General features: G+C 59.6%; 45 protein-coding genes and 1 tRNA gene (1 of these 46 running past the window's edge). 19 read left to right on the forward strand and 27 right to left on the reverse strand.

Annotation, left to right across the window (positions count from 1 at the left end):
- Positions 1-92: 92 nt before the first annotated feature.
- From BGE01nite_RS12555 to BGE01nite_RS12565, 3 genes are all read right to left on the reverse strand, one after another.
- Positions 93-701, reverse strand: a complete 609-nt coding sequence (locus BGE01nite_RS12555; RefSeq protein ID WP_146850818.1) for a hypothetical protein — start codon at positions 699-701, stop codon at positions 93-95.
- A complete protein-coding gene (locus BGE01nite_RS12560; protein ID WP_146850819.1) occupies positions 698-1,138 on the reverse strand; it encodes a hypothetical protein in 441 nt (146 codons plus the stop codon). The genes BGE01nite_RS12555 and BGE01nite_RS12560 overlap by 4 nt, the downstream gene beginning before the upstream one ends.
- 71 nt (positions 1,139-1,209) lie before the next feature.
- Positions 1,210-2,415: a PQQ-dependent sugar dehydrogenase gene (locus tag BGE01nite_RS12565; RefSeq protein ID WP_170266760.1), complete on the reverse strand. Its 1,206-nt coding sequence runs from the start codon at positions 2,413-2,415 to the stop codon at positions 1,210-1,212.
- A 220-nt stretch (positions 2,416-2,635) separates the two neighbouring features.
- On the opposite strand from BGE01nite_RS12565, the gene BGE01nite_RS12570 reads away from it, so the two are divergent.
- The 5 genes from BGE01nite_RS12570 (at position 2,636) to BGE01nite_RS12590 (ending at position 11,890) form a co-directional block, all read left to right on the forward strand.
- On the forward strand, positions 2,636-4,348 hold the full coding sequence (locus tag BGE01nite_RS12570) for an HD family phosphohydrolase (RefSeq protein WP_146850821.1): 1,713 nt from the start codon (positions 2,636-2,638) through the stop codon (positions 4,346-4,348).
- A 26-nt stretch (positions 4,349-4,374) separates the two neighbouring features.
- Entirely contained in the window at positions 4,375-4,827 is a 453-nt protein-coding gene (gene ybeY / locus BGE01nite_RS12575) for an rRNA maturation RNase YbeY (RefSeq protein WP_146850822.1), read from the forward strand.
- A gap of 313 nt (positions 4,828-5,140) precedes the next feature.
- Positions 5,141-10,558, forward strand: coding sequence for a tyrosinase family protein (locus tag BGE01nite_RS12580; protein WP_146850823.1), 5,418 nt, complete (start codon positions 5,141-5,143; stop codon positions 10,556-10,558).
- 101 nt (positions 10,559-10,659) lie between these two features.
- Complete coding sequence (locus BGE01nite_RS12585; RefSeq protein ID WP_146850824.1) at positions 10,660-10,920, forward strand: hypothetical protein; 261 nt, start codon at positions 10,660-10,662, stop codon at positions 10,918-10,920.
- 247 nt (positions 10,921-11,167) lie between these two features.
- Positions 11,168-11,890 carry a DJ-1/PfpI family protein gene (locus BGE01nite_RS12590; RefSeq protein ID WP_146850825.1) on the forward strand — a complete coding sequence of 241 codons (723 nt, stop codon included), beginning with the start codon at positions 11,168-11,170 and terminating at the stop codon, positions 11,888-11,890.
- A gap of 135 nt (positions 11,891-12,025) precedes the next feature.
- Here BGE01nite_RS12590 and BGE01nite_RS12595 read toward each other — a convergent pair whose 3' ends face one another.
- Positions 12,026-12,940, reverse strand: coding sequence for an EamA family transporter (locus BGE01nite_RS12595; protein WP_146850926.1), 915 nt, complete (start codon positions 12,938-12,940; stop codon positions 12,026-12,028).
- Positions 12,941-13,076: 136 nt separating this feature from the next.
- Here BGE01nite_RS12595 and BGE01nite_RS12600 point away from each other — a divergent pair, with 136 nt between their 5' ends.
- The gene (locus tag BGE01nite_RS12600; protein WP_218032978.1) at positions 13,077-14,432 is read left to right on the forward strand and encodes an aminotransferase-like domain-containing protein; all 1,356 of its coding nucleotides are present in this window, start codon (positions 13,077-13,079) and stop codon (positions 14,430-14,432) included.
- Positions 14,433-14,457: 25 nt separating this feature from the next.
- Here the strand turns inward: BGE01nite_RS12600 and BGE01nite_RS12605 are convergent.
- A tRNA-Ile gene (locus tag BGE01nite_RS12605) sits at positions 14,458-14,530 on the reverse strand.
- A 370-nt stretch (positions 14,531-14,900) separates the two neighbouring features.
- Here BGE01nite_RS12605 and BGE01nite_RS12610 point away from each other — a divergent pair.
- The 5 genes from BGE01nite_RS12610 to BGE01nite_RS12630 all read left to right on the forward strand — a co-directional run bounded on the left by BGE01nite_RS12610 (position 14,901) and on the right by BGE01nite_RS12630 (position 23,166).
- The gene (locus BGE01nite_RS12610) at positions 14,901-17,960 is read left to right on the forward strand and encodes a beta strand repeat-containing protein (RefSeq protein ID WP_146850827.1); all 3,060 of its coding nucleotides are present in this window, start codon (positions 14,901-14,903) and stop codon (positions 17,958-17,960) included.
- A 309-nt stretch (positions 17,961-18,269) separates the two neighbouring features.
- Positions 18,270-19,520, forward strand: coding sequence for a phosphoribosylamine--glycine ligase (purD, locus tag BGE01nite_RS12615; RefSeq protein ID WP_146850828.1), 1,251 nt, complete (start codon positions 18,270-18,272; stop codon positions 19,518-19,520).
- 73 nt (positions 19,521-19,593) lie between these two features.
- The gene (locus BGE01nite_RS12620) at positions 19,594-20,820 is read left to right on the forward strand and encodes an aminotransferase class V-fold PLP-dependent enzyme (protein WP_146850829.1); all 1,227 of its coding nucleotides are present in this window, start codon (positions 19,594-19,596) and stop codon (positions 20,818-20,820) included.
- Positions 20,821-20,829: 9 nt separating this feature from the next.
- Positions 20,830-21,285 carry a Fe-S cluster assembly sulfur transfer protein SufU gene (sufU, locus tag BGE01nite_RS12625; RefSeq protein ID WP_146850830.1) on the forward strand — a complete coding sequence of 152 codons (456 nt, stop codon included), beginning with the start codon at positions 20,830-20,832 and terminating at the stop codon, positions 21,283-21,285.
- Positions 21,286-21,414: 129 nt separating this feature from the next.
- Positions 21,415-23,166, forward strand: a complete 1,752-nt coding sequence (locus BGE01nite_RS12630; RefSeq protein ID WP_170266761.1) for a serine/threonine-protein kinase — start codon at positions 21,415-21,417, stop codon at positions 23,164-23,166.
- Between the two features lie 13 nt (positions 23,167-23,179).
- Here the strand turns inward: BGE01nite_RS12630 and cimA are convergent, their stop codons facing one another.
- Together cimA and BGE01nite_RS12640 are read right to left on the reverse strand one after the other, a co-directional pair.
- Positions 23,180-24,742 (reverse strand): citramalate synthase, encoded by a 1,563-nt coding sequence (gene cimA / locus BGE01nite_RS12635; protein WP_146850832.1) that lies wholly within the window; start codon positions 24,740-24,742, stop codon positions 23,180-23,182.
- A gap of 290 nt (positions 24,743-25,032) precedes the next feature.
- A complete protein-coding gene (locus BGE01nite_RS12640) occupies positions 25,033-25,377 on the reverse strand; it encodes a DnaJ family domain-containing protein (RefSeq protein WP_170266762.1) in 345 nt (114 codons plus the stop codon).
- An 84-nt stretch (positions 25,378-25,461) separates the two neighbouring features.
- Here BGE01nite_RS12640 and BGE01nite_RS12645 point away from each other — a divergent pair, with 84 nt between their 5' ends.
- The gene (locus BGE01nite_RS12645) at positions 25,462-25,902 is read left to right on the forward strand and encodes a DUF5069 domain-containing protein (RefSeq protein ID WP_146850834.1); all 441 of its coding nucleotides are present in this window, start codon (positions 25,462-25,464) and stop codon (positions 25,900-25,902) included.
- Positions 25,903-26,007: 105 nt separating this feature from the next.
- Positions 26,008-26,466: a cyclic pyranopterin monophosphate synthase MoaC gene (moaC, locus tag BGE01nite_RS12650; protein ID WP_146850835.1), complete on the forward strand. Its 459-nt coding sequence runs from the start codon at positions 26,008-26,010 to the stop codon at positions 26,464-26,466.
- A 104-nt stretch (positions 26,467-26,570) separates the two neighbouring features.
- On the opposite strand, the gene BGE01nite_RS12655 is transcribed toward moaC, so the two are convergent.
- Positions 26,571-28,205 (reverse strand): UxaA family hydrolase, encoded by a 1,635-nt coding sequence (locus BGE01nite_RS12655; RefSeq protein ID WP_146850836.1) that lies wholly within the window; start codon positions 28,203-28,205, stop codon positions 26,571-26,573.
- A gap of 129 nt (positions 28,206-28,334) precedes the next feature.
- Here BGE01nite_RS12655 and recD2 point away from each other — a divergent pair, with 129 nt between their 5' ends.
- Positions 28,335-30,515, forward strand: coding sequence for an SF1B family DNA helicase RecD2 (recD2, locus tag BGE01nite_RS12660; protein WP_146850837.1), 2,181 nt, complete (start codon positions 28,335-28,337; stop codon positions 30,513-30,515).
- 13 nt (positions 30,516-30,528) lie between these two features.
- Here recD2 and argF read toward each other — a convergent pair whose 3' ends face one another.
- The 9 genes from argF to BGE01nite_RS12705 form a co-directional block, all read right to left on the reverse strand.
- Positions 30,529-31,428, reverse strand: a complete 900-nt coding sequence (gene argF / locus BGE01nite_RS12665; RefSeq protein ID WP_146850838.1) for an ornithine carbamoyltransferase — start codon at positions 31,426-31,428, stop codon at positions 30,529-30,531.
- Between the two features lie 162 nt (positions 31,429-31,590).
- Positions 31,591-32,838 (reverse strand): aspartate aminotransferase family protein, encoded by a 1,248-nt coding sequence (locus BGE01nite_RS12670; RefSeq protein ID WP_146850839.1) that lies wholly within the window; start codon positions 32,836-32,838, stop codon positions 31,591-31,593.
- 76 nt (positions 32,839-32,914) lie between these two features.
- Positions 32,915-33,772 carry an acetylglutamate kinase gene (gene argB / locus BGE01nite_RS12675; RefSeq protein WP_146850840.1) on the reverse strand — a complete coding sequence of 286 codons (858 nt, stop codon included), beginning with the start codon at positions 33,770-33,772 and terminating at the stop codon, positions 32,915-32,917.
- A 392-nt stretch (positions 33,773-34,164) separates the two neighbouring features.
- Complete coding sequence (locus BGE01nite_RS12680; RefSeq protein ID WP_146850841.1) at positions 34,165-35,577, reverse strand: replication-associated recombination protein A; 1,413 nt, start codon at positions 35,575-35,577, stop codon at positions 34,165-34,167.
- Positions 35,578-35,649: 72 nt separating this feature from the next.
- Positions 35,650-38,550 carry a PVC-type heme-binding CxxCH protein gene (locus tag BGE01nite_RS12685; protein WP_146850842.1) on the reverse strand — a complete coding sequence of 967 codons (2,901 nt, stop codon included), beginning with the start codon at positions 38,548-38,550 and terminating at the stop codon, positions 35,650-35,652.
- 170 nt (positions 38,551-38,720) lie between these two features.
- Positions 38,721-39,785 carry a hypothetical protein gene (locus tag BGE01nite_RS12690; RefSeq protein ID WP_170266763.1) on the reverse strand — a complete coding sequence of 355 codons (1,065 nt, stop codon included), beginning with the start codon at positions 39,783-39,785 and terminating at the stop codon, positions 38,721-38,723.
- A gap of 143 nt (positions 39,786-39,928) precedes the next feature.
- The gene (locus BGE01nite_RS12695) at positions 39,929-40,210 is read right to left on the reverse strand and encodes a hypothetical protein (protein ID WP_146850844.1); all 282 of its coding nucleotides are present in this window, start codon (positions 40,208-40,210) and stop codon (positions 39,929-39,931) included.
- Positions 40,211-40,501: 291 nt separating this feature from the next.
- On the reverse strand, positions 40,502-41,281 hold the full coding sequence (locus BGE01nite_RS12700) for a sulfite exporter TauE/SafE family protein (RefSeq protein ID WP_146850845.1): 780 nt from the start codon (positions 41,279-41,281) through the stop codon (positions 40,502-40,504).
- Between the two features lie 20 nt (positions 41,282-41,301).
- Positions 41,302-41,901 (reverse strand): L,D-transpeptidase family protein, encoded by a 600-nt coding sequence (locus BGE01nite_RS12705; protein ID WP_146850846.1) that lies wholly within the window; start codon positions 41,899-41,901, stop codon positions 41,302-41,304.
- A gap of 308 nt (positions 41,902-42,209) precedes the next feature.
- Between BGE01nite_RS12705 and BGE01nite_RS12710 the strand changes: the two genes are divergently transcribed.
- Positions 42,210-44,687: a U32 family peptidase gene (locus BGE01nite_RS12710; protein WP_146850847.1), complete on the forward strand. Its 2,478-nt coding sequence runs from the start codon at positions 42,210-42,212 to the stop codon at positions 44,685-44,687.
- A 108-nt stretch (positions 44,688-44,795) separates the two neighbouring features.
- Here BGE01nite_RS12710 and BGE01nite_RS12715 read toward each other — a convergent pair whose 3' ends face one another.
- The 4 genes from BGE01nite_RS12715 to BGE01nite_RS12730 all read right to left on the reverse strand — a co-directional run bounded on the left by BGE01nite_RS12715 (position 44,796) and on the right by BGE01nite_RS12730 (position 47,343).
- Entirely contained in the window at positions 44,796-45,254 is a 459-nt protein-coding gene (locus BGE01nite_RS12715) for a hypothetical protein (protein ID WP_146850848.1), read from the reverse strand.
- An 85-nt stretch (positions 45,255-45,339) separates the two neighbouring features.
- The gene (locus tag BGE01nite_RS12720) at positions 45,340-45,693 is read right to left on the reverse strand and encodes a DUF2200 domain-containing protein (RefSeq protein ID WP_146850849.1); all 354 of its coding nucleotides are present in this window, start codon (positions 45,691-45,693) and stop codon (positions 45,340-45,342) included.
- 89 nt (positions 45,694-45,782) lie between these two features.
- Positions 45,783-46,175 (reverse strand): hypothetical protein, encoded by a 393-nt coding sequence (locus BGE01nite_RS12725; RefSeq protein WP_146850850.1) that lies wholly within the window; start codon positions 46,173-46,175, stop codon positions 45,783-45,785.
- Positions 46,176-46,329: 154 nt separating this feature from the next.
- The gene (locus BGE01nite_RS12730) at positions 46,330-47,343 is read right to left on the reverse strand and encodes a polyprenyl synthetase family protein (RefSeq protein WP_146850851.1); all 1,014 of its coding nucleotides are present in this window, start codon (positions 47,341-47,343) and stop codon (positions 46,330-46,332) included.
- A gap of 276 nt (positions 47,344-47,619) precedes the next feature.
- On the opposite strand from BGE01nite_RS12730, the gene BGE01nite_RS12735 reads away from it, so the two are divergent.
- Positions 47,620-48,582 (forward strand): ADP-ribosylglycohydrolase family protein, encoded by a 963-nt coding sequence (locus tag BGE01nite_RS12735; protein ID WP_146850852.1) that lies wholly within the window; start codon positions 47,620-47,622, stop codon positions 48,580-48,582.
- A 62-nt stretch (positions 48,583-48,644) separates the two neighbouring features.
- Here the strand turns inward: BGE01nite_RS12735 and BGE01nite_RS12740 are convergent, their stop codons facing one another.
- On the reverse strand, positions 48,645-49,433 hold the full coding sequence (locus BGE01nite_RS12740) for a PEP-CTERM sorting domain-containing protein (protein ID WP_146850853.1): 789 nt from the start codon (positions 49,431-49,433) through the stop codon (positions 48,645-48,647).
- A gap of 393 nt (positions 49,434-49,826) precedes the next feature.
- On the opposite strand from BGE01nite_RS12740, the gene hisF reads away from it, so the two are divergent.
- Entirely contained in the window at positions 49,827-50,585 is a 759-nt protein-coding gene (gene hisF, locus BGE01nite_RS12745) for an imidazole glycerol phosphate synthase subunit HisF (protein ID WP_146850854.1), read from the forward strand.
- A gap of 102 nt (positions 50,586-50,687) precedes the next feature.
- Here hisF and BGE01nite_RS12750 read toward each other — a convergent pair whose 3' ends face one another.
- From BGE01nite_RS12750 to BGE01nite_RS12760, 3 genes are all read right to left on the reverse strand, one after another.
- Positions 50,688-51,626, reverse strand: coding sequence for a DUF502 domain-containing protein (locus tag BGE01nite_RS12750; protein WP_146850855.1), 939 nt, complete (start codon positions 51,624-51,626; stop codon positions 50,688-50,690).
- Between the two features lie 149 nt (positions 51,627-51,775).
- Positions 51,776-53,170: a sensor histidine kinase gene (locus BGE01nite_RS12755; RefSeq protein WP_146850856.1), complete on the reverse strand. Its 1,395-nt coding sequence runs from the start codon at positions 53,168-53,170 to the stop codon at positions 51,776-51,778.
- The gene (locus BGE01nite_RS12760; RefSeq protein ID WP_146850857.1) at positions 53,145-53,822 is read right to left on the reverse strand and encodes a response regulator transcription factor; all 678 of its coding nucleotides are present in this window, start codon (positions 53,820-53,822) and stop codon (positions 53,145-53,147) included. The genes BGE01nite_RS12755 and BGE01nite_RS12760 overlap by 26 nt, the downstream gene beginning before the upstream one ends.
- 107 nt (positions 53,823-53,929) lie before the next feature.
- Here BGE01nite_RS12760 and BGE01nite_RS12765 point away from each other — a divergent pair, with 107 nt between their 5' ends.
- Together BGE01nite_RS12765 and BGE01nite_RS12770 are read left to right on the forward strand one after the other, a co-directional pair.
- A complete protein-coding gene (locus tag BGE01nite_RS12765; protein WP_146850858.1) occupies positions 53,930-55,045 on the forward strand; it encodes a 6-bladed beta-propeller in 1,116 nt (371 codons plus the stop codon).
- A gap of 47 nt (positions 55,046-55,092) precedes the next feature.
- Complete coding sequence (locus BGE01nite_RS12770) at positions 55,093-55,686, forward strand: hypothetical protein (protein ID WP_146850859.1); 594 nt, start codon at positions 55,093-55,095, stop codon at positions 55,684-55,686.
- Between the two features lie 11 nt (positions 55,687-55,697).
- On the opposite strand, the gene BGE01nite_RS12775 is transcribed toward BGE01nite_RS12770, so the two are convergent.
- Both BGE01nite_RS12775 and ptsP read right to left on the reverse strand, forming a co-directional pair.
- Positions 55,698-56,381 (reverse strand): hypothetical protein, encoded by a 684-nt coding sequence (locus BGE01nite_RS12775; RefSeq protein ID WP_146850860.1) that lies wholly within the window; start codon positions 56,379-56,381, stop codon positions 55,698-55,700.
- A gap of 56 nt (positions 56,382-56,437) precedes the next feature.
- A protein-coding gene (gene ptsP / locus BGE01nite_RS12780; RefSeq protein WP_146850861.1) for a phosphoenolpyruvate--protein phosphotransferase crosses the window boundary here: on the reverse strand, positions 56,438-57,671 show its 3' portion. It continues 527 nt past the right edge of the window; only the last 1,234 of its 1,761 coding nucleotides appear in the window; the start codon falls outside the window, past its right edge — the gene reads right to left on this strand; the stop codon is at positions 56,438-56,440.

Here is a 57,671-nt window from a genome sequence, read left to right on the forward strand (position 1 = left end):
CTATAACTGCGATCGGGGCAGTCCAGCCAAGACTTTTTTAGCCGCTAATGGGACGCTCATATCCCAAACCCATTTTTTATTATTGGTTAGCCCTAGCGGGCCATGGGGCTGCGGCCGGCTTCGTCGAGGCTGCGGGAGTTGAGGGCTTCGCCGTGGAGGAACTGGCCGTCGTAGCGGCGGTGGAGGTCGTCGGGGGTGCCCATCTCTTTGTCGGGGCCGGCGCTGCGGATGTCGATGTGGTCGCGGTCGTTGACGTGGAAGAAGAGCGGGGTCGCCCAGCGGTCGACGATCTGGCCCTGGGCATTGAAGCAGGGATGAGTGTCGGGCAGGAGGCGAAGACGGTCACGGTTCTTGCCGCGCAGGGCGGCGGCGAACTCTTCATTGGCACCCATGCGGAAGGGGGCATCGCCTTTGATGAGGAGGGTGAGGTTGCTGAAGGCATGGGCCATCATGCTGAGGTCTTCCTCGGGACGCGTGTCGGGCTTGCCATAGCTGGCGAGGATTTGCTCGCCGGGGAGAGGGGCGGTCTGGCCTGGAGGCTTTCCTGTCTGGATGGATGAAGCCTCGGATGGAGGTGCGGAATCACGATCCTCGAAGGTCCAGTATCTGCCCCCGAGAATGATGACCGCCACCAGGATGAGAGGCACCAGACAGCCTAACAAACGCCTTGGCAAGATTTCGGAGCCGAAGGCGGAACTCATGGCTGATACAACCGCCGCACCGAGTCCCTTTGCAGCACGATGAGGGTGAAGATGCCGAGCACGGTGCCCAGGGGCACGAAGGCGCACTGGATGCCGGCGATGACCATGCTGAAGGTCGACTTCCGCCGCTGCGCGATGTAGCGACCGGAGAGATAGGTGAGGACGGCCATGGTCCAGCCGATAAGGACAAAGATGCTGCCAAGACCGACGAAGAGCCAGCCGACCCAACTGGGTGGAGCATTACCCTCCACATTTTTCAACGTTTCCTCCGGGGCCATGATCAGGGCGGCGCCGATGACGACATGGATGATGGGCAGGCAGGCGAACAAGGCGGTGACACCGGCCAGCACGTAGTGAAAGATGGTGAGCAGACGCAGGTGCTCATGATCCACAGCGGTGGTGTTCGGTGGAGGCACGGGCGGAGGAAGAGATTCCATGGAGGCCGCCAAGATAGTGGATTCAGACGATCTCTGCCAAGGGTAGATGTGCGGACACGGACTGGCTCAGTTCAGTCCGCGCTTTCGGTCTCGAGGCGATAGATGGTGCCTTCCTGGGAAAGGAGGATGGGTTCGCCCTCAGGATCAGAGGTGACGAGCGTGGGATTGAACTTATGCTCGGCCGGCCCGTGATGCAGCATGAGGCGGCGTGTGGGCACGCGCTCTTCATCCATCTCGAGAGCCCAGACGTGGCCGTAGCCCCAGTCGGCGAAGAGGTAGGCGCCGTTCAGGCCGACGAGCTTGGTGCCACGGTAGACATGACCGCCGACGATGCAGATGCCCTCCGCGCGCAGGCGGCTGTAGCTGTGGATGGGATCCGTGGTGGTGGTTCCGGCGATGAGCGGCTTCGGGTGGAAGGCGGTCTCGAGCGGACCTTCGCGATGGCTCCAGCCGTAGTTGGCGCCGGGTTTGATGAGGTTGATCTCCTCCCAGAGGTCCTGACCCACATCGGCCAGCCAGAGGTCGCCAGTGGTGGCATCGAAGCTGAGGCCCCAGGGATTGCGCAGACCGAGGGCGAAGATCTCGCTGCGGACGAGCTGGTCTTTGGCGAAGGGATTGTCCGCCGGGATGGCGTAAGGCAGCGCGCCGCTGCGGCCATTGACGTCAATGCGCAGGACCTTGCCATGCAGCACCCAGGGGTTCTGGGCGAGGGCGTAGGGATCGTCACGCAAGCCGCCATCGCCTAACGCAATGTAGAGCATCCCATCTGGCCCGAAGAGCATGTGACCGCCCCAATGATCCGCCAGAGGCTGCTGGATCTCCATGAGGATGCGCTCGGTCTCTGGCATGGCCACGGGGGAGTCACCCGCGGTGGCTTTCATCTCGCTGATGACGCGGCGACGGGGCTCGTTCTGGGTGTAGCTGAGGTAGAAGAGGCGGTTCGTGGCGAACTGGGGGTGGAAGGCGATGCCGTGCACGCCTTCCTCAAAGAGGACGATGCCCTTCATCCTCTCCCGGAAGTCCAGGAAGGGACGCCAGGAGGAGTCGTGGATCTTCACGGCGCAGAACTCACCCCGCTGCATGGCCACCACCTGCTCCCCTTCCCTGCCCGGCATGGTGGCGAGCATGACGGGGGAGTCGAATTCCCGGTCAAAAGGCACCTTCGCGAGGCGGAAGCCGGGGAAAGGCTCCTCAGGGATCTCGGGTGGAGGGAGGGTGGGCGGAGTGAGGCCGAGGGCATCATCTCCAGGAACCACCGCCTGGGCGCTAAAAGGCAAAATGCATGATCCGGCAGCTATCAGAAGGCGAAAAAGCGTGCAAAAAGTCATGAGAGTAGAGGTTGGCATCACAATCCGCACCTTCCATGCCAGCCCGCAAGCAGCTTCATCGGTTGCTTCGAATGTTGAGAAAAGAGCCCGCCGAGGCTGGCGGGGCCGGGTTTAAAAACACCTCTTGTTCCCCGCCGCGGGTGTGATAGCCTATCTCTCCCCATCATCCATGTTCGAATCCCTCCGGCGTGCTCGCTTGCAACGTGAAGGCCTCTCCTGCGGCAAAGTCCGCCGGAAGCACCAGGACGGGGATTTGGTGGATGAGCTCCGGACGCAGCCTGCGGTGAAGGTGGTGGTCTTCACAGCTTTTTTTGGAGTGCTCGGCCTGATCATGAAGATGGCTGCGGCTGCTGTGCCAGGGACGGTACAACCCCAGGCCACGGCTTACCTCTGCGCGGCAGCGATCGGTGGCGCGATGGTGGTACATCTGTTTGTGGCGCTGCGTGAGGAGGTGGAGGACAATGTGGACCTCCTCCTGGTGCTGGGCACGCTGCTGCTGCAGTTTGGCCTCAGCGTGATCATGCTGGAATTTGCCACCCAGAAAGGCTGGAACGGCGCGCTGCCCATCCTGGCTCTGCCCCACGGTCTTTGCCCGATGGTGCTTTCGGTGATCATGGGACGGAAGATCGGTCTTTTTGGGGCCATCTACTCGACCTTGCTGGGTGCCATCGTCTTCATGGCGGTGAACCAGATCACCTATCTGGCGTGTTCCGCGCTGATCGGCTTCCTGGTGGTGCTCTTCACCACGCGTGTGCGCCGCCGGCATCGCCTCTTCATGGCAGGTCTGTATGTGGGCACAGCCGCGGCCATTTTCTCGCTGATCCTGAGCCAGGCCAGCAGCGCGGTGGATCAGGCGATGATCGGCCGCATCATCGGCATTCCTTTCGCGATCGGTGTGATCACTGGACTGGCCGTGGGCGGTGCGATGCCGGTGATCGAGGCGGTGTTTCGTGTGACCACGGAGGTCACCTGGCTGGAGCAGGCGGACCTGAACCATCCTTTGATGAAGCGGCTGAGCATTGAGGCTCCAGGCACGTATCACCACAGTCTCATCGTGGCAAACATCGCCGAGGCAGCGGCGGAGTCCGTCGGCGCGAATGCGGCCATGACACGTGTTTGCGCTTACTTCCATGACATCGGCAAGCTGACGAAGCCGGAGTACTTCATCGAGAACATAGATCCGGCGCACAACCCGCATGAGGACCTCACGGCCCGCATGAGCGCGCTCATCCTCATCGCGCATGTCAAAGACGGCGTGGATCTGGCCATCAAGAACAAGCTGAACACGAGCATCATTGATGTGATCGAGCAGCATCATGGCACCACGCTGGCGTGGTATTTCTACAAGCGCGCTCTGGATCAAAAGGCTGAGATTCTGCGTCTGGTGGAAGAAGGCAAATCGACTGAAGACGATGTGCCGCAGGTGTCTGAAGATGTCTTCCGCTATCCCGGCCCGAAACCGCAGTTCAAGGAAGCGGCGATCATCTCGCTGGCGGACGCGATTGAGAGTTCCTCGCGCTCGCTGGACAAACCCACACCAGCGCGTGTGGAAGCCCTGGTGGATGAGATCGTACAGAACCGCATGGCGGATGGCCAGCTCGATGAATGTGACCTCACCATCGCCGAACTGGCACGCGTGAAGGCCAGCTTCCTCAAGACCATCCTGAGCATGATGCACAGCCGGGTGAAGTACCAGAAGGCCACGGAAGTGCCTTCCACCACGATCATCGTTCCGAAAGATGTGGCTGCACAGCAAGGCTCACTGCAAGTCAATGACGGGCGGACCATCGCCATGACCTCGCCGTATCTGGTGAGCGGTGAGACACCGCCCTCGGAGAGGCGGAAGCGTGCTCCACGCAAGCCGCCCGCATCCGCCGCCTGATTGATTTGACCTGATTCGATTTTGAGATGCCTGCTGCCAAGCTTCCCAGCCCCCACGTGCACAATCACCAGCGGAAGCACAAGCTGGACACACGTTGGCTGAAGAAGGTGGCCAAAGCCGCGCTGCCAGAATGTTTGAGCGCCGCCAAGTCAGCAGATGCGCCTTTGCACCAGCTGGAGGAGATCGAGATCAGCCTAATCAGTGATGAGGAAATCGCACGCGTGCATGGGGAGTTCCTGGAAGACCCGACTCCCACGGACGTCATCACTTTTCATCATGGCGAGATCCTGATCAGCACGGACACTGCGGAGAGCCAGGGCAGCGAGAATGGCAATTCTGTCGCCGATGAGACAGCTCTCTACATCATCCACGGACTCATGCATCTTGGTGGCTGGGATGATCATGAGGCAGAGGAAGCGGCTGAAATGGCCAGGATCCAGGAAGGCATCTGGAAGAAGGCTTTGGGCAAAGGTTCCTGAGCTTCCCTGACAATTTCAGCCTGAAGGCAGAAAGGCGATTTGCGATGGCTCCGATGGAGCTGAGTGACGGATATTTTCAAAATTTACGCTTCTCAACGTAACATTTGAACTTAAAAGCCTAAGTATATGGCCAGCATATACACAAGTTAACCATATCGACTTCGGTTAATGACCTCAAATAGCCAGAATTCAAATTCATCATCGGCAACAAAGGTAAATAACATATACCCAATATCTTAAAAAATTTAGACATAATCAACCGTTGGGCGCCCGCGAATCCCGCCCCGTCACTTCCGATGTCCTCAATACTCCCATGAAACCGAATCACCTTCTGATGACCTTCGTGTTCCTCGCCCTCGTCGGCGTGAGCACGGTGTTTCGTCCAGCCCACGCCCAGCAAATGCCATCCTCTTCGGGTCCGCTCGACGGCATTCTCCTGGGCAAATGGACCTACCGGAGCTTTAGCAACGATCCAAATCTAGACACTCCGCTGAACAATCTGCTGTTCGGCGAAGGAACCTTGACCCTGACGACCGCTGGCAATGGGAAGCTGGAAGGCAGTTTTGATTTCGGTCCCGGATATGGCATGAGCATCACGGGCACCGTTTCCTACGGAAATCCGGCCACTCTACAATTTGAGGCCAAGGGCAACGGGCCTAACAATGCGGACTGGCGATACGACTACACGGCCTACCTGGGCTTTCAGTTCCCACAGGCGGTGAACCAGAGGCCTTCCCTGATCGGCACCATCGTCAGGGCACAGCCTCATTCAGGCGGTCAAGCCCCCGCGGGTGTGACCGCCAGCTGGATCGCTGTGAAGCAGGATGATGCATCCGCCGCTCCCGCCATGCTGGGAGCAGCCGTTCAGCCCATGAACGCAGCAGAGGCGACAGAGAAGCCCGCCACATTGCCAGCAGCTCCCCTTATCAACAAAAGCAGCTCTCCGAAGATCCTGCAGAAGTATCTGCAAGACAGCGCACGCCGTGAGCTGAACCCGGTGCCGAAAAGCACCCCCAAGGTGCTGAAGAGCACGCGACCCGCGCTGACACCCGGCAGACCTGGTGCCATGCGGTCCCCGAGAGCCACTCCCATGGGGGCTGCACCACCACCGCCTGCACCAAACGCACCTGCACGGCAGCCCAGCCTGCGGCCCGAGACCATCACCTCCAAGGATGGCGTGCTGAAACTGGACCTCGTGGTGGACTACAACAAGGATCCCCTCACCATCGGCAAGGACACGCTGCATCTGCGTACCTACAACGGCAAGCTGGTGGCACCCGTGCTCCGCGCCAAGGCGGGAGAAACGCTGTCCATCACCGTGCATAACAAACTTTCGAATGTGCCGCCGCCGACGCCCGGCTTCATGAACGGGCACCACGATTGGAACGTGACGAATCTGCACTTCCACGGCCTGCATGTGGCCCCCCAGGGCACACCGGATGCGGAGAGTGACAATGTACTGCTGGAGATCCTTCCCCAGACATCCCAGCACTATGAAGTGCATATCCCGAAAGACCACCCCGCCGGCACCTTCTGGTATCATCCGCACCGGCACGGCTCCACCACGGCCCATGTGGCCAGCGGCATGGCAGGCGCCCTCATCATCGAGCGCACGGACAACGTGACAAATCTCGACTCGATCCCTGAAGTGGCTGCGGCCGCGCAGGAAGTCATGGTGCTTCAGGCCAATCCTTATCTCAAAAATGCTGATGGCGTGGGAGACATTGAGCTCGCCAATGCTGACGACATGTTTGCCCCTGGTGACTTCTTCAACCTGAAGCGCTACATCACGGTGAACGGGCTGAAGATCCCCACCATCACCCTGGCACCTGGTGAGGTGCGCCGTCTGCGACTGGTGGCCACCGGCCAGCGTGAATTTGTGCAGCTCCGCATCGCGCGTGACTCCGAGGGTAATATCCCGGCCGCCGAACAAATCCCCTTCTATGAAATGGCCACGGATGGTCTCGTCACCGGCATGCTGACTCAAAGGCAAGACCTTGAACTGCAGCCTGGCTACCGCTCAGATTCACTCATCCAGGCACCGAAGAATGCCTCCGGCACCTACTACCTGGTGGACATGAACTCCATCAAGACCACCGCCGCACCGAATTCAGATGGATCACCCGCCAAAGACCCGCGGCCCACAGGTGCCGATGGCTCCCCAGAGCGCATCTCGATCATTGCGATGATCAACATCGCAGGTGCCCCCGTGGACATGAACCTGCCGGATCCTGCGGCACTCATGACCCAGCGACTGCCCGATCTGAAGGACAGCCCCGACCTTGTCACCCAGCACGCCTATTACGGCATCATCATCGACAACGGGGTGAAGTACTATGTCAGTCAGGCCAACGTCCCTCCGGGTTCAGCAGCCCCTGGACGTGAGTTCAACCCCACGGAGACACGCTATCTGCCGCTCGGCCACACGCAGAAATGGCAGGTGGGCTCGCGGAACTCCGGCACAATCAGTGTGGCGCACCCGTTCCACATTCATATCAATCCCTTCTTGATCACCCAGGTGCTCGACCAGGATGGCAAGGACGTGCTGGCGCAAGAGTTTGGCGGCCCCATCTGGCGTGACACACTGGCGGTGAAACAAAACTACACCTACACGCTCCTAACCAAATATGAGGTGTACACGGGCCGCTTCGTGAACCACTGCCATATTTTGGATCATGAGGACAATGGTATGATGGAGATCGTGGAGATCTATGACCCTGCCACCACGAAGCCGCTTTCCGCGCCGCTGGGTGTGGCGTCGGCCATGGGTGGAGCTGGCGCAGCGCCTGCTGTGCTGGAAGTCACTCCGGGCAAGCCAACCCTGGCCGTGGTGGTGCGCTCAGTGGACTGCGGGCTGTGCCGTGAGCAGATCAAAGCTTTCGAAAAAGCCGTGCAGGGCAAGGACTGGCCGAAGGATCTGGACCTCGTCTTCGTGGCTCCAGACACCGCTGACCGCATCGCTGCTGCGAAAGCGGAAGGCCTGGTGAAGAAAGGCAGGCTCGTCTCCGACACCGCAGGCACCACGCTGAAGTCCATTGATCCCACGGCCATGGGGGAGGACCGCGGGCACGGCATCCTGCTTCTGGATCGCCAGGGCAATGCGCTCTTCAAGAGTGCCAGCACCGAACCTCTGCTGGATCCCGCCGCGCTGAAGCCACACTTTGAACTTCTGGTGGCCAACGCGAGTGCAAGTGCAGCTCCAGCAGGCCTTGGAGGTGCCGCCGCCAATGACAGCGCGGGCATCTCCATTGCCGTCTGGAACACCTCAGCGGCCACAGACGACTACGTGACCTGGGCACCCACGCCCTGCACCATCCGGCTAAATGCACCAGCTGCCCAGGATGTGACGGTCACCCTAACCAATGATCCGGAAGGCCCCATCCCGTCAGGCCGCACCACACCGCTGGATGGAGATGTGGCCTTCGCGACAAAACTGGCCCAGAACCAGACCGCCAAGGATGCCACGATCACTCTGAAACTGCCCAAGGATGGCAGTGCCGTCCCCTTCTTCATCGCGGGCAAGTTTCCCCGCGCGAGCTCGCAGGATAAGGACTGCGTCATCGAGATTCATGAAGGCCAGGCCACGGGCGGCATCCTCGGCACGCGAGCATTAATGGTTAGGGTGCGAAAGAACCATCTGGCTCTGACGGACACCGAGCGCGGCCGCTTCCTCTCGGCGCTGGACTATCTGCACCGCACCGCCACAGCCCCGGAAGGCGGAGACATGTACATGCACTATGTGCGCATGCACAAGGCCGCGGCTTACGGGCTCTTCTACGCCCCAGGCCAGGCAGATCCTGCCTACCCCTGGCCTGATCTGGCTCACAAAGGCCCCGGCTTCATCTCCTGGCACCGCGCCTTTCTCCTGGCATTTGAGCGCACCCTCCAGGAAACGCATCCCGATGTGGCGTTGCCTTACTGGACCATGTCAGATCCCTCCACGCTGTTTTCTCCAGATTTCCTGGGGTCTAACCTGGTGAACGGCAAAGGCTCCACACCTGCCCTCTTTTCCACCACGAACCCCTTGTATGGCTGGACGGCGGACATCGATGGCGCAGTGAACCAGCAGCTCGTGCGCCGTGGCTATGGCCGCAATCCGGGCGATCCAAAGTTTGGTCCCTTCCTCAAGGACACTGACCTCTTCACACTGAATCCCTACTCCTACTATCCGCTGAATGTGGACCCGGGTAACATGGACAACCCGGTGAACTCCTTCGCCGCCATGCTGGAGCAGAACCCGCACAACGTGGGGCATAACTGGATCGGCCCCTGGATGGCGAACTGCCAGACCAGCCCGCGTGACCCCATCTTCTGGGTCTTCCACACCGGCTTTGACCGTCAGTGGGCCAAGTGGCAGCTAACCAAAGATCGTTTCAATCCTGATGGTTCGGGAGACAGCTTCTGCCCCAAAGGCAGCTCTGACAACCCTGGCAAGCTCTGTGATCCCGAGAACCCGCCTCCGACAAAGGATTGCAACACCCTGGACCCGAATGCCTGTGTTCCGGTGAATCACAATCTGGCTGATGAGCTCTGGCCGTGGAACCAGAAGTTTGGCCAGGGCACGACGGTCAAGAACAGCTACCCCGAAGAGGAGATGGCCAAGCCCTTCCTGAAGCCTTTCGATGCAGCTCCCATCCCCGGCCTCTTCCCTGCCAAGCCGCAGGCTGTGACCAATGGCGACATGATCGACTTCATGGCCAAGACGCCGAACCGTCTTCCCATGGGCTTCTGCTATGATGACACGCCCTATGACAAGGCCGATCTGCCAGCTCCCCAGTCTGTGCCAGTGGTGCTCGCTGCCGCGGCCCCTCCACCTCCAGCTCCGAAGGGCACGCTGGATGTGCAGGAAGCTGCCACCAGCCTGCTCACTGCACCAGCGGCAGAGCGTGCGAAGACCGTGACCAAGCTGAAGAGCTTCCAGGAGAACACCAAGGCTGATGTGGCGAGCCGCCGCAGCGCCATGCGCATGCTGACTCAGCGCGGTGAGGTGGACATTCCTTTCAACATCGCGCAATCCGCCGAGGCCAAAGATGCGGCACTCAAGCCTGAAGCCGTGCGCCTGCTCTCCGAGTTCATGATGTTCCACCCGGATGGTCTGAAGCGGAAGGAAGAGGTGATGAAGATCCTGGAGAAGAGCCTGGACTCCGCCGACCAGGAAACCCGCTCTGAAGCCCTGTGGGCCCTCGCAGGTCCAGAGGCACCGGAGATGTTAGTTTCGAGCCTGCGTGACTCCCTGGCTGGCAAGAAGGATGCGAAGTTCCCGGTGGAGGAAGCCATCCACGGTCTGGTGACCAGCGGTGCCGCTGGAGATGCCGCGGACCTCATCCGTCCGCTGCTTCAGAGCAAGAACTCCGCCGAGCAAGCCGCCGCTGCCAGTGCCCTGAGCCGGGATGCTGGCAGCGTCGCCAGCCGTGTGGCTCTCGCCCAGAATGCAGCCGTGCCTCAGCAGGTCCGTGTCGCTGCGCTGCAGAGTCTGGATCCTGCGGACGGTGCGCAGTTCAGCCAAGTGCTCAACGTTGCCACCGCACCGGGCCAGGATGCTCTGCGCGGAGATGCCATCGCCCTGCTAGGCCTGTGGGCACGCTCCACCGCGCTGCCGCTTTCCAATGCCCAGCTGACCCAGGCCCGCGATGCGCTCTCCGCCATCACGGATGCTGGCAGCTCAGGTCTGGAAGCCACACTCTCCCAGACTCTGCGCAGCCTGAATGATCGTCTGGGCAAGGCTCCCTGATCCCACGCCTCACCTGCCCCAATGTGAGCCGACCTCTTCGTCCCGAATGAAGCGCTCGGCGCACAAACCCATCCCCCACCCGCTCCATCCACACCACCCATATGGAACAAACGACCACCACCACACCACCACTCGGCAACACGCCCATCTCATTCGAAGGCCAGATCAAAGCTCTGTTCCGGCCCTTTGACCGCAACAGCATGCTGAGCCGCTTTGACCTCTGGTCTTACACTGACGTCAAAGCCTGGGCCCAGCCCATCTACGAACAAGTCAGCCAGGGAAACATGCCCTGTGATGATCCCTGGTCCCAGGACTACATCGACCTCTTCAAAGCCTGGATGGACGGCGGCATGCAGCCGTGAGGTGCTGCTGGCAAAGTGAATGACTAACAAAAAACGTGACCTGAATGGCCGTGTGGAAATCATACCGCCATTCCGACACTGACAGCACTCCACACCTTGTTCGTCACCCCATCCTTGCGTGCTACGAACGCTCCCAAGACGCAGCAGTCATCCACCGCAGATGGACACGGGTTTTCAAACCTGTGTCCCGTAGGCTGGCAGGTGAGGCCTGCCAGCTCCTTCCAATCAAAACAAGTCCTCCTCTTTTATGTCAGGCCCAATCAATCGTATTGTTGTACCGCTGTTTCCAGACTTCGATATTCTAGATGTCTGCGGGCCGTTCGCCATGTTTAGCAGCGTGGCCGGAGCCAGCGGCGTCCAGCCCGTGCTGGCGGCGCAGAATGCCGGCCCAGTCAAATGCCTGCAAGGCGTTGACATCGGCGCGCAGATCGCCCTGCCCAGCTTGTCCGAAACAGACGCGCTCTGGGTTCCTGGCGGCTATGGTCCCGGCTTCAACGAGCAGATTTCCGAAGATTCGCAGGTGCGGAAATGGTTGCAGGAAGAGGGCCCCAAGGCGGGCTATGTCTGCTCCGTCTGCACGGGCGCCATCATCATCGCCGCTGCCGGCCTGCTGAAAGGCTACACCGCCACCACGCATTGGATGTTCCAGCAGAGCCTCTCCATTTTCCCGGGCGTGCGGCTTGCCTCCGGCTATCCGCGCTACTGGATTGACCGGAACCGCATCACGGGCGGCGGCATCAGCTCGGGTTTGGACGCCTCACTGGCCGTCATCGCCGTTCTGTCCGGCAGCGCCTATGCCATGCAGGCGCAGTTGATCAACCAATACGCCCCGGACCCGCCTTTCAATGCCGGCAGCCCGCTGACCGCCAGCCCAGAAGTCTTGGGCAATGTTTTCAAGGGCCCTGGCGATGGCGTGGGGACTCTTGAAAGCGTGGTTGAAGCCTTTCTCGCCAGCCAGAAGCAACCCTGAACCACGGAACCACTGCCCGCTTTGCTGGACGGCCTATTCCAGCTGGCTGGGCTCGAAATAGTGGCATCCTCCTGATGCTGGCTGGCGCGCTCTGGAACATGTTTGCCCTCAGATAGCGTCGGCCCGACAAGGTGCCTAACCGTGTTTGAAAACAGGGTTGGCGCCTGCGTGCGCGTGTGATTTCCTTTTCGAAAACCGCTTCGTGCCTGCCACGCACAACACTACCCCCAAGGTCATGACCAGCATGAGCCAGGTCACCTCCTCACCTAACAACAAGGCTGCCAGACCGAGACCGAAGAAAGGCTGCAAAAGCTGAAGCTGACCAACTCCCGCGATGCCGCCCTGAGCCAGTCCACGATACCAAAAGACAAAACCGATCAGCATGCTGAAGAGCGACACGTATCCGAGGCCAAGCCAGGCCGACAACCTAACGCCATCCAACGATGCTGGGCGGGTGATGAATGCCAGGACCAGCATGAAGGGCAGCGCCAGCAACAGCGCCCATGAGATCACCTGCCAGCCACCCAGCCTGCGGGACAACTTTGCTCCCTCAGCATAACCAAGACCGCAGACCACAATCGCCGCCAGCATCAGCAGATCCCCCACAGGAGAAACCTCGATTCCCTTGCTCAAGGCAAAACTGGCGACAAAGGCGCTGCCAAGGCAGGAGAAGATCCAGAACACCAGAGGTGGACGCTCTCCACCGCGAATGACACCAAAGATCGCGGTCGAGACCGGCAGAAGGCCGATAAACACCACGGAATGTGCGGACGTGATGTGTTTGAGTGCCAGCGCTGTGAGCAAAGGAAAGCCCAGCACCACCCCGAGAGTCACCAGACACAGAGAGATCACATCGCCTCGTCCGGGCAGCTTCTCCTTGAAAACCAGTAGCAAGCCGGAGCCAATCAAACCAGCGATGGCGGCACGAGCCGTCGTCACAAACACCGGGTCTAGATCAAACACCGCCAGGCGGGTTGCAGGGAGGGATCCGCTGAAAATCAGCACTCCAATGAATCCATTGATCCAGCCGCTTCTTGTTTTGTCATCCATGGGGCAGAGGTAGTTTTTCCACCCTTGTCTGTCCATTCGGACTACCATACAGTTATCACAAACTGTTATGGATACGAGGGCAATACAGCTGCACGACCCATTGGCCAACGGCGAGCATTCGCTCATCGCGAAGGTCATGAATCGAATCAGCCAAAAGATCACCAGTGGCAGCCTCAATCAAGGGACGAAGCTCCCGTCCATCCGGTCAATGGCAAGGACGATCCAAGTGTCAGTGTCCACGGTCACGGAGGCTTATGAAAGGCTCGCGGCGCAGGGGATCATCCGCTCCCGTCCCGGTTCAGGTTACTATGTGGCCATCTCGACGCCTCTTCTGTCGCTAGCCGAAAGCTCACCCAAGCTGGATCGCGAGGTCGACCCCATGTGGATCTCGCGCCAGTCCATGGAAGCAGGCAAAGACGTGCTGAAACCTGGATGTGGCTGGCTTCCAGCCTCATGGATGCCTGAGGCCGGGATCCGCCGCGCCTTGAGAGAACTCTCCCGAGCCGACTCGGCCTCACTGGTCGATTATGCCTCACCCTTGGGCTCTCTCCCCCTGCGCCAGATTTTAGCGCGCCGATTGATCGAACGTGAGATCACAGTCTCAGCCGAACAAATTATTCTCACAGAGTCAGGCACCCAGGCCATCGACCTCCTCTGCCGCTTCCTGGTGAAGGCGGGCGACACCGTTCTTGTGGATGATCCGTGTTACTTCAACTTCCACGCATTGCTGCGTGCGCATCGTGTGAATGTCGTTGCCGTGCCCTTCACGCCAACAGGTCCCGATCTCGAGCTTTTCGCCAAGGCGATCAGCGACCACTCACCGCGGATGTACATCACGAACTCAGCGATTCATAATCCGACGGGTGCCGTGATGTCTCCCAACACAGCGCACCGGCTCCTCAAACTGGCTGAGCAGGCCGAAATGACGATCATTGAGGATGACATCTTTGCTGACTTTGAGAGAGAGCCTGTCCCAAGGCTGGCGGCCTATAGTGCGCTGGGCAGAGTGACACACATCAGCAGCTTTTCCAAAACGCTGTCCGCCTCCGTGCGCTGTGGCTACATCGCCGTTCGCCAGGACTGGGTCGAGGGTCTGACAGATCTCAAGATCGCCACCTCGTTTGGAGGCTCCAGGCTCTCGGCGGAGCTTGTCCTGACTCTTCTGACAGATGGCACCTATCGCAAGCACATGGACGGGCTGCGAGCACGCCTTTCGCGATCCATGATCGAGGCGACCGCAAAACTCGAAGAGTTACATATCAAGCCATGGGTGGAGCCCAAAGCTGGCATGTTTCTCTGGTGTCAGTTACCCCATGGGATTCAGGCAGCGGATGTAGCCCGCGTCGCCCTCGCCGATGGCATTGTTCTCGCCCCAGGAAATGCCTTCAGCCTCACTCAGTCCGCCGGTTCATTCATGCGCTTCAACGTCGCCCAGATGAGTGACGAAAGACTCTTCCGTTCACTGGCCAAAGCCCTTGAGGTTTGTTCATAGGCCAACCAGACCTCGATAAGCTGAGTGCTCCCGCCCGGATTCGAACCGAGAACCAAGGGATTATGAGTCCCCTGCTCTAACCGTTGAGCTACAGGAGCATGAGTCGCTGACTTACAACGGAAAGCGTGCAATATTGGGAGCGTTCAGACAGCCAATGATACACGGCGTTTATACACTCACAGAAAGCCACATCATGAAGGCCGCTGTAAAAGCCCCCAAAACTTGGTTTCCCACGAAGTATCCACATCTCTACCGCCATTAATCGAATGTTTACTATGCGCGGCTTTTCATAGGCGGCAAGAAAACATGGCGGAGTCTGGAAACTCAGTTCCTCAGCATCGCCTCAAAAAGGGGGAAAGGAAATGCGTTCCCACTTAAGAACGGTGGCTTCGCGGTGGAACTGTGACTGGAAATAGACGAAGGCGCGTGTATAAGAAAGTGCTTCGCCCTTCAGCCTCTCCGTTGACCATGAAAATCAACTCTTTGTTAACCAAGTCTACGCTGGCGCTACTCCTCACGTTCGAGGCGCTTTTGCCCACCGGGCTCGCACAGAGCATCTCAACGTGGAAGGGCGGTGTGGGATCGTGGAACGACTCGTCCAAGTGGACGGGGCCGGTCCCCAATTCCGCCACGGCCGATGTGCGCGTGGACAACGGCAACGCGGCTAATTCCGATGTGTCGCTTGCGACGACCGTTGGCGTGGGACGGCTCACCATGACCTCGGGCGACGCTGTGCTTGTACCTGATGGACTGACACTCACGATTAATGGCGGGTCTGCGTTTGCCGGGCAGGGCAGCGTGACTGGCGGCACTTTGCGGCTCAATTCCACGGGGGCGGCCACCGGGCTCTTCGTCAATGGCAACGCGACGCTGAGCAGCTCGTTGTTTGGCAATGGTACGGCCACGAGCAACAACGTGATCACGGGGTCCACCGGGTCGACTTTAACCATTAATTCCATCTTCTTCACCAGCATCAATGAGCTGGGCGGCGGGGCGCTGAATCTCGTTATCGAGGGCAGTGTGTCTGGAGGACTGTCGCCGACGATGACGATCCAGCCGCTCGCCACATGTGTGTTCAACCAGAACTCGGTGCTGACCGCGAGCCGCACGGTGAACCTCGCCGGCGTCGGCTCCTTCACGCTCAATGGCACCATGGCGCTGGTCCAGAACACGTCTTACCTCCCATCCTCTTTGACCAAGGATGCAGGGGCCACGCTGACGAACTACCACGCGCCTAGCGGGACGCTGACTGGTGGGCGCTATATGCTGCTGAATCTCGATGGCGCCACAGTGGATCTGGGCGTGGGCCCCATTCGCGTGAACGCGGCGGAGATCGAACTGGTCCGCTCGACAGCGGTGTTCACCGGTTTGGACGCACTGGCATCGAACCCAGGTAAACTGGTCTTCAACCGGAAAAATTTTACGCTTACCGGCGGGTTTGACAATGCCGGTTCCATTACCGTCAGCGGGGCGACTTTCACCGTGCCGGGAGCGGTCACAAACTCCGGCGCGTTTCTCCTCAGTGCCCTCGGCAACACGACCACGGTGACCATTGGGGCGGGTTACACGCAGAGCGCCGGCACCCTCAATCTCGGCCTCGGAAATGCACCGCGTCCGACCGTGAGCAGCGGCACCGGGGCGTTTACGATCAACGGCGGGCGGCTTGAAGGCGACGGCACGCTGACGGGCAATGTTCACGTGAGCGGGACGATCTCGCCGTCGGTCTCCAGTGGCAACTACGGGCGGCTGAATATCACTGGCACGCTCCAGCTAAGTGGCAGCTCCACGACGGAAATCCGTGTCGGGACTGTGAGTTTCAGCCGGGAAGCCGATCTGATCTCGGCGACAGGGGCCACCACGCTGGCGGGCGAATTGAAGGTGTACATTGCAACGATCGGCGATCCCGACCCAACGCGGACTTTCAGTGTACTCGGAGGCGCATCGGTCACGGGGGCATTTTCCAATGTGACCACGGGCCAGCGCCTGCGGACGGCGGATGGGCGCGGCAGTTTTCTCGTGACCATCAACTCAAACTCGGTGCAACTGAGTGCCTACCAGGCGACGCCCGCTCGCGCGTTGGGTTTGCCCGTCACCGGGGCGATTGTAGGGACGGTCTACACCCGGTTCGGTACGCCGGCGCAGGGGCCTTTCGGTGGGTCGTTCAAAAGCGGCAAATTCACCGCGGTGGCGATCTTCGCGGGCGACGGCTCGATACGTGCGGAAGTCACTGGGGACACGCCGCTCTTGGGCGAGACGGTTTATAGCCAGCTCGGCGAGCCCAGCGGCGATGCGGCGCTCGCGACGGTGAAGGGTACGAGCGGCGTCACGGCGAAGAACGACCAAGTCCTGCTCGGCAGCCTCATCAATGGACCGGTGCGCATCGCGGTGCGCGAGGGTGTGACGGAAGTGGACGGATTGCCAGGTGTGACGGTGAAGACTTTCCTCACGATCGAGGGCTCCCCCAACGCTGGCACGCCGATCTTTTTCCGCGCGATGCTGCAAGGCGGAACGACGAGTGCGAAGGACGACATGGCGCTCTGCGCAGCGCTGCCCGATGGCACGCTGCGCGTGCTCGTGCGAGAGGGGCAACAACTCATACCTGGCGGCAAAAAGGTGACCATCATCGGCACCCTTGTGGCGGCCCCGGCTTCGCTTGGCGAGGGACGCTGGCGCGCGGGCGATGATGCCCTCGGCGTGCGGCTCAGTTTCGTCGGCGGCTCCAGCGCCATTTACACGATTCCGGTCACCGCGACCACGCCCGCACAGTGGGAGCTCGCGCTCGACACCGAGACAGCGCTCGGCGCGCCGCTCGCAGGGGTCAAGGTGGTGAGCCTTGGGCTGCCCGGCTTCGGAGCGCAGAGCGTGGCTTTTCTGGCGCAGCTCAAGATTACACCCAATCTCGTGAAGGCGACCGATGACCAGGCGTTGTTCATCTCCGATGACGATGGCCTTTCCATCGTGGCGCGCGAGGGTGATGAAGCTGCAGGAATGGACGGCGGCAAATACAAGACGTTCTCCGATCCCGTCTCGGGCTCAAACGGGCGCTTGGCCGTCCTCGGCACTGCGACCTTGGGCCGCGCGACGGTCAGTTGTCTGTGGCATGCGCTGCCCGGCCAACCGCTCGCGCTCGTGAAATACGTTGGCAACGACGCGCCAGGCGGCGGCAAATTCGCCAGCTTCACCTCCATCGCGCTGCCGGACGGTCCCAGCAGCGGCCCTATCTTCACGGCAAAGCTCGCCATCAGCAAAGTTCCGCTCATCAGCGCCGCAAACAACTTCGGGATCTGGGCGGTAGGTAGTAGTGGCTCGGTCGTAAAGCTGCTGCGCACCGGCGACACGATCCGCTTCAACGGTGAAGACCGCGAAGTGAAATCCTTCACCACTCTCGTTTCCGCCTCCGGCTCGATCGGCGCCGCCCGCGGTTACGACAATGCCGGCAACGTCACCGTCCTCGCCACCTTCGCCCCCAAAAAGGTGAACAATATCGCGCTCACCACGTCGGGGTTGGTCCAGTTAACGGTGCCCTAGCGATCCTGACCGAGCATCTCAGTTGTGAGCCATCCAGTAGCGCACGCCGATCAGTAAATGCGAGAGTGTGGTATTGGGCTATCAGGTCTCGCGAAGTTGCCCACCTCGCGCCCCCGTTGGCAGCCTGCTCCGTGGGAGGAGATGTGATCCAATGCGCGCTACCGTGAGAGGTTGCAGTTTGGTTCCCGTAGGGAGACCAACCGCCTCTCACCCACACCTTCCCAGGTCTTGAGCCCTCGGCCAGCGACTCATCCACGACATTCTTTTTGCATTGGCACCCCTTCTTTTCCCGCGCATGGGTGACCGCCCATGAAGATTTTGGTCACAGGCAAAGGCGGGCGCGAGCACGCCCTCATCACCGCACTCAGCGAATCCCTCGAAGCACACGAACTGTTTGCCTGGCCTGGCAGTGATGCCATCGCGTCCCTCGCGAAGCGCGTGGATGCGGCTTCCCTGCCTGAGCTCATCGCCTGGATGAAGTCGAACGCCATCGACCTCTGTGTCGCGGGTGAAGAGGCCTGGCTGGTCAAGGATGAAGGTCTGGCCAACATGTGCGAGCAAGCGGGCATCCCGTGTTGGGGGCCTTACAAGGAAGCGGCGCAACTCGAAGCCTCCAAGGCCTTCGCGAAGCACTTCCTCAAGCGTCACAACATTCCGACCGCGTCCTACACGGTCTGCACAAATGCGGAAGAAGCTCGCGCAGCGCTGACCGAGTTCCCGATCGTGCTGAAGTTCGATGGTCTGGCCGCCGGCAAAGGGGTCGCGGTTTGTCTGACTCGCGAAGAGGCCGAGGAGTTCATCACGGATGTGATGGAGAAGCGCATCTTTGGCGCGGGAAATCTGGTGGTGGAGTCCTGCCTCATCGGGCCGGAGCTTTCCGTGTTCGCCTCGGTTTGTGATGACCAGTATCACATCCTCATGCCAGCGCGTGACTACAAGCGCATCCGTGACAACGACCAGGGTCCAAACACCGGCGGCATGGGTGCGGTGGCCAGCCGTGAGATCGTGACGCCCGAGGTCCTCGCACGCATCGAGCGCGAGATCGTGCAGCCAACCGTGAAGGGACTCATCGCCGATGGTCTGCGTTACCGCGGCTTCCTTTACTTCGGCCTGATGCTCACCTCTTCCGGACCCTACATCATCGAGTACAACTGCCGTTTCGGCGATCCTGAAGCCGAGGCCGTGATGCCGATGGTGCGCGGAGACTTTGCCAACTATGTTTTCCAGGCCGCCAAGGGCAGTCTGAAGCCCGAATTGCTCACCTTCGCGGAAGGTTGGAGCATCTGCGTCATCAGCGCCTCCGCAGGCTATCCTGCCAGCTCACGCAATGGCGATGTCATCAGCGGCCTCGGCAAGGTGGAAGGCGCCCGCGTGTACCACTGCGGCACGAAGAAGAATGAGGCAGGCCAGTTTGCGACCAACGGCGGGCGTGTGCTCGCTGTCGTCGCCAACGCTGCCACGCGTGAAGAGGCCCGAGCCAAAGCCTACGCGGAGACCGACAAAATCAACTTTGAAGGCATGCAGCTCCGCAGTGACATCGGCCAGATGCACTTTGACTGATTGATTCCGTTGGCTGGGCCTGACCGACCTCCCTCCACAGGCGTAAACTCTGCTGACAACCTCCCGCTTTTTCATGACTGATCTCTCTCATCTGCGCGCTGACTTCCCCATCCTGCATCAGCAGGTCTGCGGACATCCGCTGGTGTATTTTGACAACGCCGCCACCAGCCAGAAGCCGCGCCAGGTCATCGACGCACTCGTGCACTACTATGAGCACGACAACGCGAACGTGCACCGCGGTCTGCATGAGCTGAGCAACCGCTCCACCGCGAACTTTGAGGCCGTGCGCAAGAAGGTCGCGCGCTTCATCGGCGCAGAGCATGAGGAGGAGATCATCTTCACCCGTGGAAGTACCGAGGGTATAAATCTCGTCGCACAAGCTTGGTCGGCGCAGCATTTGAAAGCGGGAGATGTGGTGGTCATCACCGGCATGGAGCATCACAGCGACATCGTCTCCTGGCAGCTCGCCGTGGAGCGCTGTGGAGCCACCCTCAAGCATGTACCCGTTCTGGACGACGGCACGCTGGACATCAGCGTGTTGGACTCTTTGTTAGCCACTGAGCCGGTGAAAATGCTCGCCTGCGTGCATATTTCCAACTCACTCGGCACCATCAATCCAGTCAAGGAAATCTGTGCGAAGGCCCGTGCACGCGGCGTCGCCACCCTCATTGATGGAGCCCAGGCCGTGGGCCATGTGCCCGTGAATGTGCGGGACATTGGCTGCGACTTCTATGTCTTCTCCGGCCACAAGATGTGCGCTCCCACCGGCATCGGCGGCCTTTATGGAAGACTGGAGACCCTCAACTCCATGCAGCCTTGGCATGGCGGTGGCGAGATGATTGAAACCGTCACCCTGGAGCGCAGCACCTACAAGGCCGCGCCGCATCGCTTTGAAGCCGGCACGCCGGACATCGCCGGTGTCATCGGCCTTGGCGCTGCCATTGATTATCTTGAATCCGTCGGCCTCGAAAACATCCAGGCACATGGCCGCGAGCTCACACTCTATGCCATGGAGAAGCTCAATGCACTTCCCGGGCTTCGTTTGTTAGGCCCGCCTGCCCCGGCGGACCGTGCCTCGCTCGCCGGTTTCACACTCGCCTGCGCGCATCCGCACGATCTGGTGGAGTTCGCAAACACACAGGGCCTGGCCCTGCGCGGCGGCCACCACTGCACGCAGCCGCTGATGAAGCGCTTCAAGGCCCCTGGCACCACGCGAGCCAGCTTTTACTTCTACAACACCCAGGCCGAGGTGGATCGCATGATCGACATCCTCAACCAGGCCATCGCCTTCTTTTCGTAATTCACTCCCATGGCTCTCTCCGACGACCTCCGCGATCTCTACCAGCAGGTGATCCTCGATCACTCCCGCAGTCCGCGCAATCACGGCCAGCTCCACGGCGAAGGCTGCGTGCATGTGCACGGTGACAACCCGACCTGCGGCGATGAGATCGACGTCTGGGTGAAATTCGCCGCCGATGGCGGAGTGGAGGACATCAAGTTCGAAGGCCAGGGCTGCGCCATCAGCCAGGCCAGCGCCAGCATGATGACCGTGAAGATGAAGGGCACAGATGCCGAGAAATTGAAGGGCCTGATCCAGGACTTCCGTGCCACCGTCACTGGTGAAGGCACGGTCAAGGACGAGGACACCCTCGGCGAGCTCGCCCTCCTGGAAGGCGTGCAAAAATTCCCCCAGCGCGTGAAATGCGCCACCCTGGCCTGGCGCGCGGTCGAACAAGCGATGCAACAAAAGGGCGAAGGATCGTAAACGAGCTACTGAGGCATTCCCGTAGTCCTCCCAAGAGAATAGCTAGCACGACGAACCAGGCTTGCCCTGAAAGAAAGCATCTTGCTAGGATGCTGCGTTACCTTTCGTTATCTCCGTTGTTGCATGGACATGAGCTCTCCGCCACCAGGCAGTCCGCACGCTGGCACTTGGCAGCCCCCCTCAGTGGAGGACATGCAGGCCCTGCTGCCGCATTACCAGTTTGAATTCCTGCTGGGTCGTGGCGGGATGGGCGCGGTTTACAAGGCCACCCAGCTCTCTCTCGACCGCCCCGTGGCCATCAAAGTGCTGCCAGGCGGCTGCACTGGCAGTGAGAAAGGTGAGTACGCCGAACGTTTCAAAAACGAGGCGCGCACGATGGCGAAGATGCACCACCCAAGCATCGTCAATGTCTTCGACTTCGGCCAGACCGCGTCCGGCCTGCTCTACTTTGTCATGGAGTATGTGGACGGCACCGACGTGGCGCAGATCATTCACAGCCAGGGCCGGCTTCCTGAAGAGCACGCGCTCTCTGTCACCGCGCATGTTTGTGATGCGCTGGCCTATGCCCATGCTCGGGGAATCATCCATCGCGACATCAAGCCCGCGAACATCCTGATCAATCGTGATGGTCAGGTAAAGGTGGCTGATTTCGGTCTCGCCAAGCAGAGTGACAGTGCCGGGTTTGCCCTCACGAAGACCAGCGTGGCCATGGGCACGCCCGACTACGTGGCGCCTGAGGCACTCGTTCACGGTTTCCCACTCGATGGCCGTGCGGATCTCTACGCGATTGGCGTCATGCTCTACAACATGCTCACCGGCGAGATTCCGCGCGGCATGTGGGTCATGCCAGCCAAGAAGGTGGGAACAGATCCGCGCTTTGACGCGATCATTGCGAAGGCCATGCAGACGGATCGTGAGGAGCGTTACCGCACAGCTTCGGAGATCCGGCTGGATCTGCATGCCATCCAGACGCTGCCGCGTGCCGTGATCATCCAGCAGCAGCAGGACGCCGCCGAGGCTGCGGCAAAGGCCACACGCGCAGCGGATCAAGCCACGGCCCGGCGTGCGGCTGCCGCCAGAGTGCACACGCGCCCCTCTTCATCATCCATTCCGGTGCCGCCGAAGCAGAAGCCGAAGCGGACCACGTGGATCTGGAGCATGGCAGCCGTGTTGCTGCTCGCAGGCGGGATTTACAGGATCACTGGACAAAGCAGCGCCCCCCTCATGGCGCCCTCCGTCGCCACCCTCAATCTCAGTGCCCGTGAGCAGCGTCTCCGGGCCCCGCTTGCCGCAGGCCAGATTGATGCACTGGCATCAGTGAAAGCTGGATCCGCTGGCATTTTCGCCTGGTCACCGTCCGCCACAGGTCTGGAATTGAAGGCGACGCGGTCTCCGGGCATCTACAAAGGCACCGTGGAGCTTCCCACGCCCCCCGCCCTTTCTTATGCGGTGGATGCCTGGTTCACTGTGCCGCAGACAGATGCTGTGGGCATCACCATTCCCGTGGGGGACGGACATGCCACCACCTGCTGGATCTCGACCGCCAATGGTGGCGTGGCAGGTCTGGGCAAGGTGGATGGCAATGATCCGCAGACGGCGGCCTCCGGTCATTCCACCTCCTTTGAACTCGTTGCCAATGAGCTGACCCAGATGCGTATCGAGGTCCGCCGCACTCCGGGCCAGGTGGACATCCGCTTCCATATCAATGGAGCTCCGATGGCCGCCTACCAGGGAGAGCCCAGCCGCCTAACCACAAGCACCGCGTGGCAGCTTTCGAAAAACCGTGCTCTCATCCATCTGGGCGGTGTGAATGTGACCTTCCATCGCGTCACGATGGCTGACCTGGACGGCGACGGAACTTCCGTGCCGCCAGGCTCTTGAACTGTCCTCAGACTCAATCCTGCTTCATGAGGAAGTACTCCAGGCTGTCCACCAGAGCTTCCCAAGAGGCATCGATGACGTTCGTGGAAACACCCACGGTACCCCAGGTGCGGTTGCCATCGCTGCTGACAATGAGCACACGGGTCTTCGCGGCGGTGCCGGTGCCGCTGTCGATGATGCGGACCTTGTAGTCTTCGAGGCGAACGTTGCCGAGCTGCGGGAAGAGCGGCAGCAGAGCCTTGCGCAGGGCTCGATCGAGCGCATTCACCGGGCCGTCACCTTCGTCCACAGTGTAGACGCGCTCACCATCCACACTGATCTTCACCGTGGCTTCGGTGGTCTCGACCTTGTTATGCGGGTGATGGCGATGCGTGGTGTGATACTCGATGAGGTCAAAGCTGCGGATCTCGCGGCCTAACTGACGGCGGATCAAAAGCTCAAAGCTCGCCTCGGCGGCCTCGAACTCATAACCTTCACTCTCCAAGCGCTTCACCTCGGCCAGCACCTTGTTCACGTCGGGTGATCCCTTCACAAGCGGGATGCCCATGGCTTCGGCCTTCATAAGCACGTTTGACTGACCGCTCATGTCCGAGATGGTGATGATGCGCTCATTGCCCACCAGAGATGGGTCCACGTGCTCATAGGTGCGGGCCAGCTTCTGCACCGCGTGCACATGCAGGCCGCCCTTGTGGGTGAAGGCGGCGAGGCCCACGTAAGGGGCGCGGATGTCATGCGGCACATTGGCCAGCTCATCCACAAAGAAAGACAGCTCGCGCAGACGAGTGAGGTCGATGCCGAGATCGATGCCCATCTTGAGCTGCAAGTTTGGCATCACAGTGATGAGATTGCAGTTCCCCACGCGTTCGCCATAACCATTGATGGTTCCCTGCACCTGGCAGGCCCCGGCACGGATGGCGGCCAGCGAGTTGGCCACGCCAACACCACCATCGTTGTGCGTATGAATGCCCACAGGCTTGCCGAGATGGGCGATGACCTTCTTCGTCACTTCCTCCACCCATTCAGGGAGAGCGCCGCCATTGGTTTCGCAGAGCACCACAAGGTCAGCACCGGCATCCGAGGCAGCCTTCACGGTCTTCAGCGAGTATTCAGGATCTTCACGGAAGCTGTCAAAGAAATGCTCCGCATCATAGAGCACCTCGCGGCCATGCTTCTTCAAGTAAGCCACGGTGTCGGCGATCATCGCCAGGTTCTCTTCCAGGGAGACCTGGAAGACTTCTGTGACATGCAGCGGCCAGGTCTTGCCCACGATGGTCACGGCAGGAGTCTGCGCATCCAGCAGCATCTGCACCTGCGCATCATCCTCCACCTTCAACTTGCCACGGCGGGTCATGCCAAAGGCGGTGATCTTCGCCTTCTTCCAGGTGCGCTTCGCCGCTTCCTGGAAAAACGCGGCATCTTTCGGGTTTGAGCCAGGCCAGCCGCCTTCAATGTAATGCACACCGAAGTCGTCGAGGCGCTCAGCCACGCGGATTTTATCGAGGGTGGAAAAGGAGATGCCGGTGCCCTGGGTGCCATCACGCAGGGTGGTATCATAGATCGTAACAGGAACGGACATGGTAGGTTGGGGAATCAAAAAAGGTCAGGGATTCGTCAAGAGGTCAAAGGGGATCACGGAGGCCGCAGACGAGGGAGCGGCGGAGGGTGAAACGCGGATGGCTCTTGGCCCAAAATGCACCTGGGGTGCAGTGACAATGCCACGATGACGGACTCCAAAGGCTGCGTTACGCGCAGAGGAGCCCGTGGCTAATTCGAATGGCAATGTTGGTGGCTGGAATAACCATGAACAGCGAGGACTCTAGGGCGGACCGGCCTTCTGGCAACTTGTCTTTTTAGGGCGCAGGCTGCTCACGAAGTCGCATCCGACTTCAGATGCCTTTTCATGCGCTCCATCGCCATGGCCAGCTCCACCTCACGGAGGCGCAGTTCGGCGATAAGCATCTCTTTTTGCGGTCCCTCCTCCATCGTCTCCAGCTTCTCGCGCATGAGGCCTACGTCTCGCATGGCCTCGACCTCTGGAGGCACCACGCCAGCGCTTTTCAGCATGCCAAAGCCTGCGCGCAGGGCTGAAGGAGCTGCAAAGTAGCCGTCCAGATCCAGCGGCTTCCCGGCACCTACCAGGTCCATGTCAGCCCCAGCCTCCAGGGCTTCCTGGATGCGGCTTTCGGCGACACTGGCGAGCGGCGAATTCACCTTCCACTCCTTGACCAATTCCTGCCACTTCGCACGTTCAGAGTGTGTCCGATTTTCGGACGCGTATCCTTCCTTATACCAATCATGAGCCAAATTGTTCCTCTTATCTCCTCCGGCATTGCCGGTCCTCTCGGCGTGCTGCATCTGCCACGCCTCTGGCAGAAAGCTTCCCTGGCCCATGCAGGCAAGCTGCACTCGGACTATCCTGGCATCGGCTGCGGCTATGACCAGATGACCCTCGACGCTCTCGGCATCAAGATCGAGGAATTCAAGACCTTCATCGCCACGAAGCCTACCTACGTGCAGACCGAAGCTTGGGTGAAAGCCTATCCTGGCGTGAACCTGACCAAGGCCACGCTCTACAAGCACAACCAGGCCATCCTGGGCTACATCCACGCGGACGACACCCGCGCGAGCATCCTGGCTGCCGTGGGTCTGCCTGACGACGGCAGCGTGAACCCAGGTGCCGTGGACCTGAACAACCTCGACGACTGGCACACCTTCTGGGCCACCGAACTGAAGTAAGTTTCCTTTCTCTTCAAGGCCGCAGAGACTCGCGCAATGCAGCCTCTGCGGCCTTCCCTTTTTCTGCTCACCGTCAACTGCTCACTGTCCATCGCTTACCGCCCCATGAATCTCACCCACACCGACGACCAAGGCCGCGCCAGCATGGTGGACATCTCCGCCAAACCTCCCATGAGCCGCGAAGCCGTGGCCGAGGCCTTCATCAAGCTGCAGGGAGACACCTTGGCGCTGATCCGCGACAACGGACTGAAGAAGGGCGATGTGCTCGCCGTGGCCCGCATCGCTGGCATCCAGGCCGCGAAGCAGACGCAGATGCTCATCCCGCTCTGCCATCAGATCGCCCTCAGCAAAGTGGCTGTGGATTTTGAGATGACTGAGCACGGCATCCGCATCATCACCACTGCCAAGACCATCGCGCAGACCGGCGTCGAGATGGAAGCCCTCACCGCCGCCAGCATCACCGCCCTAACCATCTATGACATGTGCAAGGCCGTGGACAAGACCATGCGGATCACAGATGTGCGGCTGGTTTCGAAGGTCAAAGAAAGTGGGACAGGTTTGTAACCTGTCCGCTGGAGCGCGGACAACGGTGTGTTGTTACACCGTAGCGGTCGGAAAACACAAGCAAGGTGCTGGCGGTGAAAACAGGTTGGAAAACCTGTTCTACGTTAGAGTGAAACCCCGCGCTTCCACGGCAGAAAGTCATCCTGCCCCAGCGCTACGGCCTTCGGCACATACTCGCCGCTCGCGGTGGCGATGCACATCTCCAACAAACTCTCGCCCATCTGTGGCACCGTTTGTTCGCCAGTGATGACAGGACCGGTGTTGAAATCAAGGATGTCTCCCATGCGCTGCATGAGCGAGGTGTTCGTGGAGATCTTCAGCGTCGGGCACACCGGATTGCCCGTGGGGGTGCCGAGACCGGTGGAGAAGAGGATGAGATTGCATCCGCCACCGGCGATCGCTGTGGTGGACTCCACATCGTTCCCAGGCGTGCAATACAGCGTGAGGCCGCCGTGCTTCAAGATAGGCTCGCTGTAGTCCAGCACATCCACCACCGGAGCGGTGCCGCCTTTCTTCGCTGCACCGGCGGACTTGATGGCATCCGTGATGAGACCATCGCGGATGTTGCCGGGCGATGGATTCGCATCAAAGCCCGAGTTGCAAGCTTTGGCCGCACCTTCATACGCCCGCATGAGGCTCACGAACTTGTCTGCCAGCTCTGGTGTGGTGCAGCGGTCACTCAGACTCTGCTCCACTCCGCACAGTTCCGGGAACTCCGAGAGCACCGGCGCACCACCAAGCGCTGACAAAAGATCCGCTGTGTGACCGATCACTGGATTCGCCGAGACACCGGAGAAGCCGTCACTGCCACCACACTCCACACCGACGATGAGATCACTCAGCGGGCAGGCTTCGCGCACCTGGTCGTTGGCCTTCTTCACGCCTTCAAAAGTCGTCTTGATCGCCCGCGCCATCATGTCGCGTTCCGAGGTGCTCTTCTGCTGCTCGAAGATGTGCAGCGGCTTGTTGTAGCGCGGATACAGGCGGCTCAGCGCCTCCTGCAACAGACTCACCTGCGCATGCTGGCAGCCCAGGCTGAGAATCGTGGCCCCAGCCACATTCGAATGCGCGATGTAACCCGCGAGCAACTGCACCAACGCCTGCGCATCCTGACGCGTGCCACCGCAGCCGAGACCATGCTCCAGGAACTTCACACCATCCACATTTGGGAACAGCGGACGTGGCGCGGCAAAGAGGCCGTCTTCCAATTCTGTTTCCAGTGACTCGCCACGCCGATGCTTCTCCACCAACGTCTGCGCAAAGCTTTCATAGGGCGATGAGCGCGCGTAACCGAGCGAGCGAGTCAGCGCTTCACGCATGAAGCCGAGATTGCGATTCTCACAAAACACCAGCGGGATGACGATCCAGTAGTTAGCCGTGCCGGAGACACTGTCTGCACGCTTGAATCCCTTGAAGGTGCGGTTTTTCCACGCGCTCACATCCGGCGGAGTCCAGACATAATCGCTGCGCTTGCCTTCAAAACTCGCGGCTTCGTGCTTGAGGTTATGCGTGTGCACCAGCGCACCGGCAGAGATGGGTTGTGTGGTGCGCCCCACGATCACGCCATACATCGTCACGAGTTCACCCACGCCGAAGTCACGGGCCGCATACTTGTGCTTCGCCGCGATGTCCTCGCGTAGCGTGATGCCCTCCATCACCTGCCCTGCCTTGAGATCACGAAGCGCGACCACAAGCTGGTCATCTGGATGGACACGGAGAGTAAGTCGGGGGCTGGACATGGGTGGGTGGATACGTCCCAGAAGTCCGCAGCCTCGCAGAGGCGTCAAGCACCTCTGAAAATCATAGTCCCGCCATCGAAGCTAAAATTCCTCTGCGTGATCCGTGCTATCTGCGGTTAAATACTCCTGATGTCCCCTGCCCCACCAGCCTCCAGCGCCACTCTCCGCGGTTTCGTGGAGCGGGTGGTGTATCACACGGAGGACACGGGCTACTGCATTCTCAAGGTGCTGCCGGAGGGGCACCGCGAGCCGCTGAGCCTGATCGGCAAAGCGCCCCGAGTGGTGGCGGGCGAGCAGTTTGAAGCCACGGGCAAGTGGGAGCACACAAATGAGTATGGCCAGCAGTTCAAAGCGGACACGCTGAAGCTGACGAGACCGAACTCCAGCGAGGGCATCGAGCGCTATCTAGGCAGCGGTTTGATCGAGGGCATCGGCCCGGCCTATGCGAAGCGCATGGTGGAGAAGTTCGGCGAGCGCATCTTTGAGATCATCGAAAACGAGTCCGTGAAGCTGGAGGACGTGGAAGGTATCGGCCGCAAGCGCCGCCAGGAGATCCGCGAGTCCTGGCTGAAGCAGAAGGGCGTGCACAACATCATGCTCTTCCTGCACAAGCACGGGATCAGTTCCTCACGTGCGCTGCGCATTCACAAAACTTATGGCGATGAGGCTCTCACCGTGCTCACGAGGGATCCTTATCGCCTGGCGCAGGACATCCACGGCATCGGCTTCCGCACAGCGGACCAGATCGCGCAGCAGATGGGCATGTCAGTGGATGCACCGGAACGCATTCGAGCCGGCATTTTGCACACGCTGGAGACGGGCGCCCAGAACGGGCATACCTGCCTGCCCCGCTCGCTCCTTCATCAAAAGGCCGTGGAGGTGCTGCGCTGCGTTGACGAGCTCATTGATGATCAGATCGAGCATTTGGTTAGGGAAGAGCTCATCGAACCGCATGACATCCAGGACATGCGGATGTTTTACCTGCCCTATCTCAGAGCAGCAGAGAAGAGCATCGCCAAACGTTTGAAGGATCTCGCATCGGCTCCGGCCTCTTATCCGGAGATCGAGCCTCAGGAAGCCATCGCCTGGGCGGCGAAGGAGACGGGCAAGGAACTCGCCGAGAGCCAGCAAAGGGCGGTGATCTCGGCCCTGCAGAATCGCTGCCTGATCATCACAGGTGGTCCGGGAGTGGGCAAGACAACGATCCTCCGCACCATCCTCAGCATCCTCGAAAAGCATCAGGTCAAGATGATCCTCGCAGCCCCTACAGGCCGAGCGGCGAAGCGGCTCAATGAAAGCACCGGCCTTGAGGCCAAAACCATGCACCGCCTGCTGGAGTATCAGGGCAGCGGTTCCTGGGGCAGGCATCGCGGGCGACCTCTCACGGGTGATCTCTTTGTGCTCGATGAATGCTCCATGGTGGACACCCCGCTCATGGCGCAGTTCGTCTCCGCTTTGCCAGAAGGAGCGCATCTTTTGTTAGTCGGAGATGCGGACCAGCTTCCATCAGTAGGCCCGGGCATGGTGTTGAATGATCTCATCAGCAGCGAAGCCGTGCCCTGCGTGAAGCTCACCGAGATCTTCCGCCAAGCTGCCACCAGCCGCATCATCACCAGCGCGCATGCCATCAATCGCGGCCAGATGCCGGATCTGAAGCCCTCACGTGATGCCGACTTCTTCTTCCTCGAAGCTGGAAGCGCCGGCGAGATCAGTGATACCCTTATCGACCTTGTGCAGCGTCGCCTGCCTGCACGATACACCTTTGATCCTGCGCGAGACATCCAGGTGCTGACACCGATGAACCGCAACGAGCTCGGAACTCAAGCGCTTAACGTGCGTCTGCAAGATGCGCTCAATCCGCCGAACGAACTGAAGTATGAAGTCGAGCGCTTCGGCAGCACATTCCGGGTAGGCGACAAGGTCATCCAGACGCAGAACAACTACGACAAGGATGTCTTCAATGGCGACCTCGGCCACATCGTCAGCATCGACACCGATCCACTGAAGCTCAGCGTGCGCTTTGAAGGCGAGCGCCTCGTCGAGTACGAGCCCGGCGAGCTGGACGAGCTTCAGCTCGCCTACGCCATGACCATCCACAAAAGCCAGGGCAGCGAGTTCCCTTGCGTGGTCATACCCGTCAGCACGCAGCACTACGTCTTGTTAGAACGCAGCCTCATCTACACCGCCATCACGCGTGCGAAGAAGCTGGTGGTTCTGGTCGGTGACCCGAAAGCCCTCAGCCTCGCCATCAGCAAGCAGGAGAGCCGGAAGCGGTGGACGGGGCTGAGGAGTTTGTTGGAAGCGCCTTGAGCTGCGCGAAGCGTCACCCACGCACGCAGGTGACCAGCACGGCTTTCTGCGCGTGCAGACGGTTTTCGGCTTGGTCGAAGATGACGTTGGCGTGGTTTTCGAGGACTTCTTCAGTGATCTCCTTGCCGCGATAAGCAGGCAGGCAGTGCATGACGATGGCCTCTTTCTTCGCGTGCTTCATGAGGTCCGCGCCGATCTGCCAGGGCTTGAGGATTTCGATGCGCTCGGCGCCTTCAGCTTCCTTGCCCATGCTGACCCAGACATCGGTGTAGATGGCATCAATGCCTTCCACGGCAGCCTTTGGATCATCGGTGATGGTCACGGTGTTTCCGGGCACGCGAGCCATGAAAGAGGCCGCAGGCTGGAACTCTTTCGGAGCACCGATCACCAGTTCAAAGCCAAGACGTGCACTGGCCCAGATCCAGGAACGAGCGACATTGCAATCACCATCGCCCAGGAAGGCGACACGCTTGCCTTTCCAGGTGCCGAAGCGCTCGTTGATGGTCTGCAGGTCCGCGAGGATCTGGCAGGGGTGCTCGTCATCCGTCAGCGCATTGATCGTCGGGATGCCGCTGTATTCAGCGAACTCCACCACGTCCTGCTGCGCGAAAGTGCGAATGATAGCCCCATGAATCATGCGGCCCATCACGCGTGCCGTGTCCTTGATCGGCTCACCACGGCCGAGCTGGATGTCTGCTCCGGAGAGGAACATGACCTGGCCCCCGAGTTCACGCACGCCAACCTCAAAGCTCACACGTGTGCGTGTGGAGGACTTCGTGAAGATCAGCGCCCACTGCTGTCCCGTCAGCACCTGCGGAGAGGCCTTGCGATCCTTCTTCAGCATGGCGGCCAGGGACAGGATGTCTTCGATCTGATCAGCGTTGAGTTCTTCGATGGAAAGGAGATGCTTCATACTAGAAAAAGGCGGGAGGTGTTGGCGGGACGGGGAAATGACGAATGCCGAAAACCGAATGAGGAAGGGGCTGCCAGGGGCTGGTGGCTGGCAGATCCGTTTTCTATTCAGACTTCATGATTCGGGCTTCTTTCGTCATTCGGATTTAGTCATTCGTCATTTTTAGTTAGCGATCTCATCCAGTACGGACTTGAAGAGGGTGAGGCCTTCTTCGGCCTGCCCCGCCGTGATGTTCAGCGGCGAGAGCCAGCGCACGACATTCGGTCCCGCAGGCGTGACCATCATGCCAGCATCCAGCAGCTTCTGGGCAAGGAAGATGGATGGCAGCTTGCCACCAGACTTTTCGGTGATGGCTTCCGCATTCAATTCCCAGCCGATGAAGAGGCCGAGCTGGCGCACTTCCTTGATCAGCGGATGATTCCAGCCACGACCCGCAGCGGCGATGCTGGCACCGAGCGTCTTGGCGTTGTCGCAAAGCTTCCCGTCAATGATGGCGCGCAGCGTGGCAATGCCAACGGCACAGGCGAGAGGTGATCCACCATAGGTGGTTCCATGCGTGCCGGGTCCGAGCACCTTGCTCAGATCGCGACGATCATTCACCCAGAAACCACCGAGCGGGAAACCACTGCCGATGGCCTTGGCCCAGCTGATGCCGTCAGGCTGGATCTCATCGCCCGGAATGATGGCGCGCCAGCCGGTGAGTTCACCGGCACGACCGAAGCCGACCTGCACTTCATCAAGCAGGAGCAGCAGATCCTTTTCTTTACAGAGACGCTGGGCATTCCGCAGGAAATCAGGAGTCACGGCATTCACACCGCTTTCACCCTGCACAGGCTCCACGAGGATGGCCACAGTCTTGTCCGTGATCGCGGCTTCGAGCGCCTGCACATCATTGAAGGGCACATAAACAAAGCCTGGAGGCAGAGGGCCGAAACCACCGTGGATCTTCTCCTGCGCGGTCGCCGTCATGGCACCAAAAGTCCGGCCATGGAAGGAACCGGTGAAGGTGATGATCTCATACCGACCACCCGTCTGCTGGCCGTACTTACGGGCGAGCTTGAGCAGGCCTTCATTCGCCTCGGCACCGCTGTTGCTGAAGAAGCACTTGCCCGGGATCTTCACGCATTCCTCGATGAGGATGCGCGCCAGCTCAGCCTGCTTGTCGATGCAATACCAGTTAGACACATGGATCAGCGTGTTCGCCTGGTCCGTCAGTGCCTTCACCACGGGAGGCGGGCAATGGCCCAGCGGGCACACGGCAACACCACCGGCAAAGTCGAGATACTTTTTACCATCGCGATCCCATACATAGGGGCCTTCGCCGCGGACAGGCCACACATTGTAGCGTCCATAGTTAGGCAGCACATACTCGTTGAGCCATGCGGGGTCAAAATCGGTCGTCTTGTCCATCGAAATAAAAATAGAAAAAGGATTCCTGAAAAGGCGGCGGAAGGATTGAGGCGATGTCAGCTTAACAAATTTTGCCTCAAAGGTGGATCTCGGTGCCGATGCCGCGGTCGGTGAAGATCTCCAGAATCAGTGCGTGAGGAATGCGCCCGTCGATGAGGTGCACCTTCCCCACGCCTCCTCGGAGTGATTCGAGGGAGGAATCCACTTTCGGAATCATGCCACCGCTGATGATGCCATCCGCCTTCAAGGCATTGATGGAAGCTTCGTCGAGACTTGGGATGAGTGTGGACTCATCCTTGTGATCACGCATCACGCCGCGCACATCGCTCAGAAAGATGAGCTTCGTAGCCTTCAGACCGGTGGCGAGAGCACAGGCCGCGAGATCCGCGTTCACGTTGAGTGTTTTGCCACTCTCGAGATCGCGGGCCACAGGGGAAACCACGGGCACGAATTCGCCTGCCACCGCAGCCTGGATGAGGCCCAGCTTGCAATCCGTGACCTCACCGACCCAGCCGAGTTCGGCCTTCATGCGCTGGCCCTGGAAAACCTCCGTGCCGGGGATGCCCACGGCCTTGCCACCGAAGGCGTTGATCTTCGTGACGATCTCCGGGTTGATCACCCGGGCGAGAGTCTGCTCGACGATTTTGATGGTCTCCTCATCGGTGACACGCATGCCATTGATGAAGCGCGCCTCCAGGCCGCTCTCCTGCATGGCCTTGGAGATCGCCTTGCCGCCCCCGTGCACAATCACGGGATTGATGCCCACGGCTTCCAGGAAAACGACGTCCCGCAGGAACTGGTCGACCACGACAGGATCTTCCATGGCGCTGCCCCCCACCTTGATCAAAAAGGTGCAGCCTCGAAAGCCCTGCATGTAGGGCAGAGCTTCGAGCAAAACATCGGCTTTTTGAGTTTGGGCGGAGAGATCAGACATCGGCAGGAGGGGAAGAGCGGAATCTTACCCCCCCACCCCCAGCGTCAAGCCCGGCGAAGAGTTTTTCTTGTGACAATTTCTCATCTGCGCACAGAGGCAAGGCGGCACGGAAAAGGCATTTTGCATGATGCCCGGCTGGGAAATGGGCCTTTTCAGGTCTCGGGATGTCTTTTTTTCCAAGGGTCATGCCCTGAAAAGAATTAGGGCTGAGCGGCTCCCGATTCCGCTCAGCCCCGTGTGTTTGCATCAACCTCAACACAACCTGACTCTCATCAGGCGGTGATGTGACAACAACCAATCACTCTCAAGACCAGCATTGGTAGGATTGCTCCTATCATCACTGTTGAATGGTTTGATTCCCCAGCCCCCTATGTTGTTGAATCATTTTGAAATTATTTTTTCGGGGGTCTCTTTTTCCCCTGGGGCGCCCCAGGAGAGCTTTCTTCCGCCTCTTTGGCCTTCGCGGCCTCCTCCCAGAGCCTCCGGTAGTGGTCCATCCGCTCCTTGATGCGTCCTTCCAGGCCGTTCGTGGTCGGCTCGTAGTATTCCCGGCCGCCCTCCAGGCAGCGCTGAGGGACGAAACCACCTTCAAAATCGTGGGGGTAGAGGTAGCCCACCCCGTGGCCGAAGCTTTTGGCTCCGGCGTAGTGGGCATCCCGCAGGTGCTTCGGCACCGGCAGGGTGCGCCCATTTTTCACGTCCGAAAGGGCTGAGCCGATGGCCTTTGTGGCGCTGTTGCTCTTCGGGGCCGTGGCCAGATAGAGAACGGCGTGGGAGAGGATCAGCTGTGCCTCCGGCATGCCGATGAACTCCACCGCCTGATGCGCCGCCACAGCCACGCGGAGGGCGTTGCTGTCCGCCAAGCCCACATCTTCACTGGCGGCGATGACGATGCGCCGGGTGATGAAGCGGAGGTCCTCCCCGGCGTAAAGCATCTTGGCCAGCCAGTAGATGGCCGCGTCGGGATCGCTGGCGCGCATGGACTTGATGAAGGCACTGGCGGTGTCGTAGTGCGCATCTCCATCGCCGTCATAGACCACGGTCTTTTGCTGCACGCTCTCCTCAGCGGCGGCGAGGTCGATCACGATCTGCCCTGCCGCATCCGGCGGGGTGGAAAGCACCGCCAAATCCAGTGCATTTAGACACTTGCGGGCATCGCCATCGCTCACCGTGGCCAGGTGCTTCCTACCCTCCGGCGTGATGCTGGCATTCGCCGAGCCCAGACCGCGTTCGCTATCCGCCAAAGCGCGATCGATCAGCTCTTCCAGATCCTCCAAGGTCAGCGGCTCCAGCGTGAAGACCTGGGACCGGCTGACGAGAGGACTGTTGACGTAGAAGTACGGGTTGTGCGTCGTGGCACCGATGAAGCGCATGGTGCCGCGCTCCAGATGCGGCAGCAGCACGTCCTGTTGGGCTTTGTTGAAGCGGTGGATCTCATCCACAAAAAGGATGGTCCCTTGCCCATTGAGCTGGCGCAGGCGCGAGGCAGCCTCGGCTTCCTTGCGAATGTCCGCCACGCTGCTTTCCACACCGCTGAGGGTCACGAAACGCGCCTTGGTCTCATGGCTGATGATGTTCGCCAGCGTCGTCTTCCCCACGCCTGGAGGTCCATAAAGGATGATGGAGGAAAAGCGGTCCGTCTGGATGGCCCGGCGCAGCAGCTTTCCTTCGCCCAAAATGTGCCTCTGCCCGGTGTATTCAGCCAAAGTCCGAGGCCGCATCCTGGCCGCCAGCGGCGCATGCGGATCCACGGCAGGTGGCACCGACGGCGAAGGCGAGGAAGAGGCGAAAAAGTCGTCCGACATGAAGCGAGAAGAGTCCCGAGTGTGGGCTGGATTCCGCCTTGGGGCAACCCTTCCTCATGCTCATCTACCTGTTCAGCGGAGGCTCCGCAGGTACGCCACCAGATCCAGCAACTCAGCCTCCGGCAACGTCTGGTCCAGCCCCATGGGCATGAGGCTCATGGTCAGGGTGGTGTCACCGGTGATGGACTGATGCGACACGGTCTTTTCCTGGCCGGCCACATCTACCACGAGAAGCCCTTCCGCTGTGTGGCTTTTGATCACACCCATCGTTTGCTGGCCATCGCTGGTCTCGATGATGTGCGCCTCGTAGTCGCGTGCCAGCGTGTTGCTCGGAAAGAGGATGCTTTCCAAAAGATCTCGCTCCGTTCGAATGGCTCCGATCTTCGACAAGTCAGGACCAATGGCGCGCCCCACCTCGCCAATCTTATGGCAGGCGATGCAGGTCCCCTTCCCTGCGGCGAAATGCGCCTTCCCCCGTGCTACATCTCCACTGGCACCCACCTTGTCCGCCAGCGGACTGAGCTGACGTTTCTTCAGTTCCAAAGCCTCCGACGCTTTTTCGTAAGCTGGATGGATGATGCCCTCAAAAATCTCCGGCGGCTGGTCGCTGAAGGCCGTGCGGTAAAGGCTCTCCTGCTGGCTGGCAATGGTAGGGTTCTTGGCAATCTCTGAGGCTAGTGTGCGACCAAGCTCAGCATCCTTGGTCTTCCTCGCCAGAGGCAGAAGCGTCTTCAACTCCACCGGCCCGAGCGTGGCAAAGAGCGGCGCTAGCTCCGTGACCTGCTCCTTCGTCATCGGTGCCGCAGCGATCATGCCCGCGGCCTGGATCTTCGCAGCCGCAGAGGAGGCCGCATCCGCCAGCACACCCTTCACCATGGTAAAGGTATCTCCTGTCAGCTTCACGTTCCGTGCAGCATCCAGAGCTTTCAAGCGGATCGAAAGCGGGCGCTTGGTGTCGGCAGCGAGGGACTGCAGTGCTGCATCGAAATGTGGAGTCTTGAGCTTCTTGATCGCATCCAACAGCAGCGGCGTGGGGGCTTCGGTGAGTTGCTTGTCCAGCACAGGCAGCCAGGCATCGTTCTTCGCGCCTGAGGTGGAGGAGGCCAGCACTTGAAGAGCCGTCATGCGCACCTCGCCAGATAAATGCTTCAACATCGCCGTGACCAATTGCTGCGTTTTTGGCTGGGCCACGAGCGCCGAGGCATAACCCTCCAAGGCATGTAGACGGGCAGCGCTAACAGTCTTCTCACCCAGCCACTTCTGTAGACGAGGGGTGATGCCAGCATCCGCATCTGGATGCTCAGTCACGAGACGCAGGGCCACGCGAGCAAGAGCCGCGTCCGTGGAGTCCAGATGCTTCGCCGCCACTTCCATGCACAGGTTCATGCTGGAAGCATCATCCGGCACGAAGCTGACCAGCATACGACGAAGCGCTGTCGGGTCCTTTTCCGTCTGCAGATCCTCCAAGGACACGACAAGGAGATTTAGGGCCTGCGCGGCGCTGATCACCGAATGCTCCAGCACGGGATCCAACGGCTCATGCATGAGACGACGAACCGCTTCACCGAGCTTCTCGGGCGTAGAGTCAGCCTTCTCATCACGTGCCCAGTCCTCTGGCGGATTCAGCACGAGGCTTTCCAGCACTCGACGCCGTGCATGCATGTCTGTGGAAGCCAGGGCTTTGATCTGCGCATTGATGTCCGCTTTGGCTATCGTCACCTTCGGACCTTTCACCGCGAGCATCGCTGGGCTCTTCGGCTTGATGCGATACACCGCCCCCAGCAGATCCGACTTCGCCATGAGGCTAGCAGGACAGCCGATGCGGAACCAGCCGCCAGTATCGAACAGGAGCAGAGAGCCATCTCGAGGATCTTCCATCACATCGGTGAGATGAATGTCCGGATTGTGGAGCTTGAGGAACTCATTCTCCGTGGCCTTATACGTGGCGCCTTCACGGGTCAGTTCCATCCGCACGAGACGCTGCGTGTTGAAGTGCGTGACCATGAAGTGGTTCGTCGTGGCCGATTTGCCATAAGCGTAGGTGTTCCAAAAGCAGCAGCCACTCACGGCCACGTGACCGAAGTTGTACATCACCGGCATGGTGTCGAGCGTGCGCGGCAGATGCGAGATGGCCTTCATCTGGTCCGCACGCTCATACACTCCGCCGTAAAGCCAGTGCATGAGAGTGTCTCCGCGTGGCTGTGAGAAGTAAAGGTTCTGCACGCCGATAACATCGCCCTCACGTGTGAAATCCACCTCCACAGGGTTGTCACCGCAGCCTAACGAATGCCACTGCACATCTTTGCCGTCCGGCTGGCAGCTCCAGATGCCGCAGGCCATGGACTCATCCACCATCTCGCCATCCTTCTGCAACACCTTGTGACCTTTGCGTCCATGGCACCAATACAAGCGGCCATTCGTGGGATTCAAAAATGGCCCGTGGATGTCCGCCGCATTGCCCGTGTATTCAAAACCAGTCACGATCTCCTCACGCTTGTCCGCCACGCCATCGTTGTCAGTATCCGTCAGCTTCCAAAGCGAAGGCGGCGAGCCTACATAGAGACTGCCGTTCAGCCAGCAGGCCCCTTGCGGAAAGGTCATCTTGTCCGCGAAGACCGTGCTCTTGTCATAGGCACCGTCGTTGTCAGTGTCTTCCAGCATCAAAACCCGGTTAGGCGGATTCTTTTCAAGCTGGGCCTTGTTCCAGTTCACCCCCACCGCATCTCCCACAAACAAGCGCCCTTTGTCATCCAGGCATCCCATGATGGGATGTGTGACCAGCGGTGATGCAGCGGCAAGCTCGAGAGTGTAACCCTCCGGCAGATCATGCTTCGGCAGCGCCAACGTGGACTTCCCAGTGATGACCACAGGCCGCTTTCCCGACTCCGGGATCTCCATGGATTTATCCGCTGGCAGGTCCGCAGCATGAGACAGAGCGGAGAAAGTCGCGAGGAAGAGCAAAGGCCGGTTCATAGGTGCTGCTCTTCAATACCTGCGCAGGACAGGTTTATTGCACCGGAAGAGCAGGCTTTCTGATACTCACGTGCGGCAACGCAAGTCGTGAAGAGCGTTGGAGCATGTTAATCCGCCCCGGGCGTTACCCCAACTTTACAGGGGAGCTCCGGCCAAACTGCATGTCGCACCTATTTGCCATTGGCATCCGCCTTTCCGCCCGCCGGGATCAACTGCGGTTCATAGGGCCATTTGGTAGTGTCTTCCAAGATCACTTCACCGCTACGCGTGTTCAGGTAAAAACACACGCTTCGTATGTTGTCCTCCTGATCGCCTGACACAGCTTTGCCGGGCCGGGTGGCAGGTGTGTGCAGGTGCAAACCCGCCCAATGCGCCAGCAGATCCCCCTTCGGCTCAATCCCGGTCGTCCTCGTCACATAGTCCACCATCTGAGGCACGTTCCAGTGCAAGCGATCCCCCAAAATCTCCAGATACAGACTACCCTCGCCGTAGGTCAGTATTTCTGAAACGACAAACGGATGTGCAAACGCTGCTTTCAGCGCATCAACGATCTGCTCGGCTTTCAGCGTGACGGCAATCCGCTTGCCATCTATGATTGGCAGCACCATCTGCACATCTGCGTCGTGTGCCATTACCTGCTTCGGCTTCAGATGGGCAGACCAAAGCGCTCCAGTTACCGAACAGTCGTTGATCGCACCATTCATGGTGCGGATGCCGGAGATCTCAAAGTGACGCTCAAAGTCTTCCTTGAAGCTGCTCTCCTGAAACAACAAATCGCCTCTTTTTCTCGCCTCTTCGTTTTCTTCAGCATGAAGTCGCAGCTGACTCTTCGCCTTTTCATCCTGAGTCTGGCCGATGATCGCTCCACTATGTACATCAAACGTGTAAACAGTCTGATCAATCGTCACGAGGTGAAAAACCTCGCCGTCAAAACCATTTGGCTTGGTTTGAATCACAGGGCGCCATGAGTAGTGGCTCACCGAATCCTCGATCAACTCCGGCCTCCGGATCAACTCGCGCACTTGATACTGCTTTAATAAACGGCCCTCCTTGTAAAATGTGATCCCCACATCCGTGTGATTCTTCTGATCGCGTCCCCAGGGTCCGAAACAAGCCAGATAGCGTCCGTCATCCGAGATGAACCCCTCAAAAGAGTACCATCCCTTTGTCCGCCAGATCTCCTTGATCTTGCCATCATCTCCCAGCTTGTAGGCAACGCCCGAGGAGTAGTCCATCTTAAACAGATGATCCCGGCTCTTTGATGTGATCATCCATGGCCTTGGCGTTCCCTCGTTGTCCGCCAGGACCATCGTCGGCAAAACTATAAGGATGATGAGCCTCGTTTTCATAGTCATTTAGTTTGTTAGGATCCGGCCCATCACGGCCACTGCATCTGTGGTAGATAATACAGCCCGGCCACGCACACTACCCAGCCCAGCACACCTGCTCCCAGAGCCACCCTTCGCGTGCCCGGTGTCACCGCCCCTCCGGCCGCCGCAGCGCGCCGCTCAAGCCAGCACGCAAGACCATACCAACTCGCACACAAGACAGCAGGCATCCACACTGCCCCTAGTCCCCAGAGCCACAACACAAGGTAACCGCGCTCATCCTCGTCCGTCAGCAGTAACAAAGCGCCGATGAGCGCGATAGGCAACGTCATCAAGACAGCCACTTTCGCCAGCCGCCGTGTGATCTTCACCGCACTCCTTCTGACCAATGCCAAACTCGACACCAACGCGAACAACCACAGCGGCACCACCACAAACTGTCCTAAGTAGAACAGAATAAAAGAGGTGGAACTGGGGCTGGAAGCTAGCAACGTTTGCATTGCTCCGTAGCCTGATGCAACTGCACTCCGCCTGTCAAGACAGCCTGGAGATAATAGTCTATTCAACACACTCAGCTCTTTGAGAATCTGAGAGTTACACGCCCTTCAATAGCTTACAATCTATCACCCCACGATCAACCAGATCGCCGCGAAGAACGTCAGCACAAAAAGAGTCCATTCAAAGGGCTTCTGCGGGATGCGCTTCAGGATTTGCCAGCCGAGGAGGATGCCGATGACCACGAAGGGCAGCATGACGAGGTTCGTGGCCAGGGACTTGGCGTGGATGATGCCGAGGTCGGCGGAGAATGGGACCTTGAAGAGATTGATGAACAGGAAGAAGCGGCTGAAGACACCCAGGTGATCCTTCTTCTCCATGCGCTGGGAGAGCAGGTAGACCGTCATCACCGGGCCTGCGGCATTCGCGAGCATGGTCACCAACCCTGCACACAAGCCCATGCTCCAGGCGAAGCCTTTGTGCTGGGTGAGCGCGATGAAATCCTGCCGCCGCGCATTCAGCAGCATGTGGAAGCCGAGCAGGCCGATGATCAACCAGCCGATGACGATGCGCGCGGCGCTATTATCGATATGGCCTAACAAAAACCATCCAATGATCACGCCGGTGATGGCAGGCGGCACCATGGGCAGGATGCCTTTCCATGAACCGCCTTTGCGGTTGAGGAAGTAGCCCATGATGTCTGCCACGATCAGCAGAGGCAGCACGAGACCCACGGAAGGCTTGGCACCAAAGGCCTGCGCCATCAGCACTACATTCAGTGTGGAGGTGCCGGAGAGCCCGGCTTTGGACAAGCCGATGCAGATGGCGGCGATCGCCGCCAGCAGGAAGACATGACTGTCCTCCGTGAACAGCGTGTATTGCGGGAGCCAGTCAGTGATGAAACTCAAGACGTCGACCTCAGATCAGATCAAGGAACGATGGACACCGGCGTGCCGACCGGGGCGATGGTGTAAAGCTGGGAGACCAGATTATACGGCATGCGGATGCAGCCGTGTGAGGCAGGCGAGCCCGGATGCGGAATGTTTCCAGCATGCATGCCCACACCATTGCTGGTCAGGCGCATCCAGTAAGGCATTTTGGCTCCGACGAACCGGCCGCCTGCAGGAATGCGATGCACACCTGCTGTGGCATTGCTGCGCACGGTGTTGCCATTCGCATCGACAATGGTGCCGTATTTGTTCGAACGCTTGTTCGCGATCTTTTCTGAGATCCGGAAGGTGCCGGTAGGTGTGCTATAGCCGCTACGGCCGGTGGCCACATAGCTCCAGCCCACATTCTCCTGATTCCGGAAGATGTATGCACGCTGCTGGCTGAGATCGATGGTCACACGCACTGGACCTGGCTGCCCTGCCCCGTGCCAAACATACAGCGGGCTATTGGAGGAGTCGGCAGGCTGCACCAGCAGAGGCTTGCGGATCACCTCCTGACGGACCAGTGAGACTGGCAACTGGCAGGCACTAAGAGTAACCAAAGCCGCTGAAGCGAGGAGAAGACGAGCCGTTTTCATAGCGACCATCGTTTTAGCAAAGCCCTTCACAAAAGCCAAAGGCGAGATAGGAGAAAATGGCCACCACAATTGCCTAAACGCTCGAGAGATTCTAGTCAATCTAGTCAGCGGAGTCTCTAGATGGGAATCGAAAGCGAGAGAGTGCATGAGTGTCACCTTCACAGTGCGACGATCGGGTGACTGGTCGATGGTCCTTTAGTGTCATTCCAGGCTGGTGATCTTCATCCAAAGGCAAGAATTGCCTGTCTGATCGCTCAATCTTACCCTTTTTAGTTTTCCCTTCCTGAGTTTCAGTGAATGGAAGCCCCATGCCACGACCGATCCATCTGCCTGAACTGCTCTCCCCCGCCGGAAACTGGGAGTGTGCTCGCGCGGCTGTCGCCAATGGAGCGGATGCCATCTACTTCGGCCTGCCACGCTTCAATGCCCGCATGCGTGCGGACAATTTCACTCCCGCCGATCTGCCCGAGCTGATGCGCTTTCTGCATTCACACGGAGTTAAAGGCTACTGCGCGTTTAACGTGCTGATCTTCACCGGCGAACTGGCGGATGCAGAGCAGCAGCTTCGTGAACTGGAAAACGCGGGGGTGGATGCGGTGATCATCCAGGACATCGGTCTCGCGCGCATGGTGAAGGCACTGACGCCGAAACTGCGTCTGCATGCCAGCACGCAGATGACGATCACCTCCCCCGAAGGTCTGGAACTGGCGAACACGCTGGGCATTGATCAAGCGGTGCTCTCCCGCGAGCTGAGCTTGCGCGAGCTGGAGCGCTTCCGCGCGAATGAGTCGCCGCAAGTACCACTCGAAGTGTTTGTGCATGGCGCTCTTTGCGTAGCTTACAGCGGACAGTGTCTGACCAGTGAATCACTTGGACGACGCAGTGCGAATCGTGGTGAATGCGCGCAGGCCTGCCGCATGCCGTATGAAATGATCGTGGATGGCGAGCTGCGTGATCTGGGCGACAAACGCTATCTGCTGAGTCCACAAGACCTCGCCGCTGTGAGTGAGATCCCGCGCTTGATCGAGCTCGGTATCCGCAGCTTCAAGATCGAAGGTCGCCTCAAGACACCGGAGTATGTGGCAGCGGTCACGCGTGTGTATCGCAAGGCCATGGATGCCGCCCTGGCGGACCAGGACCTCTCGCAAATCATCACGGAGGAGGATCGCTACGAACTGGAGATGACCTTCTCACGCGGCCTTTTCAGCGGCTGGATGCATGGTGTGAACCATCAGAAGCTCGTGGGGGCCATGTATGGCAAAAAGCGCGGCTACTTCGTCGGCACCGTCAGTGCCGTGGATCGCGATAGCGTGCAGCTCGAGGAAGTGCCGGATCACTTGAAGAATGGTGACGGCGTGGTGTTCGAGAACCTCTCCAACACGAACGACGAGCAAGGCGGCCGCATCTATGGCATCCGTGGGCAATGGCTGGACTTCCAGCGCGGTCGTCTGCGCACCGACTTCATTCGTCCCGGCATGCGTGTCTTCAAGACCGGTGATCAGGTGCTGGAGCAAAAGCTGCGTCAGTCTTTCCAAGGCGATATCCCATTGAGGAAGAAGGCGAAGCTCGATCTCGTGGTCACTGGCAAAGCTGGCGAACCGCTCGTTATATCCGTCAAAGGTCAAGAGATGGTCAAGGTCACCTCCGGCATGCCGCTGGAAGTGGCGACGAAGCGCCCCCTGAGTCTGGAGAGCCTGAAAGAACAATTGGGCAGGCTGGGCGGCACCGGTTTTGAGCTCGGTGAAGTCGAGGCACGCCTCGAAGGAGATGTCATCGTGCCCGTGAGCGAGTTGAATCGCATGCGTCGCGCGCTGGTGGAGGCGGCGGCTTCTCTGGCCAACCTCGGCGAGCCCCAGAGTGTGGCTGTTTCTCCCACCACGACGCTCAGCGCCATGCTGGAGCATGTCTCCCAAACGCCGAATAACCCAGAACCTCAAAGTCCGACGACTTCGACTAACCTGCTGGTGCTCTGCCGCAGCTTTGATCAGATCGAGGCCGCCATCGAGTCCGGCGTGAAGCAGCTCTACGTCGACTTTGAGGACATCCGCCAGTATGGCGAGGCCGTGAAGCGGGTGAAGGAAGATGGCCGTGCTGAGATCTGGCTGGCCACACCGCGCATTCAGAAATCGGGCGAGGCAGGTTTCTTCAAGCTCATCGAGCGCTCAGAGCCGCATGGCGTGCTCATCCGCAACCTCGGCGCCATCGCCTACTTCCGGGATGCGGGCATTCCGATCACGGGAGACTTTTCCCTGAATGTGGCGAACCCGCTCACCGCGGAGTTTTTGAAGCAGACAGGCCTGCAGCGCCTAACCATCAGTTACGATCTGAACATCGAGCAGGTCATGGATCTGCTCGCGGGCGCCCCGCCGGAGTGGTTTGAGATCACCCTGCACCAGCACATGCCCATGTTTCACATGGAGCACTGCGCCTTCGCCGCCTTCCTCTCCACCGGCACGGACTTCACGAACTGTGGCCGCCCCTGCGAGCACCACAAAGTGCGCCTGCGCGACCGCGTGGGCATGGAGCATCCGCTAAAGGCAGACGTCGGCTGCCGGAACACCCTCTTCAATGCCGTGCCGCAGACAGGCGCGCAGTTCTTCACCGGGCTGAAACAGTCCGGCCTGCGCAGCTTCCGCGTGGAGCTTCTGGAGCAGGACAAGGAGGAGTCCAAACGCATCATCCAGACTTATCAGGCACTCCTTCGCGGCACGCGTGGCGGCGAAGACATCTGGCGTGACCTGAAGGCACAGTCGCAGCTTGGCGTCACCCGTGGGACGATGGCGTGAGGCTTCTCGCAGGCTCGTCCGCCAGCACGAGGGGATTGACGCGCCATCCAATCTTCCTCTCATCCAGCCTTCTCCATCGGCTCGAGGGTCGTAACATTCGCCCAAGGCTCAGCGAGTCAGTTTATGGCGGAAGTGCAGATATTGCTCAACCATCCCTTCCCTGATAGCGGACACCATCTCCGAAGCCGCGATGTCACGACCTATACAACCCGAAACTGTTGAGACGGTGGAGCAATCTCGTGTGAAACGCTTTGCACAGCCTTCGAAGTCACCGCGCGTTAGACGTAAGCCGCATAGCGCATAGAGCCTGGCCTCGGGAGTTCCTCGTTCGAACAAATCGCCAAAGAGCTGCGATGAATGGCGGCTTGCAAGGACGGCAAAGAACAGATCCTCGTCCTTTGAAATGGAGCCACCAGGCCCGACCGCTCCAAGAGAAAACGTCTGGGCACCGGCCAGCTGCGCCATCGCCTTCTGACCGGCTTCGGATGGTGGACGCAACTGGTAGATGACGAAAGCCAGGGCACCTAGAATGAGACCGAGAGCCAAAATGCGTCCGAAACGTTTCATGGGTGTATAGCCTAACCGACCAAGCTCTGGATCGTGAACGTTCGAGCGATCATGGCAACCACAATCCTCGTTCGCCGACCCACTCTCACGCTCTCAAAATCTTCTCCATCGACTTCCCTTTGGCGAGTTCATCGACCAGTTTGTCGAGGTAGCGGATCTCACGCATCGTCGGCTCTTCGACATCTTCCACTCGGACACCACAGACCACGCCTTTGATCAAGCTGCGCGCGGGATTCATCTTCGGAGCCTGCTGGAAGAAAGTTTCAAAATCCGTCTGCTTCTTCAACTGCGCCTCCAGTGCTTTCTGGCTGTAGCCGGTCAACCAGCAGATGATCGCATCCACCTCCGCCTTCGTCCGTCCCTTCTTCTCCGCCTTGGCGATGTAGAAGGGATAAACACTCGCGAAGCTCGTGGTGAAGATCCGGTGCTTGGTGGTCATGGCGGGGAGAACCAACGCTATGGAGCGAACTTTTTGTCGACCACAACCGCGTTTTCAAACGCATCGGTGTTCCTCACCAAGGAGGCGTCTCAGCGCAGCGTGAAGATCCAAAGCTGCGCCCCAACGATCAATACGACAAGGGTACCACCCCAGAGCGGCGATATCGAAAACAACCCCGAGAAGTCCATGCAAGCCTGACGAGTCTTGAGAAACATCACCACGTCTGCGATCAAATACAGAAGTGTCATCCCCAAAGCGAGGATGATCACCACTTGATGGTAGGGCAGTCTGAGCATGACCCAGCCAAGCAGGAAAAGTGTCTCCAAAATGAAGCCTCCGGCCACAAAGGCCAGAGCCTTGGGCGTCGTCGGCATGAAGCGCTCCGCCAGTTGTACATAGCGGCTCGTCTCCAACGGGCTCACCCACTGCTCTCCCTCTCTCAACGCCACGTGCTGGGGAAACTTTGAGAGGACGATCTTCATCTCCCGAGGAGGGATCCCGATCAAAAGGCCCGCCAAGTAGTGTCCCGTTTCGTGAACCACGACGATGACGTAGTAGGCAATGCTCCAGACCAGCGCCGCCAGGAGCCATTGATGTAAATCAAGCATGGCGAATGGTGTCGTGAAGCGGCCAGACTCAGCGCAGATTCAGCACGCAGCCGGAAAGCAAGCCGCGCAGGTAGGCGGCCACACCTTGGAAGGCGGTCTTGTAAGGGGAGTCGCCAAGGCAGATGAGCTCGGCTTCGGCGTCGTTCAGCATGTCCTGGGCGAACTTCACCGCGCGCTCGATGGCACCTTCGTAATCGGCAATGCCGGCGAGGATGCTGGTGTCCATGGGCTCGCCCTGGAGGAGCATGCGGTTGAGCTTCTGCTTCTGCGCGTCCGTGGCCTCCATGAGGAGATACAGAATCGGCAGGGTGAGCTTGCCCTTGATGAGGTCGGTGCGCAGGGTTTTGCCAGCCGTCTTCTCATCTCCGACGAGATCCAGGCAGTCGTCGTAGATCTGGTAAACGGTGCCGAGCTTCATGCCGAAGCTGTGGAGGGATTTTTCCACGTTTTCAGGCACGCCATTCAGACGGGCACCGAGACCGGCAGCCACGGCAAAGAGAGCGGCGGTCTTCATCTCGATCATGCGGAGGTAGTCCGGCACGGAGAGGTTCAGGTCAAAACGGCGCTGGGTCTGGAGGATTTCGCCACTGCAGACATCACGCGAGGCTTTGGCGATCTGGCGGCAGACTTCAGTGTCTTCAAAACCGGTGGCCAGCTCCAGCGCATAAGCAAAGAGGGCATCACCCAGCAGCACGCTGAGGGAGTGGCCCCACTTCGCGGCGGCCGTGGGCAGGCCGCGGCGGGTGGCCGCGCCGTCCATGATGTCGTCATGCACGAGAGAGGCGATGTGGATCATCTCCAGGATGACCGAAAGGCGGGTGTGCTGGTCATTCTTGCCACCGGTGGCACCGCCTGCCATGAGGGCGAGCGCTGGACGGATGCGCTTCCCTGCCGCCTGGCAGACATAGGAGACATACCCTTCGACCGCTGGATCAAAGGCTTTCGCCTGATCACGGATAGCAATTTCCACCACCTGGAGGTCCTCACGAATCAGTTCGAAAGGAAACACAGGAGCATCAGCGGTGGGGGGCGTTGCGGACATTGTCTCTTAGAAGGGGGGCGAACGGCGGTGGTCGGTGGATCGATCCCGCACTGCCCTTTAGTCGCGCAGTGTGATTTCTCCGTCAAATAGGAGCTTCACTGAATACAGGGGTGAACTTTCAGCCAAAACGGTGTCCTCTGAAAGCCCAGGGCCTTTTTGACAGTTCTCAAACCCGCCCGAACCTCCATTTTTGCAGCGAAAAATTAACCGGGGTCGTTGAAATTGGGGTCGCCACTGCCTGCGGGCTCTGCTGAGATCATCTGATACACTGCTGTCATGCCTGAGTTAAAATCCAGACTCCACGCCGCCATCTGGGGACAGTTCCTGGGAGATGCCGCTGCCCTGGGCACCCACTGGATCTATGATCTGGAGGATATGACGGCACGCTACCCCGGAGGGATCGAGGGATTCGAACTGCCGAAGGCGGGCCACTACCACGATGGCAAGCAGAGCGGCGACCAGACTCACTATGGGGACGCGGCCCTCCTGCTCCTGGAGTCTTTGGCCGCATGCGGCGGCGAGTTCCGTGAGCGTGACTTTGGCATGCGGGTGACCAGTTTTTTTGGCAGTCCCGTGTTCAAGAGCTACCGGGACCACGCGACGCTGGAGACCCTGGAGCATCTGGCTGCCCAGCCGGAGAACTTTCAAAACGGGGCGGATGACGACCAGCCCGCCACGGTCAGCCGGCTGGCTCCTGTGGTGGTGGCCTACCATGACCGGACTTCCCCGGAAAGGCTGGATGCCATTCGCAGGCTGACCCTGGTCACCCAGAACCATCCTGTGGCGGTTGCCTGCGCCACAGCGCACGCCGTGCTGCTGGACTATCTGCTGCAGGGATTCCCCTTCCTGGAAGCTTTTGAGCTCACCCGCAAGTCAGCGGATGTCAGCTGTGATGGCTCGGACTACTTTGAGTTTGCCCACATGCTGAGGGAGCTGGACGTGGTCACGGCCACGGGGCGCTTCGGGCAGAGCTGCCCTCTGGCCCAAAGCTTCCCCTCAGCCCTGCATGCGGCGTTTTGCCATCATGATGATTTCACGACGGCCATTCTGGAGACGATCCGTGCCGGAGGCGACAACGCAGGCCGGGCCTCCATGATCGGAGCCTGGCTAGGTGCGCTTCACGGCATCGATGGCATTCCAGTGGAATGGCGTGAGAAACTACGTGCCCGTGACCGCATCCACCGGGCGATCGAGCAACTCTTTGCCCGGATGGAGATGCGACACGGGCAGGCCCCGTAGTCACTCGGGATTCTTACTGGCTGGTTCCTCAAGAGACCTGCCCTTGAAGAACCAGTTCCTCCTCATGCGTATCGGCGGTGTCTGCGCAGTTGGAAAAGCATGCCTGCGGCCAGCAGGAAGAGGCTGCTCGCCTCTGGGACGGGCGCCAGGGACATGTTAGAGAATTGCAGCACGGTCTGGTTTCCGGAAACCGTGCCGAGAAGGCTCACATTGGCGATGGTAGCGGCATCGAAATCAAAGGTGAGTTCCGTGAGCGGGCTTTGGGCGATGAACTCGAAATTGATCGTGGCCAGACCGCCGCCGACCTGAAGGATGTTCAGGACATTGAGGGTCTCGATGCTGTCGATATTCTCGATGGGATTGCCGCCGCTCGAGAGGGCGAAGTTTGCCGCGCTGAGAGCGTTGAGGTTGATCCCAGCTCCCGCAGTCACATCAAAACTCACGTTGTAGTGCACGCCCTGAGAGAGACTGAGCCCTCCCACCGTGGCCGTGCTGGCCCATGAATTGATGGCGCTGGCGCCTAGAACATCGTTCGTCAGACCGGTGACAGTCCCGCCGAAAGCGCCAATGATCCCCGTGGTCGTGACGTCCAGCTGCCGACCGAAGGTCAGCGTATCGCCCGAGGTGCGGGTATAGGCTGCCAGCTGGGCATCAATCGTCAGGTTGACGAGCGGGGTCAGATCCAGGCCGGTCTGTACAAGACCGCCCGCCGTGTGATTCCAGGTCACGTTACCCTGGGTCTGATCACCCGGGGTATAGGGAGTGGTATTAACATCGAGGGAAATGAAGCCGGCAGCACCAGGCCGCCTCACTTCATAATCCGGGTTGAAGAAATCAGAGCTCGAAATCAAGCTCTGAGCCTTACTTTCGGGTGTAACCGCCCATAGGGCCGCTACCAATATTACGCTGTGCCTAATATTACGCCACGCAGTGACTATAGGTGAGTTGGTTTTCATAGAGGCATGCCCATTTAGTAAGGGCGATGAAATCTATAATTATCACAACATATCGACAAGGTTTTTTGCAGATATATTGGGGATACAACTTAGTCTTGGATCTGCATTTTTAGCATTTCCCTATATTGCCGTTATTGCCGATATTTAAAATTTGCTCATTTTACTATTTTTATCATTTTTCTTATTTTTATAAATAATGTCAAAATGTTGTAAATGAGGCGTTTGCAATCTGGGGCATAGGTGGCACTTGCGCGTTATGTAGTGCCCGCCTATCTCGCTACCACTCACATGCTCACCAAGCGCATCATCCCCTGTCTGGACGTCAAAGAAGGCCGTGTGGTCAAAGGCACGCAGTTTTTACAGCTGCGGGACGCTGGAGATCCCGTGGAATGCGCTAAAGTTTATAATGCGCAGGGTGCTGATGAGCTCGTTTTCCTGGATATCACCGCCAGTCACGAAGAGCGTAAAACCATGGTGGATGTGGTGGCCCGCACTGCGGAGAGCTGCTTCATGCCATTGACCGTAGGCGGAGGCATCCGCACGGTCGCTGACATGCGGGAAATGCTGCTCGCAGGAGCGGACAAGGTGGGCATCAACACCGCCGCCGTGAAGACGCCGGAGGTTATTGATGCTGCCGCCGAGGCTTTTGGCTGCCAGTGCTTGGTCGTGGCGATCGACGCGAAGCGCAATGCTCACGGTTCCTGGACGGTGTATACCCATGGCGGTCGTAATCCGACCGAGCTGGATGCTGTGGAGTGGGCCGCCGAGGTCTGCCGCCGTGGCGCAGGAGAGATCCTGCTCACCAGCATGGATTCAGACGGCACCAAGGCCGGTTACGATATCGCCCTCACACGCGCAGTCAGCGAGGCGGTGTCCATTCCCGTCATCGCCAGCGGTGGCGCAGGGAACCTCCAGCACATGGCAGATGTGCTGAGCGATGGCAAAGCAGATGCCGTGCTGGCCGCGAGCATCTTCCACTTCGGTGAATACACCGTGGGAGATGTGAAGCGCTTCCTGGACCAGCATCAGGTGCCGGTGAGGCTGTAAGGGAGAGCTGCTCTGTCTAAGGGGTCCTCCAGAAATGGGTCTTATATGACCCATGGGACCCATAAGACCTATCTCACTCAGGACTTGTGCCAGGAACGCAAGTCACTTCTTCTTCCTGGAAAGCGCGCTGAACAGACGGCGCGCTGAGGAACGTGAGGAAATGAGCTGAGTGCCTTCACGCTCGCTGCCGGAAAGGATGTCAGGGTCTCCGAAATCAAAGTCCTCGGCGCGAGGCAAGCCGGCAGGCAGAGGTGATTCATCGGGCTTCGGAGCTTCTTCCTCGTCCACCGCCAGGGCTTCCTCCACCGTGGGGGCCACGGGAAGCTGTGCATGGATGTCAGGCATGGCCGCCGGGGCGGCAAGACGGCTGGGCACCACGAGACCGCCTGAGAAGATGAGCTTCATGGCATCTTCCACGGTCAGGGGCGCATCCGTGATCTGCTCCAGCGGCACCACCAGCAAAAGACCGGTCATGGGGCTGAGCGCTCCGGGGACGAAGACTGCGGCGAGCACCTTGTTTTGCTGGGGATCCAGATACTGCCCGGTGACGAAGCCGAGCATCTTCATGTCACCCACAGGGTAGTCCACATACACCACGCGCTTGAAGTTCTGCTTTCCTCCCAGGCCTTTGAAGCTGTCGATCACCTGCTTCATCATCTTGTAGATGAAGGAGGCGATGGGGACGTGCATGAACAGCTTGTCCACCGCCATGACGATGCGGCTGCCAATCACATGAGTGGCCATGAGGCCCAGCAAGATGCAGGCAATGACCGGGATCAGGAAGCCGACAAAATCCACCACATGCTTGTAGGTCGCGCTGCTGGGATCAATGACCACACGGCCTTCGATCTGGTTGATGCGCTCAGCCAGCATCGCGATCAGAGGCTCGCTCAAGCCGTGAAGAAGCTCGTAGCCGCTGAAGAGCAGCCAGAAGGTGATCAGCAATGGCATGGCCACGGCCAGTCCTGCAAAGAACTTGTTACGCAGCCACACAACGGGGCTTCGCGACACGGGCACAGGGCTGGCAACCGGGGGAGGCATGAAGAACCATACGCCATAACTCAGCGAGTTGCAGGTATCTGTTTGAGTCGGAATGTAAAAAAAGTATTCATGCAGAGCCCGGCGCCACACGGAGTGAAAGCATGGTGCCTAACGAGCAGTCGTCACGATGCATGCGAAGATGCCCAGGCTCATCCCTGCGGCAGCTTGATCCAGAAACTGGCGCCGCCCGTGACCCGGTTCGTGACTCCCACACTGCCACCATGGGCTGTGGAGATGGCACGCACAAGACTAAGGCCGAGACCGATGCCGGGATGACGCACCACGGCCGATGAGCCGCGATTGTAGCGCTCCCAGATCATTTGCATCTCCTCCCGGTGCACACCCGGTCCTGTGTCCTCCACAAAGATGACGACGCCAGTTCCCTCCGCCTGCCAGCGCAGGTTGATCTTGCCGCCCTTCGGCGTGTAGGCGAGCGCGTTGTCCAAAAGGTTTGAAATGGCCTGCGTGATGAGCTCGCGGTCAAGATTCAGCACCAGATCGAGTCCCTGCTGAATGCCCAAGGTCAGGTTCCGGTCCTCCGCGGCAGGTGTGAAGAGATCCACCAGATTCGTGATGATCTGATGCACCGGCGTCTGCTGGCGATAGAGACGCAGAGCGCCATGATCCCCCCCGCGGATGGTCAGGATGTGCTGAACCAATTGTGCGGCACGGTCGATCTCCTCCAGGCTCCGTGCGGCGGCATCTTGCGCGGCGGCATTGTCACTCTTGTCCAGAAGGTTTTCGAGGTTTCCACGCACACGGGCCAGCGGTGTGCGCAGCTCATGCGCCAGCTGGTCGTTCGTGCTCTGCAGCTCGCGCGTGAGGCTGAGGATCTGGTCCAGCCCTGCATTCACCACGGAGGCGAGCGTTTGCAGCTCAGGAATGGCACGCGGCACCATGAGACGCGCGGTGCCCTCCGGCAGATGCAGCCTGCGCGCGCTGTTCGTGAAAGAGCGGATGGGGATGAGCACCTCATGCGAATACCAGATCACCGGCAGCAGCGCCACCGCGGCGGCCAGGATGCCGGCCAGCCAGAGATAAATGGTGATGTTATGCTGGTAGCGCTGCGCCTCCTCATCCGTACGGCCGAACCAAAGATAGTTTCCATCTCGAAGCCGGATGGCGCCGATGGTGAGGCGCAGTTCCGTCTCCGGCGAGGTGAGCTCCTGCAGCACTGTCTTGCGCGCGCTCCAGTCATTCGAGGGCGGCTTGGCAGGCCAAGCGTAGACATGGATGCCCGGCGGGATCTCCTCAAAGAGGATGATGCCGTCTGGCGAGGTGATGCGGATGGCGCTGCTGTCACTGCTTTGACCGGCAGGAAACACGTCCAGCACACCCTTGATGCCGCTGGAGGCATAGATGGCCGCATATTCCACCAGGTCATTCATCACCACTGCCGCATCAAAACGGCGCAGGTCACGGCTCACGGTGCTGCGCACAAAGATGAGCGTGAGGGCAATACTGGTACCGACAAAGAGCGCCAGCATGAGTGCAAGGCGCCACTGCGACGGGATGCGGTCAAGCAGGCTCCTTTTTGAAGGCATATCCTTTTCCGCGGATGGTTTCGATGTGGATGTTGCTGCCAGCGGTCTCGAGCTTCCGGCGCAGGCGGCAGATCATGGCATCCACCACATTGGTCCCTGGATCAAAACGGATGTCCCACACCTGCTCGAGCAGGAACTGCTTCGGGACAATGCGGCCCTCATGATTCATCAGCACCTCCAGCAGCGTCCACTCACGCGGCTGCAGGTCCACCGCCTCGCCTTCACAGGTCACGCGGCGACGGACGGGGTCCAGATAGGAATTTCCGGTGCGCCGGCGAGTCGGCGGGGACTGCGCAGCACGGCGGTAAAGAGCATCCAAACGGGCCAGGAGCTCCTCAGCGGCGAAGGGTTTGGTGAGATAGTCATCACCGCCAGCCGCCAGTCCGCGCACGCGGTCCGGCACGCCGACACGGGCCGTGAGAAAGAGCACGGGGGTGGTGACGCCGCGACCGCGCAGAGTTTCCACAATGCTGAAACCATCGATATCTGGCAGGCCCACATCCAGGATGGCGGCATCACAGGAGTGCCCTTTCATCCAGTCCAGCGCGGCCCGTCCAGTCTCCACCCAATGCAGGCGATGCCCCGCCTCGGCCATCCAGGAGGTCATCTGGCGGCCGAGCTCAGGATCGTCTTCGACGAGGAGGAGGTGCATTTTCGCCGCTTGTTTAATGGAAAGCGCCATCACGCACAAGTTCGATCAGGATTCCTCATGCCCGCATGATTGACTTAGCCCGGGCCGCTCGTTTGAAATGCCCACCTATGCATCGTCCAACCCTCCTCCTTCTCTCCAGCCTCGCCATGCTGGGCAGCGCCACCGCCCAAGTGGCCTATGAACTCGTCCCGGACTTCATCAAACCACCGCCCGGCAAAGAAACCATCGGCGATGGTCATGGCGAGATCGCCGTGGACTCCGCCGGCAATATCTATGTCAGCGTGCAGGAGGCTGATGCCGGCATCCAGGTCTACGGCAAGGATGGCAAGTTCATCAAGGCCCTGAAGCTGCCTGACTCACTCCATGGTTTCGTGATCCGCAAGGATGACGGCGGCGAGTATCTCTTCGGCGCTGTGCTGAAGGAAGCCCGTGTGATCAAGGCGAAGCTGGATGGTGAGGTCGTGATGGAGATCCCCACCTCCGCCTTCCCGGCCGCGCAGCGTGACTATGTGACCGTGTCCAAGGCCATTCCTAACGAAAAGGATGCCAAAGGCCGCCCGAAGAGCACCCAGATCGCCAAAGGCGTGAAGAAGTCTGACAACGGCAAGGAGATCGTCCTCACCCTGGATGACGGCACGGAGAAGGTCATTCCGAAGGAGCAGGGCGTCAGCGCTGCCGGCGGCCTGAGACTGACCAACTGTGATGTGGCCCCGAACGGGGACATCTATGTCGTGGACGGCTATGGACGCAGCCACATCTTCGTGTTCAGCCGTGATGGCAAGTTTAAGAAGGTTTTTGGCGGACCTGACGAACCTTACAAGTTTGCCAACACGCACAAGATCTTCATCGACCGCCGCTTCGAACCCGCCCGCGTGTTCTGCTGTGACCGTGGCAACAAGCGCATCCTGCACACCGACCTCGATGGCAAGATCATCGGCGTGATCGCCACCGACATGCGCAATCCTTCCTCCGCCTCCTTCCATGGTGATCTGGTTTGCATCGCCGAGATCGCCGGCCGAGTCTCCGTCTGGGACAAGGACGGCAAGATGGTCTCTGAGTGCGGCACCAACCCGACCATGACGAACACCCCGGGCATCGCTCCGAAGGACTGGCAGCAGGGCATCGTCACCAGCCCGCACGGCATCACCTTTGACAATGATGGCAACATCCTTGAGACCGAGTGGAACAAGTGGGGCCGCGTGCTGCGCTGGAACAAGAAATGATGATCCATCGGGCGCATCAGCACTCAATCACCGCAGGGGGAACACGCGTGTTCCCCCTGTTTGCTTTGGCCTGCTTGCTGGCCGCATGGATGCCGCAGCAGGCAGAGGCGCATGGCACGGAGTTCATCATGTCACGCATGCGTTTGGTGGAGGGTGGTAGCGTTGTCGAACTGAGGCTGGTGGTGGATTATTCGGGGAATCCGCTCATTGCCGATGAGGCCGCCGCGCATGAGGCGCTGCAAAAGGCGCTGCTCATCAAGCATGGAGAGAAGACCACGCCGTATGCGGACCTCGCGCCGCTGGAGTTTCACGATGAAAGCACCTGGGCGGAGGCAGTGCCCCCTTCCCTTCTTCCGCCGCCGGATGGTCAGGAGCATAGTCTGCTCACTGGCATCTGGCGCTGGCAGCCTGACAGCCCTGAGATCGCCTTCACCGTGGCGAGAGGGAACAAGCATGACGTGCTGATCTGGCAGCAACCTCCGGAGGGAAGCGTGACGTCCGTGATGTTGTTAGGCGGGGATGTGTCACCGGCGGTGGTGATCACGCGACATCAATCATCATGGATGAAATGGGTGTGGATCGCGCTCCCTCCAGCAGTGCTGGGCCTGGCTGTTGTGTTTTGGAAACGCCGTGCAGCCTAGATTTACCTAACCTATTTTGCATTCTTCAACTTGGCCTTGTCCTTTGCCTTGGCCTCTTTGCCCAGCTTCCCAGACTTGTAGTCGTTGAAGCGCTGGATCTCCGACTCGGGGATGGGCATGAACTTCTTCATCAATTCCTCGAACTCGCGTGAGCTGAGACCGACCCATTCGGACGTGCTGTCCGGGTAGTTGATGAAGAAGTTTCCGCACTCGTAGCAGATGCTGGTTTCCACGATGAGGATGCCCTGGTCATAGACACGGATGCCATGGATGGGCATGTGACAGAGAGCACCGTAGGTGTTCTTTTCCACGCCCACCGTCTGCACCAGGGATGGCAGCAGAGTTTTAAACTCATCCGCGCTCAGCTCGCGGCGGTTCAGGATCTTCGTCTCGGTTTTGTAGGGCCGTATCAGAAAATGATTCTCGTCCGATGGATCGTTGAAGAAGGAGTCTGACTTCTTCCTGGAGGGCATAAAGTCGAGAAGGAAGACCTCACAACGGGTGCCGTGGTCTTTGATCGCCTCCCCCAGCGCGTTCCGATAGGTCGCCTCCTGCACCAGCGTGGCCTCATAAAACACCTTCTTCGCCCCCTCGAGCTTCTGCAACGCCGTCTGGGCCTGGGTAGTCACAGCCATCATCAGCAGGATCGCACCGGCAAGGAGATGTCTCGCGGCGGGAGAGGTTGGACGCGTCATGCCTGCGTTTTACCCAAACGCAGGTTCCATGAGAAGCTCAAAGCATGGCGCTCACGCTACTCAAACAACTCCGGATACTTGGCCATGGCCATGGAGCGTGTCTTTTCATAGCCGTTGGTCATGCAGCCGTGGCACATCACTTCCTCAGCCATCGTGCGACAGTCGGCCAGGCTGAGTTTGCGAACGGCGTGCTTCACGCGGGAAACCTGGCCTGCGGTGACACTAAGCTCATGGAGCCCAAGCCCCACCAGCAGCGGTGTCAGCTCGACATCCGAGGCCACCTCACCACAGATGCACACGCGGATGCCGGCCTTGTTCGCGGCTTCCACGGTCATGCGGATGAGGCGCAGCACGGCCGGATGCGTGGGCTGGTAAAGACCGGCCACGCGCTCGTTTAACCGATCCACCGCGATGGTGTACTGGATCAGGTCATTGGTGCCAATGCTGAAGAAGTCCACCTCGGTCGCGATGAGGTCCGCTGACACAGCAGCGCTCGGAATCTCGATCATCGCGCCGATGGCGATGTCTTCGCCGATGGCGACACCTTCATGCATGAGCTCCTGCGCGCATTGGTCCAGCAAGGCACGGGCTTCACGCACCTCCTCCACACCGCTGACCATGGGGAACATGATGCCGACTTTGCCATGCGCGGAGGCACGCAGGAGGGCACGAAGCTGGCGGCGGAAGAGATCACGACGGCCGAGCGAGGCACGGATGCCGCGCCAGCCGAGGAAGGGATTGGGCTCTTCCTCACTGGTCATACGGGGGTCCATCTTGTCACCCCCGAGATCCAGGGTGCGGAAGATGACCTCGCCCGGAGCCATGATCTTGGTGGCCCGCGTGTAGCAGTCAGCCAGCCAGTCTTCACTGGCATCTGGATCCTCGAGATGCAGGAACTCCGTTCGGAAAAGGCCTACATGCTCCGCACCGCTGTCACGGACGACGGCCATTTCCTCGATGAACTCAGCATTGGCACTCACCTTGACCAGGCAGCCATCTCCCGTGATGGAGGGCTGGTGCCTTGTCACATGAAGGGCGTCTTCACGCGCATCCGCCTGGGCTTCGCGGCTGCGATACTTCGCCAGTGTCTCGGCGGACGGACGACGGATCAGCAGACCTTCGTCACCATCCAGCAGCACAGGATCACCGGAGTGCAGGTCGTCACAAATGTTATGCAGACGCACCACGGCCGGCAGGCTCAGCGAGCGGGCGATGATGGCCGCGTGGGCATTGGCGCTGCCCATCTCGATGGCAAAGCCGAGCACCTTGCTGCGATCGAGCTGCACGGTG

The organism is Prosthecobacter gellanilyticus, from assembly GCF_007992435.1.
Taxonomy (GTDB): Bacteria; Verrucomicrobiota; Verrucomicrobiia; order Verrucomicrobiales; family Verrucomicrobiaceae; genus Prosthecobacter; species Prosthecobacter gellanilyticus.

Coding starts and splice junctions, on each gene's coding strand:
- BGE01nite_RS12555 (WP_146850818.1), bottom strand. CDS start 701: ATGAGTTCCGCCTTCGGCTCCGAAATCTTGCCAAGGCGTTTGTTAGGC.
- BGE01nite_RS12560 (WP_146850819.1), bottom strand. CDS start 1,138: ATGGAATCTCTTCCTCCGCCCGTGCCTCCACCGAACACCACCGCTGTG.
- BGE01nite_RS12570 (WP_146850821.1), top strand. CDS start 2,636: ATGTTCGAATCCCTCCGGCGTGCTCGCTTGCAACGTGAAGGCCTCTCC.
- ybeY (WP_146850822.1), top strand. CDS start 4,375: ATGCCTGCTGCCAAGCTTCCCAGCCCCCACGTGCACAATCACCAGCGG.
- BGE01nite_RS12580 (WP_146850823.1), top strand. CDS start 5,141: ATGAAACCGAATCACCTTCTGATGACCTTCGTGTTCCTCGCCCTCGTC.
- BGE01nite_RS12585 (WP_146850824.1), top strand. CDS start 10,660: ATGGAACAAACGACCACCACCACACCACCACTCGGCAACACGCCCATC.
- BGE01nite_RS12590 (WP_146850825.1), top strand. CDS start 11,168: ATGTCAGGCCCAATCAATCGTATTGTTGTACCGCTGTTTCCAGACTTC.
- BGE01nite_RS12595 (WP_146850926.1), bottom strand. CDS start 12,940: ATGGATGACAAAACAAGAAGCGGCTGGATCAATGGATTCATTGGAGTG.
- BGE01nite_RS12600 (WP_218032978.1), top strand. CDS start 13,077: ATGAATCGAATCAGCCAAAAGATCACCAGTGGCAGCCTCAATCAAGGG.
- BGE01nite_RS12610 (WP_146850827.1), top strand. CDS start 14,901: ATGAAAATCAACTCTTTGTTAACCAAGTCTACGCTGGCGCTACTCCTC.
- purD (WP_146850828.1), top strand. CDS start 18,270: ATGAAGATTTTGGTCACAGGCAAAGGCGGGCGCGAGCACGCCCTCATC.
- BGE01nite_RS12620 (WP_146850829.1), top strand. CDS start 19,594: ATGACTGATCTCTCTCATCTGCGCGCTGACTTCCCCATCCTGCATCAG.
- sufU (WP_146850830.1), top strand. CDS start 20,830: ATGGCTCTCTCCGACGACCTCCGCGATCTCTACCAGCAGGTGATCCTC.
- BGE01nite_RS12630 (WP_170266761.1), top strand. CDS start 21,415: ATGAGCTCTCCGCCACCAGGCAGTCCGCACGCTGGCACTTGGCAGCCC.
- cimA (WP_146850832.1), bottom strand. CDS start 24,742: ATGTCCGTTCCTGTTACGATCTATGATACCACCCTGCGTGATGGCACC.
- BGE01nite_RS12645 (WP_146850834.1), top strand. CDS start 25,462: ATGAGCCAAATTGTTCCTCTTATCTCCTCCGGCATTGCCGGTCCTCTC.
- moaC (WP_146850835.1), top strand. CDS start 26,008: ATGAATCTCACCCACACCGACGACCAAGGCCGCGCCAGCATGGTGGAC.
- BGE01nite_RS12655 (WP_146850836.1), bottom strand. CDS start 28,205: ATGTCCAGCCCCCGACTTACTCTCCGTGTCCATCCAGATGACCAGCTT.
- recD2 (WP_146850837.1), top strand. CDS start 28,335: ATGTCCCCTGCCCCACCAGCCTCCAGCGCCACTCTCCGCGGTTTCGTG.
- argF (WP_146850838.1), bottom strand. CDS start 31,428: ATGAAGCATCTCCTTTCCATCGAAGAACTCAACGCTGATCAGATCGAA.
- BGE01nite_RS12670 (WP_146850839.1), bottom strand. CDS start 32,838: ATGGACAAGACGACCGATTTTGACCCCGCATGGCTCAACGAGTATGTG.
- argB (WP_146850840.1), bottom strand. CDS start 33,772: ATGTCTGATCTCTCCGCCCAAACTCAAAAAGCCGATGTTTTGCTCGAA.
- BGE01nite_RS12680 (WP_146850841.1), bottom strand. CDS start 35,577: ATGTCGGACGACTTTTTCGCCTCTTCCTCGCCTTCGCCGTCGGTGCCA.
- BGE01nite_RS12685 (WP_146850842.1), bottom strand. CDS start 38,550: ATGAACCGGCCTTTGCTCTTCCTCGCGACTTTCTCCGCTCTGTCTCAT.
- BGE01nite_RS12690 (WP_170266763.1), bottom strand. CDS start 39,785: ATGGACTACTCCTCGGGCGTTGCCTACAAGCTGGGAGATGATGGCAAG.
- BGE01nite_RS12695 (WP_146850844.1), bottom strand. CDS start 40,210: ATGACGTTGCCTATCGCGCTCATCGGCGCTTTGTTACTGCTGACGGAC.
- BGE01nite_RS12705 (WP_146850846.1), bottom strand. CDS start 41,901: ATGAAAACGGCTCGTCTTCTCCTCGCTTCAGCGGCTTTGGTTACTCTT.
- BGE01nite_RS12710 (WP_146850847.1), top strand. CDS start 42,210: ATGCCACGACCGATCCATCTGCCTGAACTGCTCTCCCCCGCCGGAAAC.
- BGE01nite_RS12715 (WP_146850848.1), bottom strand. CDS start 45,254: ATGAAACGTTTCGGACGCATTTTGGCTCTCGGTCTCATTCTAGGTGCC.
- BGE01nite_RS12720 (WP_146850849.1), bottom strand. CDS start 45,693: ATGACCACCAAGCACCGGATCTTCACCACGAGCTTCGCGAGTGTTTAT.
- BGE01nite_RS12725 (WP_146850850.1), bottom strand. CDS start 46,175: ATGAAGATCGTCCTCTCAAAGTTTCCCCAGCACGTGGCGTTGAGAGAG.
- BGE01nite_RS12730 (WP_146850851.1), bottom strand. CDS start 47,343: ATGTCCGCAACGCCCCCCACCGCTGATGCTCCTGTGTTTCCTTTCGAA.
- BGE01nite_RS12735 (WP_146850852.1), top strand. CDS start 47,620: ATGCCTGAGTTAAAATCCAGACTCCACGCCGCCATCTGGGGACAGTTC.
- hisF (WP_146850854.1), top strand. CDS start 49,827: ATGCTCACCAAGCGCATCATCCCCTGTCTGGACGTCAAAGAAGGCCGT.
- BGE01nite_RS12750 (WP_146850855.1), bottom strand. CDS start 51,626: ATGCCTCCCCCGGTTGCCAGCCCTGTGCCCGTGTCGCGAAGCCCCGTT.
- BGE01nite_RS12755 (WP_146850856.1), bottom strand. CDS start 53,170: ATGCCTTCAAAAAGGAGCCTGCTTGACCGCATCCCGTCGCAGTGGCGC.
- BGE01nite_RS12760 (WP_146850857.1), bottom strand. CDS start 53,822: ATGCACCTCCTCCTCGTCGAAGACGATCCTGAGCTCGGCCGCCAGATG.
- BGE01nite_RS12765 (WP_146850858.1), top strand. CDS start 53,930: ATGCATCGTCCAACCCTCCTCCTTCTCTCCAGCCTCGCCATGCTGGGC.
- BGE01nite_RS12775 (WP_146850860.1), bottom strand. CDS start 56,381: ATGACGCGTCCAACCTCTCCCGCCGCGAGACATCTCCTTGCCGGTGCG.